Here is a 55,706-nt window from a genome sequence, read left to right as displayed (position 1 = left end):
AACACCACTTTGGCCGAACTCGGTTCTCCTTGCCCGGTTGCCTGAGCCGTCTGGTGCATCGTCTTCATCTCATTCCCCTGTGCGGGAGGCGAATCGGAACCCGACCGGGCCGGCGGCAGGGCGCGCCGCCGCCGGCCCGACGCGAATCAGCGGCCGTTGAGTTCGCTGTACTCCGGCGCTCCCTCGCCCTCGACCAAGGGGAAGTGATAGGCGGAGATCTTCGCGGATCGGACGTCGGTCAGGTCGGCTTCCAGGTCGGAAGCGGTGGGCAGCACGAGACCATTCATCTGCGTGTTCCTTTCTTTCGCACCTTCTCGGGGATTTCCCGGTGACCCAGGGAAACTCGGCGGAGGCTGATCCGGACTTCCAGATTTCAGCGTCGCCAGGGGAAGGTCAATGCGTTTGCCCGAACAAAGATCTTCTGTTGTCCGAACGCACATCGGTACCGATCCGCTCCGGACAGTCACCGCGTGCACGAAGCCGTGCCGGATCAGCCGCGCCAGTGCGCCTCCGGCACCGCGGGGACCCGGTGACCTCGGTGGCCGGTCATCTCCTTGTTCGCGAACAGCGCGTTGAGCACCGCCTCTTCGGTCGCCTGGACCACGGCCTCGAAGAACGGGTCGAGCCTGCCCCACGGGACGAACCGGAGGTTCTCGTACTCGGCCTCTTCCGTCCGCGGGAACCGGCTGGTGAGCGAGCCCGGGTTCGCCGTGCTGAACGCGAGGAAGAGGTCGCCGGAAAAGTGCGAGCCCGTGGTGCCGGTGCGGGCGAGGCCGAGCGGGACCCGGCGCGCGAGCGACGTGCACTGGCCGGGCAGCAGGGGAGCGTCGGTGCCCACGATCACGATCACCGACCCCGCGCCCGACGGCGCCGACCATTCCTCCTCCATCGGGTTGTCGGCGCGGAGTTCCAGCCCCACGGGCTCACCCGCCACGGTGAGCTCGCGGCGCGAGCCGAAGTTGGCCTGTACCAGGACACCCACGGTGTACTCGTCGTCCCCATAGGACACCACGCGGGAGGCCGTGCCGGTGCCGCCCTTATAGCCGTAGCAGATCATCCCGGTTCCGCCGCCGACGGAGCCTTCGTCGACGGGCCCGGTCCGCGCGGCGTCGATCGCGGCGATGGCGTGTCCACTGTGGATGGTCGGCGCGGTGCTGTCGTTCAGGTAGCCGTCCCAGGTCTCCGCGACCACCGGCAACAGCCATTCGGCCGCGACGTCGGGCCGTTCGCGCACCACCCAGTCGATCACGCCGCGATGGCACGCGCCGACGGCGTGCGTGGAGGTGATCAGCACCGGCAAGGTCAGCGACCCGGTCTCCGCCAGCCAAGCGGTGCCGGTCATCTCGCCGTTGCCGTTGAGGGCGTACGTCCCGGCCGCGCAGGGCACGGCGAAATCCTCGTGCCCGCGCGGCAGCACGGCGGTGACGCCGGTGCGCACCGATTCGCCTTCGACGAGCGTCGTGAAACCGATCTCGACGCCGGGGACGTCGGTGAGCGCGTTGTGCTCGCCGGTCCGGCCCGGCAGCGGGATACCCAGGTCACGGGCGCGGGTCATGAACGGTCCTCCAAGGGGTTCGAGGTGGCTGTGCGGGCGTAGGAGAGCAGCATCGCTTCGGCTGTCGCGGTTTCCAGCGTCGGCACGGCCTGGGTGAGGTGCAGGCCGTAGCCGTCTTCGAGCGCGACGAGGTTCCGCGCGATCGACACCGCGTCCGCGGTCAAGGTGAACTCGCCGGTGGCCGCGCCCGCTTCGAGGATGCCGGTGTAGATCCGGACCTGCTGCTCGTAGAGCGTGATGTGCCGGGCGGCGTACACGGGATCGCGGCGGGCGATCGTGCCGAGTTCGTAGAGCAGTACGCAGAGTTCGTCCGTAGGGCCGGTGGGCAGGCCACTGCGGATCATCGCCAGCAGCCGTCCGGCCGGGCTCGGCTTCGCGCCGGCGGCCAGTTCCCTCGCCGAACAGAACCGCGCCACCGCCTCACGCTGCACCTCCTGGAGCAGGTCGGTGAGGGTGGGGAAGTAGTACAGGACCGAACCCGACGACAGGCCCGCCCCCTCGGCGATGTCCCGCAGCCGCAGGTTCAGCACGCCGCGGTCGAGGACGGCCTGTCTGGCCACCTCGATCAGTTCGGCCCGTCGTTCCGGTGCCTTGCTCGGTCTCGCCATGGTCTCATTCTTCGAATCTCGTTCGAAAAACGCAAGTGCTGAGCGCGATCAGGTCTTGACGTCACAGGGTGAAGGGCCTTTGATGCGTGCTCAACAGTTCTTCGAAGGAGACTCAAAGAACCACCTTCCAGGAGGTCGGCCGTGTCCACTCCCGCCCTACGCCGCGGTCTGCGCACCCTCGGCACGCTGCTCATCACGCTCTCCGCGATCAGCCCAGCCTCGTCGGTCTTCATCATCGCGCCGGGGGTGATCTCCGGCGCCGGTACGGGCGCCTTCTACAGCTTCTTGGCCGCCGCGGTCGTCGGCGTGTTCATGGCCTTCGTCTACGCCGAGCTCGCGTCGGCGTTCCCGCTGGCGGGCGGCGAGTACGCGATCGTCACCCGCACGCTCGGCCGCTTGCCCGGATTCGCCGTACTCGGCCTGATGATCATCACGCAGGTGCTCATCGTCGCGGTGATCGCGCTCGGTGTCGGCACCTATCTCGGCGTGCTCCTCCCCGGGGTGCCCGGTTCGGTGATCGCCGCCATGACCTGCGTGGTCGCGGCCGGGGTCGGGGTGTTCGACATCAAGCTCAACGCCTGGGTCACCGGGATCTTCCTGGCGATCGAGATCCTCGCGCTGATCGTGGTCAGCGCGCTCGGACTGCTGAACCCGGCGCGTTCGTTCACCGAGCTGCTCGCGCATCCGGTCGCCTCGGACGGCGGCCCGGCCACCGTCGGCGCCATCGCGATCGCCACGTCGGTCGCGATCTTCGCCTACAACGGCTACGGATCGGCGGTGTACTTCGGCGAGGAGACACAGGACGCCTCCCGCGGGATCGCCCGCGCGATCCTGATGGCGCTCGGCATCACGGTGCTGGCCGAACTGATCCCGGTGACCGCGGTCCTGCTCGGCGCGCCGGATCTGAACGCGCTGTTCGCCTCGGAGAACATGCTGTCCTACTTCATCGGCTCGGTCGGCGGCGGAACCCTCGACACCGTGCTCGGCCTGGCCGTCGCGCTCGCGATCATCAACGCGGTGCTGGCGATCGTGCTGATCAGCTCGCGGATGCTGTTCAGCAGCGGCCGCGACCGCGCGTGGCCGTCGCCGGTCAACCGGGCACTGGCCGCGGTGCACCCGAAGTTCGGGACGCCGTGGGTGGCCACCGTCGGTACCGGCCTGGTGGCCGCGCTGCTCTGTTTCGTCGATCCGAAACTGCTGCTGGTGGTGACGAGCACGTCGATCGTGGCGGTCTACGCGGCGCTCTGTCTCGGCGCGATCGTCGGCCGCCGCACCGGCGCGACCGCGCACGCCGCGTACCGGATGCCGTGGTTCCCTGTCGCGCCCGTGCTGGCGCTGGCCGTGCTGGTGTTCGTGGTCTACCAGAACGTGCTCGACCCGGCGGTCGGACGGCCGAGCCTGATCGTCACGGCCTGCGTCGCCCTGCTGTCGATCGGGTACTACCTCCTGGTGCTGCGGCGGAAGGGCGGCTGGAAGCTCGCTGATGTCACCGAAGAGAAGGCCGACGAGCCGGCCGCCTGATCAGGTGTACTCCGCGATCTCGACGCCGTACGTGCCCGGTTCGAGCGCCTCGAAGATGTGCGGCACGTCGCCGGGGTAACAGATGTAGTCGCCGGGCAGCAGTTCGACCGGGTCGTCCTGCGGGCCGACCCTGGCCCGCCCGGCGCTGAGGACCATGTGCTCGACGATGCCGCTCATATGCGGATCCGAAAGCCGGGGCCTCCCGGGCTCGCCGCGAATCAGGTAGACGTCGCGCCGGGCACCGGGTGGGCAGGAACTGAGCAGCGTGCACGCGTAGTCGGCGTGTTCGGCGAACACCGTCGGCCCACTGCCCGAGCGGATGACCTGCACGCGAGGACGTTCGGGCTCGACCACTCGCGAGAACGGGACGTCGAGCGCGACGCACAGCGCCCAGATCGTCTCGACGCTCGGGTTCCCGGTCCCGGACTCCAGCTGGGAGAGCGTGGACTTCGCGATGCCCGCGCGTTTGGCGAGCTCGGTGAGGGACAGCCCGGCGCGGGCGCGTTCCCGGCGCAGGGACGTGGCGATGACGTCCAGTGGTGCGCCGTCGGACGCGGTCGGGGACATGCGTTCGCTCCATCGGTCGTTGCGTTCGCCTTGACGAACACGGCTGCGTTCGTTCATTGTATGATGCTATGCGTTCGATATGGCGAACAACCACTCGTGTCCTGGGGCGCGATCTTCTCCGTGACATCGGGCTGGTCTGCCTCGCCGACACCATTGTCGGCATCTCCTACGGCGCGATCGCGGTCGGCTCCGGCTTCCCGATCTGGGCGCCGATGCTCCTGTCGGTGCTGGTCTTCGCCGGCGCCTCGCAGTTCATGTTCGTCGGCATCATCGCCGCGGGCGGGAGCCCGGTCGCGGCCGTCGCGGCGGGCCTGCTGGCCAACGCGCGCCATCTGCCGTTCGGCTTCGCGATCGGCGACGTCCTGGGGAAGCGGTGGTCGTCGAGGATCGTCGGCAGTCATCTGATGATCGACGAATCGGTCGCGTTCGCGCTGGCCCAGCGCGATGAAGAGCGCCGCCGCGCGGCGTACTGGGTGTGCGGGATCGGGCTGTTCGTGTGCTGGAACGTCGGCGTCCTCGCCGGGGCGTACGCCGGGACAGCGATCAGCGACACCGGCGCCTTCGGCCTCGACGCGGCCTTCCCGGCGGTCCTGCTCGCGCTGGTCCTGCCGTCGCTGCGCGACCGCGCCACCCGGCTGCCGGTGCTTCTCGGGGTGGCCGTCGCGCTGGCCACGACGCCGTTCCTGCCGGCCGGGCTGCCGGTGCTGCTCGCGCTGGTCGGCGTGCTCGCCGGAGTGGCCGCGAAGGAACCCGCCGAACGTGAACCCGAGGGAGTGCGCTGATGGACCCGATGGACCTGATCATCGCCGGCGGCGTGCTCGCCGTCGGGACCTTCGCCTTCCGGTTCGCCGGACCGGTGCTGAAGGCGCGATTCACCGTGTCGCCCAAGGCCGAAAAGCTGATGGCGCGTTCGGCGGTCGTCCTGCTCGCCGCGCTGGTCGCGGTCGCCGCGCTCACCGAGGGACACGAGTTCGCCGGATACGCCCGGCCCGCCGGAGTCCTGGTCGGGGGCGTGCTCGCCTGGCGCAAAGTGCCGTTCGCGCTGGTCGTCGTGGCGGCCGCCGCGACCGCCGCCCTGCTGCGGCTGGCCGGGGTCCCCTGACCTGGCCGTTCCCCGGGGCGCCTAAGCTGAGCGGAAGGTCTTTCGGGAGGTCGGGTGGCGATCGCGACGGGGGCACGGCCGGTGGTCGGCGTGCTCGCACTGCAGGGCGACGTGCGGGAGCACGCCGCGATGGTGGAGCGCGCCGGTGCCCGTGCGCTGCCGGTCCGCCGCGCGAGCGAACTGTCCGAAGTGGACGGTCTGGTGCTGCCGGGCGGCGAGTCGACCACCATGTCGAGGCTGCTTGAGACCTTCGAGCTACTGGAGCCCTTGCGGGAGCGCATCGCGGACGGACTGCCCGCGTTCGGCTCGTGCGCCGGGATGATCCTGCTCGCCCGCCAAGCCCTCGACGGACGTCCTGACCAGCGGCAACTCGGCGGACTCGACGTCGTCGTCCGGCGCAACGCCTTCGGGCGGCAGGTCGACTCGTTCGAAGCCGACCTCGACTTCACCGGCATCGAAGGCGGCCCGGTGCACGCTGTGTTCATCCGCGCCCCGTGGGTCGAAAAGGCGGGCGACGGGGTGGAGGTACTCGCCAGTGTCCCCGAAATGCCGGGCTCGGACGACGCGGCCGCTAGGATCGTCGCGGTCCGGCAGGGGGCGGTACTCGCCACGTCGTTCCACCCCGAACTCACCGGGGACGAGCGCGTGCACAGGCTGTTCGTCGACCTCGTGCGGCAGGCTTAAGCAAAACTGACACTGTGCCCAGCGGCGGGCACAGCAGTAGATGGAGGAGAGATGAGCGGCCACTCCAAGTGGGCCACCACGAAGCACAAGAAGGCCAACCTGGACGCGAAGCGCGGCAAGCTCTTCGCCCGGTTGATCAAGAACATCGAGGTGGCGGGACGCACCGGCGGTGGCGACCCGGACGGCAACCCGACGCTCTACGACGCCATCCAGAAGGCCAAGAAGAACTCGGTCCCGCAGGACAACATCGAGCGTGCCCGCAAACGCGGCGCCGGTGAAGAAGCGGGCGGCGCCGACTGGCAGACCATCACCTACGAAGGCTACGGCCCGAACGGTGTGGCCGTGCTGATCGAATGCCTCACCGACAACAAGAACCGTGCCGCCATGGAGGTCCGGACCGCGCTCACCCGGAACAACGGCTCGCTCGCCGACCCGGGTTCGGTCGCCTACATGTTCAACCGCAAGGGCGTCGTGATCATGCCCAAGGGCGAGGCGGCCGAGGACGACGTCCTCATGGCCGTCCTCGACGCGGGTGCCGAGGAGGTCAACGACCTCGACGAGAACTTCGAGATCGTCTCCGAGGCCACGGATCTCGTCCCGGTCCGGAAAGCCTTGCAGGAAGCCGGTTTCGAGTACGAGTCCGCGGATCTCACCTTCCTGCCGACGGTCAGCGTCCCGCTGGACGTCGACGGCGCGAAGAAGGTCTTCAAGCTCATCGACGCCCTCGAGGATTGCGACGACGTGCAGAACGTTTACGCGAACTTCGATGTGTCGGACGAGGTCATGGCCGAGGTCGGCTGACGGTTGGTCCTGACGACGTGCAGAACGTTTACGCACTGCGCCGGATTCCATGTGTCGGACGAGGTCATGGCCGAGGTCGGCTGATCGATTTTCCCGCCATGCCGTGGAAAATCGGTCCCGGGACTAGGTGCGGGCGCTCGCGTGGGGCAGAATGTCGCGCGTGACGACCTCCGAAGCCGATGCCCTCACCGCCGAAGAAACCGAACTCGTCCAGTGGATCGAGTCGCAGGCGCAGGCGAGAGGGAACGCGGTCATCGCGGTCGACGGCGACGAGAACGACGCTCCCTTCTGTTTCACCGCGTGCGCCTGGGCACTGCACAACGTGGCGGAAGCGGTCGTCATCGGACTGCCAGGGCAGATGGGGCCGGTCCTGCTCGACGCCTACGTCGACCGCGCGGCCGCCGGCGAGATCTTCGAGGTCGGCAAACGCTACGACGATTTCTTCGAGGGCGCGGCGGTGGTCTTCGAACGGGTCGCGAAGGGGCACTATCCCGAGTACTTCGGGCACGCGTTCCTGATCTACCCGGACGGGGACTTCCCGGCACTGCAGATGATCGTCGCCACGCCGGACGGCCACTTCCCGTGGCATCCGGACGCGCCGGAGGGCTTCGCGCAGTACCAGCCGGTGCTGACCGAATCCGGTGACCCGGAGAGCTGGACGCCGGGCGTCGACGGCCCCTGATCCGCTGGTCCTTGAGGCGCTGCTGAGCGAGTCGTCAGTCCGTGAAGGCCTCCTTCCCTACTTTCAGCGTAGGGAAGGAGGCCTTCACGGACTTCGGCGATCGCCACGTTCGCCTCAGGCGCACCGGCAGTCACAGCGGCCGCGCGTGAAGGCACCCCCTCGCGCGGCTCGACCTTGACGCCTCGGCTGAGTACGTGAAGGACCCTTCATTGTGCTAGACGCAGTGAAGGGGGCCATCACGTACTTGGGGAAGGGATGAAGGTCGAGTTTCCTCGGCTCAGCCGCGTGAAGGGGTCCTTCACGCGCAGCCGCTGTGACTGCTGGTGCATGCGGGGCGCATGTGGCGATCCGCGAGGTCTTCACGGACTCGCGCCCAGAATCCAGTAGGCGCCCTTGGCCCTAGCCCGAATCGCCACTCACGACCACCGCGGCACTCACTCCAGCCAGGGCGCCAGGTCCTCCGCCGCCCCTGGAAACTCCGCCACCAAAGCAGCCGCGGACCGAAACTCCACAGAGTCGTCCGTATAAGGCGGCACCACCACCGTCCCGACCAGACTCCACTCACCGGTACTCACCGACGCCTGCCAGACCCCGGCGGGCACCCCCACCTGCGGCCGCTGCCCGGCCGCGACGTCCGGTCCCAGCACCGGCCGCGAGATCCGACCGTCCGGGTGCAGCAGCAGCATCCGCACCGGCGCGCCGGCGTGGTGGGCGTAGATCTCCAGCCGGTCCAGCCGGTGCGGCGCCGAGGTTTCCGGCGGAGCGAGCAGGTAGTAGATCGCGGAGGCGGTCTCGTCGCGCCAGCTCTGCGCCCAGCGGCCGCCCTCCACGGGTAGCGGCTGGAGACCCAGATGGGCGGCGAAGTCGTCAGGGCTCGGCATGTCCTCATCTTGCCCGGAGCCTGCTCCGGGTAGCCTCAGGCTCGAACTGATGTTCGCCGGAGAAGTCGGAGCAGCGGAGGAAAGCGTGCGGGTACTCGGGGTCGACCCCGGTCTGACCAGGTGCGGGCTCGGAGTGGTCGACGGCGGCACGGGCCGCACCGTCCGCGCCGTGGCCGTCCACGTCGTGCGGACCCCGCCGGACGCTGATCTTTCCGTGCGCCTGCTGGGGATCTCCGACGCGGCCGAGCAGTGGATGGATCGCTACAAGCCCGAAGCCGTCGCCGTCGAACGGGTCTTCGCGCAGCACAACGTGCGCACCGCGATGGGCACCGCGCAGGCGGGCGGCGTCGTCGCGCTCGCCGCGGCCCGGCGCGGGCTGCCGGTCGTGTTCCACACGCCGAGCGAGGTCAAGGCCGCCGTCACGGGCTCCGGCCGCGCGGACAAGGCGCAGGTCACCGGTATGGTCATGCGGCTGCTCGGCCTCGAGGTCAAACCGCATCCGGCGGACGCCGCGGACGCGCTCGCGCTCGCCATCTGCCATCTGTGGCGCGAACCGATGCGCGTCCGGCTCGCCGAAGCCGAAGCCAGAGCGGCCGAGATCGCCAAGAACCACAAGGCCAGGCTCGCCGCCGCGGCCAAACAAGCAAAGACTCAGGGAGCGGCTCGATGATCTCCTCGGTACGCGGTGAAATCCTCGCCATCGGTCTCGACCACGTCGTGATCGAGGTCGGGGGAGTGGGCTTCGCCGTGCAGGCCACACCCGCCACTCTCGCGACGCTTCGCCGCGGCGAGGAGGCGATGCTGCACACCGCGCTCGTGGTCCGCGAGGATTCCTTGACGCTGTTCGGTTTCGCCGACGCCGACGCCCGCGAACTGTTCGGCCTGCTGCAGACGGTCTCCGGGATCGGCCCCCGCCTCGCGCTGGCGACGCTGGCCGTCCTCGATCCCGACAAGCTGCGGTCCGCGCTGGTCGAAGGCAACATCACCGTGCTCACCCAGGTGCCCGGCATCGGCCGCAAGGGTGCCGAGCGGCTCACGCTCGAACTGCGCGACAAGGTCACCGCGCTCGCGGGTCCGACCGACGGCTCCCCGGCGGTCATCGCTCCCGGCGCGCTGCGGGACGAGGTCGTCGAGGCGCTCGCGGGTCTCGGCTTCCCGGCCAAACAGGCCGAGCAGGCCGTCGACAAGGTGCTCGGCGAAGGCGACGGCCACACGACGTCCTCCGTACTGCGTGCCGCGTTGGCCACCCTCGGGCGTAAGCGGTAGCCCGCACATGGACTATGAGGCCGTGACGGAATTCGAGGCAGACGAGACGCTTTCTGCCCTGCCGCAGACCGGCGAACGTGAGGTCGAGACCACGCTGCGCCCGCGCAAGCTGGACGAGTTCGTCGGCCAGCCGCGCGTGCGTGAACAGCTCGAACTCGTGCTGGAGAGCGCGCGGCGCCGGGGGGTGCCCCCGGACCATGTCCTGTTTTCGGGCCCGCCGGGGCTGGGCAAGACGAGTATGGCGATGATCGTCGCGGCGGAACTCGACTCCGCCATCCGGATCACCTCGGGTCCGGCGCTGGAACGGGCGGGCGACCTCGCCGCGATGTTGTCCAATCTCGCGCCCGGTGACGTCCTGTTCATCGACGAGATCCACCGCATCGCCCGTCCCGCGGAGGAAATGCTGTATCTCGCGATGGAGGACTTCCGGGTGGACGTCGTCGTCGGCAAGGGCCCCGGCGCCACCAGCATCCCGCTGGAGATCGCGCCGTTCACCCTGGTCGGGGCGACCACCAGGTCCGGTTCGCTGACCGGTCCGTTGCGCGACAGGTTCGGGTTCACCGGCCAGATGGAGTTCTATTCCGACAGCGAACTCGAACTCGTCGTCCGCCGGGCGGCGACGATCCTGGACATCCCCATCGACCGCGACGGCGGCGCCGAGATCGCGCGCCGCTCGCGAGGCACGCCCCGGATCGCGAACAGGCTGCTGCGCCGAGTGCGCGACTACGCCGAGGTCCGCGCCGACGGGCACGCCACTCGCGAGGTCGTGCGCGCCGCGCTGGAGGTCTACGACGTCGACGAACTCGGCCTCGACAGACTCGACCGCGCGGTGCTGACAGCGCTGGTCCGATCCTTCGGCGGCGGCCCGGTCGGTGTGTCCACACTGGCCGTCGCGGTGGGGGAAGAACCGACTACGGTGGAAGAGGTGTGTGAGCCTTACCTGGTCCGCGCCGGTATGCTCGCCCGCACTCCTCGCGGCCGGGTCGCCACAGCGGCCGCGTGGGAACACCTCGGCCTGCCGGCTCCGGCCGGTGCCACACGTGGCGAGCAGGGTGGCCCGAACCTGTTCGACCAGGACTGACCGGACCGTTCACGAGGTCCGGGGCCTGTGGTGGCGACGGGTGGTGGTGGAGTTTCCGCTGGCACCTGGCACACTCGGGTAGAGCACACCCCGCCAAACCGGACAAAACAGCGCACCGCGCGGCGTCCGCTCGAAATGGAGAATCATGAACCAGTTATTGCTGCCGCTGCTCCTGATGGCCGTCGTGGCGATTCCTCTCGTCATGGGCACCCGTAAGCAGAAGAAGGCGGCGGCAAAGCAGCAGGAGCTGCTCTCGAGCCTTGCTCCCGGTGACCGGGTGATGACCACCTCCGGTCTCTACGCGTCTGTCGCCGACGCCTCCGCCGACACCACGATCGACCTCGAGATCGCTCCTGGTGTCGTGACCACCTGGCTGCGCCAGGCCGTCCGCGAGAAGGTCGAGCCGGTCGTCGAGACGGACGTGGACGACGCTGACGCCGTCGAAGCCGAGGCTGTCGTCGAGGCGCCGGTCGTCGAGTCGAAGGACGACGAGCGCGTCGAAGAGAAGGCGGGCGCGCAGATCGCTCCTCCGCTGGAGCACGGCAAGAAGTAGCGCTTGTAAGGCCATCCCCGACACCAGACTTTCGTAGGTGCGGGGCCAACGCCGGGCTCACGCAGCACCGAGTAGTGTCTCGGTGCTGCGTGCGTGTCCGTCGTCATAGTCGTGCCCGTTCACCGGGCATCGTCATCGAGGCAGGTTCGCGGTACCACCGGACTCCCGTCCGGTTGAGTGAACAGCCAAGTCCATTGGGGAAAACCCAGTCCGTCCGAGGAGACCGAAGCACAGTGGCCGCACCGGCCGGGCATCTCCGCCCGGGACGCTATCTCGCCTTCTTCGCCCTGATCGTGGTGGCGCTGTACGCCCTGGTGTTCTTCACCGGTGGCGGTAAGCCGACGCCGAAACTCGGCATCGATCTGCAAGGCGGCACGAGGGTCACCCTGTCCGCCCGTAATCCCGACGGCGGCGACCCTCCGCGAGAGTCCCTCGAACAGGCCCGCTCGATCATCGAGCGCCGGGTCAACGGTATCGGCGTCGGTGGCACCGAAGTCGTGCTCGACGGCAGCAACGTCGTCATCACCGTCCCCGGCGAGCAGGGCGACCAGGCCAAGACCCTGGGCAAGACCGCGAAGCTGGGCTTCCGGAAGGTCGTGACGTCGCAGCCGTCGACTCCGGTCCCGCAGCCGTCGACCCCGCCGGCTTCAGGTGCGCCCTCGCCCTCGGGTGCCCCGGGCGCGAGCGCTCCGCCGAGCAGCCCGGTCAACGGTGGTGGTGGCGCCGTCGGTGCGCCGCAGCAGCAGGGCGACTCCGACGAGCAGACCAAGAAGGAGATCGAGGAAGCCCGGAGCCTCCGGCAGAACCCCGATCTGCTTTCGACGGACCAGGCGAAGCAGGCCGCGGCCGCCGAGAAGGCCTTCGCGGCCCTCAACTGCGACCCCAAGGTGACGGACCCGCTGGTCGGCAACGACCTCACCGACAAGCCGCTGGTCGCCTGTGGTGACAAGAACACCATGAAGTACCTGCTGGAGCCGGAGTTCCTCCCCGGAACGGAGATCGCCGACGCTTCCTCGGGCTACGACACCCAGAACTCCCAGTGGGTCGTCAACCTGAACTTCAAGGGCGACGGTTCGCGCATCTGGGGCGACTTCACCTCGAAGAACGTCCAGAAGCAGGCCGCGTTCGTCCTCGACACGCAGGTCGTCTCCGCGCCGACCATCCAGTCCGCGATCCTGGGCGGTCAGACCCAGATCACCGGCCGGTTCAGCCAGGCCGAGGCGAAGGACCTGGCGGACGTTCTGAAGTACGGCTCGCTGCCGCTGTCGTTCGAGTCCTCGGACGCGACGACGGTGTCCGCGACGCTGGGTCTCGCCTCACTGCAGGCGGGCCTGATCGCGGGCGGTATCGGCCTGCTGATCGTCTTCATCTACTGCTTGTTCTATTACCGGCTTCTCGGCGTGCTGACGATCCTGTCGCTCGCCTTGTCGTTCTCGCTCGTCTACGCGGTGTTGGTGTTGCTGGGGCGGTGGATCGGGTACACCCTCGACCTCGCCGGCGTGGCGGGTTTGATCATCGCGATCGGTATCACCGCAGACTCGTTCGTCATCTATTTCGAACGATTGAAGGACGAGATCCGGGAAGGCAGGTCGTTCCGGTCCGCGGTGCCACGCGGCTGGTCCCGTGCCCAGCGCACGATCCTCGCCTCGGACGCGGTCAGCTTCCTCGCCGCGGCCATCCTGTACTGGCTGGCCGTCGGTGAGGTCAAGGGCTTCGCGTTCACCCTCGGCATGTCGACCGTTCTCGACCTCGTCGTGGTCTACCTCGTGACCCACCCGCTGGTCGCGTTGATCTCCAGGTCGAAGTCGAAGATCCTGTCCAACCCCAAGAACCTCGGCCTCGGTGCCGTGCAGCAGCTGGGCTCGGAGCGCAAGGCGGCCCGTCCCGCCACCGGTCGCCCGAACGTCAAGGAGGCATGAGGCGTGGTCGACGACAACACCACCACCGCGGGTAAGCGCGAGAGCGTCTTCCGCCGCCTCTACGTGGGCACAGGCGCGTTCGACGTGGTCGGCAAGCGCAAGCGCTGGTACCTCTTCTTCGGCGCGCTGGTCCTGGTCTGCATCGCGTCGATGGGGATCAAGGGGTTCAACTTCGGGATCGACTTCGAAGGTGGCACCCAGGTCCAGATGCCCGCCAACGGCAAGAGCGGGCAGATCACCGAGCAGCAGGCGAAGGACGTCTTCGCCGAAGCCCTCGGCAGGCCCGCCGACGAGGCGCAGAAGGTCGGAACGGGCGGGTCCTCGACCATCCAGCTCCGTTCGGAAACGCTGGAGACGGCCGAGGTCAACAAGCTCAAAGAAGCGCTGTTCGAGAAGCTGGGCCCGATCGGGTCCAACGGGCAGCCGAGTGTCCAGGCGATCAGTGACAGCGCGGTGAGCGCGTCCTGGGGCGGGGAGATCTCGCGGCAGGCGTTGATCGCACTCGGGGTGTTCCTGCTGGCGGTCACGCTGTTCCTGGCGTTGTACTTCGACACCAGGATGGCCGCCGCGGCACTGATCTCACTGCTGCACGACATCGTGGTGACGGCGGGTGTGTATTCGCTGATCGGCTTCGAGGTCACGCCGGCGACGGTCGTCGGTCTGCTGACGATCCTCGGGTTCTCGCTGTACGACACGGTGGTGGTGTTCGACAAGGTCCGCGAGAACACGACCGGCCTGCTCGGGCTCACCCGCCGGACCTTCGGCGAGGCGGCCAACCTGGCGCTGAACCAGACGCTGATGCGGTCGTTCAACACCGCGCTGATCGCGATGCTGCCGATTCTCGGTCTGCTCGTCGTCGGGTACATCCTGCTCGGCTCCGGCACGCTGCAGGACCTCGCGCTGGTGCAGCTCACCGGCACCGTGGTCGGCGTGCTGTCCTCGGTCGCGCTGGCCACCCCGCTGCTGGTGGACTTCAAGATGCGTGATCCGAAGTACCGTCAGCAGGCCGAGCGGGTCGCCTCGCGGCGCGCGAGCCAGGCCCGCAAGGCCGCCGAGCGCGACGACGAGGACTTCGACCCGACCGACGAGGACTCCCTCGCCGCCGAACTCCGCAAGGAGAAGGCGTACGCCGCCGCGGCGAGCGTCCCGGTCCGGAACCAGAAGGCCCACAAGGGCCGTCCGTCGGGCAAGCGCAAGCGGTAACCCCGGTTTCGAGCGCTATGAAGGGGCCTTTCATTGCAAAATTTGCAATGAAAGGCCCCTTCATAGCGACCGGTCACGAACACCACGCAAGCTGAGAGCAAGGAAGTCATGGAGCTCGACAAGGCACTCGACCTGATCGCCGACGTACCGGACTTCCCGGAACCCGGCGTGTTGTTCCGGGACCTGAGTCCGCTGTTCGCCGACGCGGCGGGATTCAAGGCCGTCACCGACGCGCTGGCCGCCACCGTCGATCCCGGGGCCGAACTGCTGGCGGGGGTGGAAGCGCGCGGGTTCCTGCTGGCGGCCGCCGTCGGCTACTCCCTCGGCCTCGGCGTCGCGCTGATCCGCAAGCCCGGCAAGCTGCCCCGCGTCGCGGGCCGGGTCGGATACACGCTGGAATACGGCACTGCGACCGTCGAACTCCCCGAAGGAGTCGTCGAGCCGGGCCAGCGTGTCGCGGTCCTCGATGACGTGCTCGCCACCGGCGGCACGGTCGCGGCCACCTGCAAGCTGCTGGAAGACGTGAAGGTGCAGGTCACCGGGGTTTCGGTGGTCATGGAACTCGAAGCGCTCGATGGTCGTTCCGTGCTTGAAGGGCGTCGTGTGGAGGCCCTCCGGGTGTGTTGAACGGGCGTACCAAGTGAGCCGCGAGGGGGAGCGGTTACCCTTGATGTCCGAAGGCCGCACGAAGCGCAGGAGGTGCGGGTGAGCCAAGAGCTCGATGCCGCGGTGTCCTCGAAGGACGGCACCGAGCAGAACGGTGCAGCGCGACAGGGGGCCGCGCCGACGCCGTCCGCGACGCGCCGTGTTCGCGCCCGTCTCGCCCGCCGGATCACCGCGCAGCGCGCCGCGCCGGTCAAGCAGGTCCTCGAACCGCTCGCCGTCATCCACCGCGAGCTGCATCCGAACGCGGACCTCGCGCAGCTTCAGCGCGCCTACGACGTCGCCGAAGAGCTTCACCGCGAGCAGCGGCGCAAGTCCGGCGACCCGTACATCACGCATCCGCTCGCCGTCGCGACCATCCTCGCCGAGCTCGGCATGGACACCACGACGCTGGTCGCGGCGCTGCTGCACGACACCGTCGAGGACACCGGCTATTCGCTGGAGAGCCTGAAGGCCGACTTCGGCGAGAAGGTCGGCGAGCTCGTCGACGGTGTCACCAAACTGGACAAGGTCAAGCTCGGTACGGCCGCCGAGGCCGAGACCATCCGCAAGATGGTCATCGCGATGGCCCGCGACCCGCGGGTGCTGGTCATCAAGCTGTCCGACCGGCTGCACAACATGCGCACGATGCGCTTCCTGCCGCCGGAGAAGCAGGCCCGCAAGGCCCGCGAGACCCTGGAAGTCCTCGCCCCGCTGGCACACCGGCTCGGCATGGCGACGGTCAAATGGGAGCTGGAGGACCTGGCCTTCGCCATCCTGCAGCCGAAGAAGTACGACGAGATCGTCCGGCTGGTCGCCGATCGCGCGCCCTCACGGGACACCTACCTGCGGTCCGTGATCACCGAGCTGACCAGCAACCTGGAAGGCTCGCGGATCACCGCCAAGGTCGAAGGCAGGCCGAAGCACTACTACTCGATCCACCAGAAGATGATCGTCCGCGGGCGCGACCTCGACGACATCCACGACCTGGTGGGCGTGCGGATCCTGGTCGAGGACGTCCGCGACTGCTACGCCGCGATGGGTGTCGTCCACGCGCTGTGGCAGCCGGTCCCCGGCCGGTTCAAGGACTACATCGCGCAGCCTCGTTTCGGCGTCTACCAGTCGTTGCACACCACGGTGATCGGCCCGGACGGCAAGCCACTGGAAGTCCAGATCCGGACCTACGAGATGCACCGCACCGCCGAGTACGGCATCGCGGCGCACTGGCGGTACAAGGAGACCCGCGGCACCCACAGCGGCAACGGGGCCAACTCGGTGGACGTCGACGAGATGGCGTGGATGCGCCAGCTCCTCGACTGGCAGCGTGAAGCCGCGGACCCGGGTGACTTCCTCGAGTCGCTGCGCTACGAGCTCGCTTCGCGCGAGATCTTCGTGTTCACGCCCAAGGGCGACGTGATCACGCTGCCGGTCGAGTCGACCCCGGTCGACTTCGCCTACGCCGTGCACACCGAGGTCGGGCACCGCTGCATCGGCGCCCGCGTCAACGGCAGGCTCGTCGCGCTCGAGCGCAAGCTGGAGAACGGCGAGGTCATCGAGATCTTCACCTCGAAGGCCGAGACGGCGGGGCCGAGCCGCGACTGGCTGCAGTTCGCCGGTTCGCCCAAGGCCCGCGCGAAGATCCGGCAGTGGTTCGCCAAGGAGCGCCGCGACGAGGCGATCGAAGGCGGCAAGGAGGCCATCACCAAGGAGGTCCGCAAGGTCGGCCTCCCGATCCAGCGGCTGGTCTCCGCCGAGTCGATGGGCGCCGTCGCCACCGAACTCCGGCACCCCGACATCAGTTCGCTGTACGCGGCCGTCGGCGAGGGCCACACCAGCGCGAAGCACGTCGTGCAGCGGCTGGTCGCGCTCATCGGCGGGGTCGACGAGGCGGAAGAGGAGCTCGCCGAGCGCGCGACACCGTCCACGGTCACCCGCCGCCGTGGCTCGAACGACGTCGGTGTCGTGGTGAAGGGCGCCAGCGATGTCTGGGCCAAGCTCGCCCGCTGCTGCACGCCGGTGCCGGGCGACGAGATCCTCGGTTTCGTCACCCGTGGCGGCGGTGTCAGCGTGCACCGGACCGACTGCACCAACGCCGACGACCTGACAGCCCAGCCGGAGCGGCTGGTCGAGGTCGAGTGGGCGCCGTCGGCGTCGTCGGTCTTCCTCGTCGCGATCCAGGTCGAGGCGCTGGATCGGCACCGCCTGCTCTCGGACGTCACCAAGGTGCTCGCGGACGAGAAGGTCAACATCCTGTCCGCGTCGGTCACGACGTCGCGGGACAGGGTCGCGGTCAGCCGGTTCTCGTTCGAGATGGGCGACCCGAAGCACCTCGGCCACGTGCTGAAGGTGGTCCGAGGTGTCGAAGGCGTCTACGACGTCTACCGGGTCACGTCGGCGTCCTAGGGCAGATCGACGTCCCGAGTGTCACGCTGGGGACGTCGACCGTCCCGGGCGTGGCGCTCGGGATCGTCCGGCCCGTCCGTCGTGAGCCGCTGCTGGACCTCGCGGTGACGGAACTGGGCTGCGGTACCTGCCAGGCGGACCAGGCCCGCACGGTAAGCCCAGTCGAGGAAGGTCTCGGGCCGCGGTGGGAGAAGGCGCCGACGGGCGTAGGAGCGGATGGCGAGCTCGTGACGGAGCCGGGGTGTCGGGCCGCCGCCGAGAAAGAGCGCGAGGCCGGCGGCCAGTCCGAACACGGCGCCGTCGACGATTCCGCCGGGGAAGCTGCCCAGCGCGAGGAAAAGTAGCGCGGTGAGGGCGCTCTGGATCGCGACCGTCGTGCGGACCTGGTGCTGTGGTTCGCTCGGCCGGGTCGCGGTTTTGAGCCGGGTCGTCGAGTCACCCGCTCCGCCGATGAGTCCCATGGCGAAACCGATCGCTCCCAGTGTCAATGAGCCACCGAGTGCCACGCTGTGCAGGTCACCGGCGCCGGAGAGCAGGCCTGCGGCGATTCCCGCCGGGATACCGGCCAAACCACCCAACAGCATCCAGGTGACGGCGGTCCGGCGAACCTTGCGGAATCCAGCGCGGGTCGTGAGCAGCCGGGGTTCCATGCGTTCCATGGTTCGCGTCGAGGTCGTGGCCGCGAATCGGAAGATGAACACGCCGATGCCGAGCAGCGCGGGGGCGACGATGAACCAGCGTCCTGGATGGGAGCGGAAATCGTCGCTTCCGCCGGCGAACCACGCACGGATGAACAGCAGCAGCAGAAGCAGGATGGTGAGTCCTGAAATGACCGCGGCCGCCAGCAGCCGGACGCGTCGGCCCCGAAGAGCCGGGTCGCCGGTCGTCCGCCACAACTCGTGCAGATGGATGTCCGTACCCGAGAAACCGTGGACGCTCATCCACGCGAGATGGTTCGCGAGCGTGCTCAGCCAGGCGCGGACGTCTTCGGCCCGGTATCGCGTGCCGTCCGGGCTTGGATAGTGCTCGACCACGGCGGGGAGGAGTCGGTCGTGGAGGAAGTCGTCGAGTTCGGCCTCGGTGAGCTTGCGGAGTTCGCGAGGATCCGGGCCGGTGACCTGATCCCGGTAGACGTTCACCGCGAGGTAGAGGTTCAGCGGTGAGGAGAGGAACCTGGCGAGTCTGCCCGCCGGATGCGTTCGGACGAGGTTCAGCACCGGCCGCCAGCGGGCCTGTGTTCTGTCCGGCTGCTTCGGATCGGGGAAGCGGTGCGAGAGCCAGTCGACGATCTGCCCGACTTCGAGCGCTTCCACGGTCACCGCTGTGGCGTCCTGCAACGGCGTTTCGTGGGCGATGCGCCGGTAGTTCTCCATCCGGCAGGCCACGACCACCGGCCATCGCTGCGACCCGCCGGCGGTGTTCAGCGCGGTGATGACCTCGACAGCCCGGCGCGGGTCGGCCGCGGCGTCCATCTCGTCCAAACCGTCGAGGATCGGCAGGATCCAGCCGCCGGCGACCAGCGCCTTGGCCGCGGATCCCGGCACGCCGTAGACGGCCGTGAGCTGCTCGCTGGTCCAGACGTCGAGACGTTCGCGAATCTCGGACGACCCCGTGTCGAGCTTCGAGAACGCGGGAAGGCTGAGCCGGACGGGGACCCGGATCCGTTCGCCGGTCGTCGCGCGAGCCTTCTCCGCCAGGTTCAGCAGCAGCCGGACCGTGAGGACGGTCTTGCCCGAGCCGGGTTCACCGAGTACGAGCAATCTGCCGAACTGCAGGCTCTCGTAGAACTCGGTGACCGTGCTGAGGGATCCCGTTTCGGGACCGCCGTCGTCCCGCCAACGCACCTTCACGTCGTCAGGGTGGGTGCGGGCGAAACCGATGTCGGCGGGTTCGGGGTGCCCGGTGTCCCCGAGCAGTTGCTGCAACGCCCTGGCCTCGGCCGTGACGACTTGGTCGAGCAACGTCGAAGCCTTGGCCTTCAGCTTGGCGTCGTCGGCTTCAGTACGCGGCCGAAGGGCGACGAAGGCGGCCACACTGCCGAGGACCGCGACGGGCAGGGCGAGCACGTTGGCGATACCCGCGCCGTCGTTGCCCTTGCCGAGTAACCACGAGGTGAGCCAGAACAGCCCTGCCGTCCCGGCGACGAGGACGACGGCCGGCCAGAGCCGTCGGTCGAGTCGCGAACGCATCAGGCCATCTTGCCCACATCCGGCTGGTTCCGGTGGAGGCGCGCACTTAGGGTGCGGAACATGACTGACGGGTTCGAATTCACTCGCGACGGCGAGGTCGCGCGGCTGACGTTCACCAGACCGGAGAAGATGAACGCGATCACCTACGGGATGTGGTCGGCGATCCCGGACGTGGTGGCGCGGGTGGAGGCGGACCCGGCGATCAAAGTCCTCGTGCTGACCGGCGCGGGCGCGCATTTCTCGGCGGGCGCGGACATCAGCGAGTTCCAGGACCTGCGGTCCACCGCCGACGCGGCCGAGACCTACGACAAGGCCGTCGACGAGGCCGTCGCGGCGCTGACGGCGTCGCGGAAGCCGACGGTGGCGATGATCCAGGGGAACTGCATCGGCGGCGGCTGCCAGATCTCGGTCGCGTGCGACTTCCGTTTCGCCGCGGAGGGCTCACGCTTCGGCATCACGCCGGCGAAGCTCGGCATCGTCTACCACTTCGATTCGACCCGGCAGCTGGTCTCACTGGTCGGCCCGGCGCACGCGAAGTACTTCCTGCTCTCGGGTGAACTCGTCGACGCGCGGCGGGCGCGGGAGATCGGGCTGCTCAACGACGTCTTCCCCGCCGACGAACTGGAGGCCTCGACGGCGAAGTTCGTCCAGACGCTGGCTTCGCGTTCGCAGGCGTCGGTGCGCGGGATGAACCGGATCATCGAGAAGATCGTGGCGGGACAAGAGGAGTCCGACGCCGAAGTGGACGAGATCCGGCTCGGTGCCCTGCACGGCGAGGACTACGCCGAGGGGGTGGCCGCGTTCCTCGCGCGGCGGCCGCCGAAGTTCACCTACCGCTGAGGACACGCCGTTCAGTCTTCTGAATGCGAGGCTGACCGCTCACTGGGGCCCTCGGTCCTCCGGCATGTCGATGACCAGCGGTTTCGGCAGGGGCGCGGTCATCACGGTGACGGTGACGCGCGCGTCCGCCGGGACGGCCGCGATCACCTGGGTGTCGGCCGCGCTCAGGAAGAAGTACGCATGCCCGCCGGGTTGCCAGGGCAGGTCGAGCGTTCCGGTACTGGGCGGGAAGTCGAGCGGATCCGGCTCCGGAGACGCCGGGGTGCGCCGGACCCACGCCCGCCGCAGCCTGAGCCCGCCGAGCAGGCCCAGCAGCGCGCCGCCGATCCCGGTCGCCAGAGACGCCACGAGGCTCCCCGACGTCGCGGACGCGGCCGGGGTGGCGGTCTGGGCGGGCAGGGGCGGGGGAGCGGCCGGAACGGCGGGCAGCGGGCCGTCGATCGCGCCTCTCGCGTCGGACGGGAGTTGCAGGACCTGCCCCGGCTGGATCGAGGCCGGATCGGTGAACGCGGTGCCGTCCGGCCGGATCCTGCCTTCGTTGAGCCGGAAGATCTCCGGGTAGCGCGCCCCCGCGCCGAGGGTCTGCTCCGCGATCCGGAAGAGCGTGTTCTCGTCGGGGATGGCCGAGAACGGGACCACGAAGTATTTGACGACCGCGCCGGACGGCCGTTCCTGTGCCTGGGCGAGGCCGCCCAGGGAGCCGGCGAACAGTACGGCGAGAGCGAAACTGGTGAGAACCCGGTGAGCGGCCAAGGGTCCTTCCTTTCCGGACGGCTACTCACCACACGTGCCGTCACGAAGGAAGGTTCGAGCTAGATTTCGTCCCAGGGGTTGCTCTCGTACGCCTCGGTCAGGATCCGGCCGGTCTCCGGCGCGAACGGCAGCACGACGTCGTCGACCGACGCCACCGGCCAGCCCACCGACTCCGAATTGGCCAGGAACATGGCGTCGAACCCCGGCAGTTCCGCCGGGCGGACTTCGCGGGTCTCCTGCGGGATCCCGTGGCGCGTCAAGCCACGCCGGATCAGTTGCTGGGTGATCCCGTCGAGTACGGGAGCCTGCGGCCAGACGACCGTGCGGCCGTCGAGGAACCCGACGTTCCAGATCGACGCCTCGCTGACCCTGCCCTGGTAGTCGACGAACAGCGCGTCGTCGTAGCCCGCCATCATCGCCTCACGCGAGTGATGGACCAGACCGAACGTGCCGACGTGCTTGACCTCCGGCAGCACCCGTTCATAACGCACGGAGCGCAGGCGCAACGGCGTCAGCTCGTGTTCTTTCGGCGGCCCTGTCCGGACGAGGACGTCGGGGGCGGCCGGCGCGCCGGGATCGGACCAGTCCAGCGCGCGGGAGAAGATCAGCACCCGCACGGACAGCGCGTCCTCGCCCTGGACGGCCTGCCTCACGTACCCGCGCACGGCCTCGGTGTCGAGTTCACTGGCGAACATCCGCCGGGTGCTCGTCACGAGCCGGTGCAGGTGGACGTCGAGGCCGCGGACCTTGCCGTCGCGGACCTGCATCGCGGTGAAGTGGCCATAGCCGAACGCGCCCGCCAGGTCTTCCGACCGGGCGGGCGCGCCGTTGATCTCCAGCTTCACGTCAGGCGTTGACCGTGACGCCGGTGAACTTGACCTCGGTGTTCGGCGGGCCGGTCCCGTCGCCGTTGCCCGCTTGGGCGTTGGCGCCGGCCTTGGCGACCTTGTCGAGCACCTTCAGGCCCTCGTCGGAGATGCTGCCGAAGACCGAGTACTCCGCGGGGAGTTCGGCCTCGCCGTACACCATGAAGAACTGGCTTCCGCCGGAGTTCGGCTGCTGCGTCTTCGCCATCGCGAGGATGCCGCGGCCGTACTTGATCTCCTTGAACGCCTCGTCCGGCATCGTGTAGCCCGGACCGCCCATGCCGCTGGCCTCGGGGTCACCGCACTGCAGCATCTGCAGGCCGGTGGTGCCGAGCCGGTGGCACTTGGTGTCGTTGAAGTAGCCCTGCTGGGAGAGGCTGATGAAGCTCTGGACGGCGCACGGGGCGAGTGCCCTGTCCAGCGTCAGCGGGATGTCGCCCGCGGTGCTCTTCAGCACGAGGTTCACCGTGCCGTTCGAAGAGACGTCCTTGCCCTCCGGCTTGTTCACCTTCTTCGCCGCCGCCTTGCTGGCGTCGTCCTTGTAGTCGCAAGCCACCGGGTTCGCCAGCGGCGTCGGCCGCTTCGGCATCGGAGTGCGCTCCGAGGGGATCGTGACCTCGGGGGTCGGAGGAGCCGAGCTCGGGGAAGCGTCGGAGGCGGCATCGTCACCACTGCCGCTACTGCTGACGATCCACCACACCGCGCCTGCCACGATCGCGACGACGCCGACGACCGCCACCGAGCCGACGATCTTGCGGCGTTTGGCCTTCTCGGTCCGTCGCACGATCTGTCGCTCGAGCTTGCGCTTCGCGGCTTCGCGGCGCTGCTGGTTGGTCGGCACCCGCCCTCCCCGTTTCCACTCGATGTCACACGTCTGAGGTAGCGGAAGTCTATGGGCACAGCCTGTGAGGCCCCCGTACAGGGGCCGCTAGGCTTACTTGATCGTGATCAGGGCCATCCTGTCACCTGTTCGGCGGAAGAACTGAGGAGGCGTTTCGTGCTGGTTGTCGGTTTTCCGGCAGGCCCCCTCGAAGCCAACTGCTATCTGCTCGCCCCGGAGGGCGGCAGGGAGTGCGTGATCGTCGATCCGGGCGAGGACGTCGCCGAACCGCTCGAGGCCGCCCTTTCCGGACACGGGCTGACTCCGGTCGCGATGCTCGCCACCCACGGCCATCCCGACCACGTCGCCTCGGCGGACGAGGTCGGCGCGCGCCACGGGATACCTCTCTACCTGCACGAGGCGGACCGGCCACTCCTCGGCCCGGACGCCGGGGAACGGAAGGACGGGATCGTGTCACTCGTCGATGGCCCGCTGAGGCTGGCCGGGCTGGAGATCACGGTGTCCCGCACACCGGGGCACACCGCCGGTTCGGTGGTCTTCGGGCTTACCTCCGCCGAGGGCGGCCGGGTCGTGCTCACCGGGGACAGCCTGTTCGCCGGCTCGATCGGCCGGTCCTCCGGCGACGGCGACGAGCTCATGCGATCCCTGGGCACCAAGGTGATGACGCTGCCCGACGACACCGTCGTCCTGCCGGGCCACGGACCGGCCACCACGATCGGGCAGGAGCGGGCGGGCAACCCGTTCCTCGCCGGGACGGGCGTGTGATGACCGAGCCGACAGGGACGCCCGAGACCCCGGAGCGTCTCCCGCTGTTCCACGACGACGCCAAGCTCCGCCGCAGGCGCGGCTGCTCCAGCATCGCCGGGGTGGTGATCTTCGCGGCCGCGTTCGGCGGGATCGCCGGGTTGATCGGCGGTGAGATCGTCGGCCTCGTCGTCGCCGGGGTGATCGCGCTGCCGCTGGTCTACATCATGTTGTACAACCTGCGCCGCCGTGTCTGGCTCGAAGGCGAGACGCTCATCGTGCGGACCTGGGGCGTGCGGCGGATCGATCTGACCGCGGCCGAGCGCATCGACCTGGTGATCAGCGACGTGCGTGGCACCCGGACGGTCAGCCTGCTGGTCAACGCGGGCAAACGCCGCAAGGTGGCGAAGGTCGACCTGGCCGTGTACTCCGGCGCGGGCGGGCGGGAACTCGGCATCCTGCAACTGCGCAAGCTGGCGAACGCGCTGCTGAACAACACCGACGCGAACGGCCTGGTGTTCTCGGAACTGCTGGTGGCGCAGCTGAAGTCGGAGGCGCGCGGGGACGCGGCGGCGGAGCGGCCGCTCTACCGGCTGGCCTCGGCGGCGCCCTCCGGGAAGTACATCCAGCGGTTCACGATGGAGGCCGTCAGCCGGTTCGTGGCGACGCTGGACTAGCCTCTAGCTTCTCCAGCCGGGTCTTGATCTCCTCCAGCTGGTAGACGATCTCCGGCAGCTCGCCCGCGGCGAAGGTCGCCAGCCGCTCTGAGTGCTTGAGCGTCGCCCGAACGTCGTCGAGCGCGGCGGCGATCCCGGGGACCGCCTCGACGGCTTCGAGCGTCGAGACGAGCAGGCGCCGTGCGACGGCGGTCAGCTGCCTCGGGACGGCGAAAACGGCGTCGAACATGGCCCCTCCGATCACGCGGCGAACCTCGGGTGCGGCCTCTTCGTACCCGACTCCGGCCCGTGATCGCGCGGTGGGCTCGCGCTTTGGGGTGCCTGTGACTACAGGGACTCTTGAGGCTCCCGCGAGGCGATCAGGGCGGCCAGCACGGTGGTGACCGGGACCGCCGCGACGATGCCGACGCTTCCGGCCAAGGTCCGCACGATCTCCTGCGCGATGTCCTCCGCGCCGAGGATCGAGCCGAGTCCGACCCCCGAAAGCGACGTGTACAGCAGCACCGGCAACGCCGCCCCCGCGTACGCCATCACGAGCGTGTTGACCGCCGAGCCGACGTGGTCCCGCCCGATCCGCAGACCCGCGCCGTAGAGCTCGCGCCAGCCGAGGGACGGGTTCGCCCGCCGCAGTTCCCACACCGCGCTCGTCTGCGTCACCGTGACGTCATCCAGTACGCCGAGCGCGCCGATCACGACGCCCGCCAGCAGCAGCCCCCGCGCGTCGATCCCGTGCCCGAGCGAGCCGATCAGCTGTGAGGTGCTGTCGTCCAGCCCGGTCAGCGACGCCGCGGCCGAGAAGATCGCCGACAGGACACCGATCAGGATCAGGCTCACCAGGGTGCCCAGCACTGCCACCGAGGTTCTCGCGGACAGCCCGTGGGTCAGGTACAGCGCGACGAACATGATCGCGCCCGCGCCCGCGATCGACACCAGCAGCGGACTTTCCCCGGCGAGGATCGACGGCAGCACGAACAGCGCCAGTACCAGGAAACTCAGCCCGAGCGCGAGCAGCGCGGCGAGCCCCTGCCACCGGCCCAGCACGATCACCGCGAGCGCGAACAACCCGGCGAGCAGCAGCAACGGTGTGCCGCGCTGGAAGTCGACGATCTGGAACGACGCGGGGTCCGCGACGTCGCCGCCGTTGTAGGACAGCACGACCTTGTCGCCCGCGGCGAACCGCGGCGTGCTCGGCTCGATCGGGAGCGTCAGCTTCAGCGGCTTCCCGGTCCCGGGACCGTCGGTCATCGTCACTTCGCTGGTGAGACACGGTTTCGCGTCCGGCGGCGGCTCGCCGACCTGGACCTGGCCTTCGGCGAGGCACGGTCCGGTGATCGTCGCGGTGACCGTGGCGCTCACCGGGGTCCCCTGGGGGAAGACGCTTTTCGCCGGATCCTTGCCCCACGGGTAGAGCAGGATCATGCCGGCGACGGTCGCGACGGCGAGCGGTACCAGGAGCCACATCAGCAGCTGCCGGACCCGGCGTGACGCGGGCGCGGCCGGGCCGTGCCCGTGCGAGTGCCCGTGACCGACCGGTTCGATCGCGGGTTCGGGCTTGGGTTCCGGCTTCGGTTCGGCGGCACGGCGCCTGCCCGGCTCGGCCTGTCGCGGCCGCTGGGCCGGGGGCCGGGGACGTCGCGCACCTTCCGGCGGCGGGGTCCGGCGCGGCGAACGGGACGTTCCGGGCGAACGATCGGACGGCGTGTCCGTTACCCGGCGAATCGGGCCGGTGTCGTCGTCGGAGATGTCGCGGCGGTTCACCCGCACATCCTCCACAGTCCGTGACGGGCGCCGCACACGGCCTAGCCGAATGCCTGCCTCAGGTGGACCCGGCGGTAGGCCGATGGCGGGGTGTCGAAGTGGTCGAGGAACGCTTGGCGAAGGGTCTCGGTCGACCCGAAACCACATCGCCGCGCGATCGATGTCAGCGGAAGTTCGGTGCCGCACAACAGTTTCGCCGCGTTCTCGGTCCTCGCCGCCCGCACGTACCTGCTGGGCGTGGTGCTCAGGTGCGCGTCGAACAACCTGGTCAGCTGCCGGGTGCTGATGCCCGCCCGCTCGGCGAGGACGGTGGTGCCGAGATCACCCGCCAGGTGTTCGCCGACGTACGCGGTGATGTCACGGACCAGCCGGTTCTCCGGCGGCGGACCGGACAGGAACATGCTCACCTGCGCCTGGTTGCCCGGCCGCTGCAGGTAGGTCACCAGCATGCGGGCGACCTCCCTGGCGAGGCTCGGACCGTGGTCCTCCTCGACGAACGCGAGGGTGAGGTCGATCCCGCTGGTGACACCCGCCGCCGTGTAGACGTTGCCGTCGCGCACGTACAGCGGCACCGGGTCCACGTTCACCTGCGGATAATTCGTCGCGAGCCGATTGGCGAACCGCCAGTGGGTGGTGGCGCGGCGCCCGTTGAGCAGCCCGCACGCGGCGAGCACGGTGGCGCCGGTGCACACCGAGGCGACGCGACGGCTCTGCTGGGCGAGCCTGCGGACGTGGATGACGACCCGGGGATCGGCGGCGGCGGCCTCGTGCCCGGTGCCGCCCGCGACGATCAGCGTGTCCAGCTCGCCGGTCACCTGGTCGAGCCGGTGCTGCGCCTGGAGGACCAGCCCGGATTCGCAGCGGATGCCGCGGCCGTCGACGCTGGCGAGCATGATCTCGTAACCCGGCTTGCCGCCGAGTTTGGTCGCGGCGTCCAAGACGTCCCCCGGACCGGCGATGTCGAGCATTTCGGCATTGCTGTAGCCGACGATCAACACTCGTCTGGGTGAACCCGGCATGATCGAACGCTAGCAGTAGCGACCGGCCGTCGGACGTAGTTCGCAGGAATCCGGACATCCGGCCCGCCGAGGTCTCGCCACTGCGACACCGTTGTCGCATGACAGACGACAAGAAGATCATCGCGTTCGTGGTCTACCCGGGGATGACCCCGCTCGACATGGTCGGACCGCTGACCGTGCTGGACGGCATGGCGAGCACGGCGCAGGAGTACCGGACCGTCGTGGTCGGCGAGACGAAGGACCCGGTCGTCACCGACAACCCGCTGAAGCTCGTGGCGACCCACACCTATGACGAGGTCCCGTCGCCGTACGCCCTGCTCGTGCCCGGCGGCGCCGCGCCGACGCTGAAGGCGCTCGCCGACGAGAAGCTGATCGGCTACCTGCGGAAGGCGGGGGAGAGCGCGGAACTCGTGACCTCGGTGTGCACGGGATCGCTGCTGCTGGGGCAGGCCGGTCTGCTGGAGGGCCGCCGGGCCGCGACGCACTGGATGTTCCGGGAGTTCCTGCGCGCTTTCGGCGCGGAACCGGTCGCCGAACGCTGGGTCGAGGACGGGAACGTGATCACCGCCGCCGGGGTGTCGGCGGGGATCGACCTGGCGCTGCATCTGGTCGAACGGCTCGTCGGCGCCGAGATCGCGCGAACGATCCAGTTCGTCATCGAGTACGACCCGGAGCCGCCGCTCGGCCCGCTCGACTGGTCGAAGCGGCCGTACGGGGACCTCAAGCCGTTGCTGGAGCACACCCTGAACGAGGCGCTCGCGGACGAACCCGCCCTGAGGGACCGGCTGCTCGCGCACACCGGGAAATGAGAGGGACGGCCATCCGGGTGAGAAACCGCCGAAACGGGGACTGCGCCGGGTTACATTCTGGTCATCCGTCCAGGTGATAGGTGGCCCGTGGAGTTCAAGGTGCTCGGCCCGCTCGGGGCCTCGGTCCCGCTCCCGTCGGCGGCGCAGCCCCGCCGGGTGCTCGCGGTGCTCCTCGCCAGGCCGAACGAGTTCGTCCACCGGGACACCCTCGTGGACGAACTCTGGCCGCAGGACCCGCCGTCGAGTGCCGCCGCGGTCGTGCAGATGGCCGTTTCCAAGCTGCGCAAGGCGTTGTCGCCCGGGCTGCCGGTGGACGACGTCCGGCAGCGGCTGCGGTCCGGCGGCGGCGGGTACCGGCTGACGGTGTCGGAAGGGGAACTGGACGCCACCGGTTTCTCCGGACTGACCGCCGCGGCCGCGACGGCGACCAGCGTCGAGCGCAGGGCGTTGCTCGAACGGGCGCTCGGGTTGTGGCGCGGCAAGGCGTTCGCCGATGTCCCGGCCGGTCCGCTGGTGGAGGCGCACCGGCTGTGGCTCGAAGAACAGCGGTGTTCGGTACTGGGCAGGCTGGTGGAACTCGAACTGGCGGCCGGTGATCACAAGGCCGTCGCCGATCGGCTGGCACCTGAGCTCGTCACCCGGCCGGGTGACGAGCGCTTCGCCGGGTGGTACGCCGAGGCGTTGCACGGGCTGGGGCGGCGGGACGCCGCGCTGGCCGTCCTCGGCAGATGCCGCCAAGCGCTGTGGGAGCACGCCGGTGTCTCGCCGGGCGAAGACCTGCTCGCGGTCCACCGCCGGATCGCCGGCACCGGCTGGTCGGTGGGTGGCCCGCCGTGCGGTCTTCCCCCGGCGACGCCGGATTTCGCCGGCCGGGCCGGGGAACTCGCGGAAGTCGGCCGCGCGCTGCGAACTCCGGCGCCGGTCGTGCTGCACGGCGCGGCGGGCGCGGGGAAGAGCGCGCTGGCCGTCCAGGCCGCTTGGCGGATGCGCAAGCGGTTCCCGGACGGTCAGCTCGTCGCCGACCTGCGGGAGAGCGGTGACGTGCTCGCCGGGTTCCTCCGCACACTCGGCCTCGCGGAAGCGGAACTCCCCGCCGACCGCGCCGGGCTGATCTCGTTGTGGCAGAGCCACACCGCGGACCGGCGGCTCCTGGTGATCCTCGAGAACGCCCGATCCGAGGCCGAGGTGCGGCCGTTGCTGCCGAGCGGCCCCGGCTGCGGGACGATCGTCACGACGCGGCGACGGCTGGCCGGACTCGTCGGGGCCAGGCCGGTCGAGGTCGGCGCGCTGTCCTCCGGGGAATCGCGGGTCCTGCTCGGTGCGATCGCGGGGGAGCACCGGCTGTCCGCCGAACCCGACGCCGTCCGCCGGGTGCTGGCCTGCTGCGACGGGCTCGCGCTGGCGGTGCGGGTGGCGGGGATGAAGCTGCTGCAGCGGCCGAGACTGAGTGTCGCCGAGTTCGCGGCGCGCCTGGAGAACGAGCGCCTGCGCCTAGACGAACTCGCCGCCGGTGACCTGGCCGTCCGCCCCGTGCTCGCCGAAGTCGTCACAGCGCTTTCGCTGCGGCAGCGGAACTCCTTGCGGTTGCTCACCTTCCCCGGCTCGACCGAGATCGCCGACTGGTTCGCGACGGCCTTGCTGGGCTGTTCGTCCCGCGAGGCGGCCGAGCTGCTCGACGAACTCGTGGACGATCACCTGCTCCACACCGAGCCGGATCAGGCCGGTTTCCTGCGGTACCGGCTGCCCGGCCTGGTCCGGCTCGCGCTCCGGGAACCGCCGGACCCCGGCGCTCTCAGGCGCGCGCTGACGGTCATGGCGGGGTTGGCCGAGCACGCCGTCGCCGCGCTCGGCGCCGAGTACCCGCCAACTCGCCGTTCGGACGTCCCCGCGGCGGCCTCGGACCGCGTCGCGGCCGATCCGAGTGGCTGGCGTGCCGCCGAGACCGCGAACCTCGCGCTCGCCGTCCGGACCGCGAAGAGCTACGGCTGGACTCAGCTGACCGCGCGACTGGCCGACGCCTACAGCGACCTCGTCGGCCCCCGGAACGGCGGCTCGCCTGCCTGGCTCGGGTTCGGCATCGTGCGCGATCGCCTCGACCTCCCCGCGGAGGGGGAGAAGCTGCTGAAGCTCGGCGATTCGCACGCTGACGCGGGGGATCTGGCGCGGGCGAGGACGTGTTTCTCGCTCGCCGAGGCCCGATTCCGCACCTCGGGCGACCAGCGGGGCACCGGGTCCGCGCTCGTCGCACTCGCCGACGTCGACGCGGACTCCGGCAGGACCCACTCGGCGGTCGACGCGCTGAGGGAGGCGCTGGACCTGTTGCGGGACAGCGGTGACCTCACCGGGCAGGCGATGGCGTCGGCCCAGTTCGGCTCGCTCTGGGACGATCTCGGCGACTTCCGGCGGGCGAAGGAATGCTTCGACGCAAGTCTCCTGCTCTCGCTCCACTGCGAGGACGGGCAGCAGCACGACAGGTCCGCCAAGCGGTACGCCGATGTCCTGCGGCGGCACGGCCGCCTGGACGAGGCCGGTGAGCTGCTGACGAGCGCGTTGACCGGCACCCGGACCTCGCGTGAACGCCACTGGGAGGCGCACGTCCTCCGCAGTCTCGGCGACCTCCACGCGAAAACCGGCGACTCGGGGGAGAGCGAACGCTGTCTTTCGCGCTCGCTGGAACTGTTCGAACACGTCGGACACCGGCACGCCGTCGCGTACACGCATCGGAGCTTCGGTGAATCCCTGCGCCTCGCGGGCGAGCACGTCCGGGCCGGGGAACACCTGACGCTCGCGATGAGCACGTTCCGCGAGCTCGGCGACCGCCGGGGCGGCGGATATGCCCTGCTCAGCTTCGGGCGTCTACGGGCGGCCGAAGGCATCGCGACCGAAGCCGCCGAAGGTCTCCGCACCGCTGCGGGACTGTTCCGGGAACTGGGATTCCCGATGTGGGAACTGCGCGCCCTCCAGGACCTCTCCGCCGTCGACAGTGGCGGACGCCAGCGCGACCGGGCTCGTGAAGCCTTGACGAAGATCCGCTTCGGAGTGACTCCGGCATAGCCCGGCGAGGCGCCACCGGCCGGTGCGTTTGGCGAAGTTATGGCGACGGCGTGTTGAGTCGCTCAAGTGAGCGGACTTCGCGCCGCCCCGAAATCGCGGAACTGGGGGTGGCGGCGCGTACTCGTGGCCGGGTGACGCCTTCCGAGGGCAGGAGGCGTCACCCGGTTCGACGTTAGCCGCGGACGTGCAGAAGCGCGTCCGCCTCGCCGAGGATCCCTTGGCCGAGCGGGAAGTAGCCCTGTCGCGGAACGGGGTCGGTCCGGACGCGGGCGGGCGGGACGTCCGAAGCGGGGAGCAGGCCCCAGTCCGTGGTGACGTGCTTCTGCAGGAACCCCTCGTAGGTGTCGGGCTCGGGCTCTTCGAGCGCTATGGCCTCGCTTCGGCCGAGGCTGGTCGCGACGAAGGTGTAGCGATCACCGAGCAGCGGAGCCACCAGCGCGCCGGCCGGGAACCAGGTGGTCTCCGTCCCGGCCACGTGCATCGTGCTCGCCTGGCGGCGCAGATGGAGATTGTGGGCGAAGACCAGCGTCCTGCCCCGATCGGCTTCGGCGGCGCGGATGTCCAGCAGATTCCGCGCCATGATCGCGTCCCTGATCGCGACAAGCGGTAGATACCGCTCGCTCGGCTCGAGCGGTTCGGCGCATTGCCGGTGGTAGCGCAGCAGATCGATCCCCGCCATCAGGTGGATCTCCGCGCGCGACCAGGCATCCGTGCCCGGTTCCGGCTTCCTTGAGCGGAGCGCGGCGAGCAGGTCTGCCGCGATCGCGCGCAGCCGGTAGGCCTCGGCCGTGGCACCGATCGACGAAGCCGCGTCCATGACGGCTTCGGTGCGGCTCCAGCGCTCGTCGTCACCGGCCGTGCTCGCGATGTCCACGTCGAGCCCCAGGAATTCGCGGGCGTACTCGAGATAGCGCCGAGGGCTGGGCGCGGAGGTGTTTTCGGTCTGGGTGTCGAAGCCGTGGAACGAAAGCCGTTCCGCGGGAGGGCGATCGTCGTTGAACTCGCGCAGCCACGCGATCAGCTGCCGGTTGGCGTCCACGGTGCCGAAGACGTGCGTGAAGCCTTCGCTCATCGCGAGGTCGAGGCTCCCGGTCCCGTCCTGGACGTAGTCGTTCGCGACGAGCGCGGCCACGCGATCGGTTTCGAGGGCGATCGAGCGGAAGCCGCGGTCGACCAGCTGGGCGAACAATGTGTTGCGGACCTCCGCGAAGACCGGGGTCGCGTGCGTCGGCTCGCCCAGGGCGAGCAGGTCGCAGGAGGGGGTGACGAAGTCTCGGATGTCTTGACTCATGAGGTTCAAGCATATCGTTGATGTCTCGATTGAGACTTTCGTTCCGGTTGTGCAGGTGGGGTGCGGTGGAGTTTAAAACTGGTGGTGAGGTGTGGGTCGGGGTGGTCGTGAGTGGCAAGTGTCGTTCTAACGCGACTTACCACTCACGACCACCCCGACCCACCACGGTGCGGCACCCTGGTCCTCCACGCGCGGCGCTGTGACAGCTGGGGCGTCTAGGGCGGTCCTGACGGTAGTGAAGGCCTCCTTCCCTACCGTCAGGGTAGGCAAGGAGGCCTTCACGGACCGGACTCACGACCGCTGCGCTACCGTCGCTCGTCATGGCGTCCAGTCGAGCGCCATCGACGCTCCGGCGGAACGTCACTTGTCTGCCTGAGAGCCTCGCGAAGCTCGCGGCCCCGCAACAAATCCACTTTCGAATAACTCGACCCCATTCCATTCTTCCGCTATAAAGCTTAAAGAACCTTTCGCGCGCGAAGGTGCTTCGCTCGCGAAGCAGGCCTTCGCGGAAATGCGGGACCGCAAGTTATCAGCAGTTGAGGTGAATTACCGCGTGGCAATCACCGCGCGGCCGGAGTTCCGCTCTACTTTGTCCCGCATGGTTGAGAAGGATTCGACGGCGCGGACCCGGGAACTGGGCCACCGCATGAAGGCGTTCCGGCAGCGCAGGCACTTCAGCGGAGCCGACGTCAGCCGCCGTAACGGCTGGTTGCAGAGCAAGGTCACGAGGTGGGAGCAAGGGCTGCGCGAGCTGTCCGTGGTGGACGCGGCGCTGTACCTCGCGACCTGCGGCGAAGTGGAGCCCGAGCGTGACCTGCTGCTGGAACTGACGCAGGCGGGCAGCGACCTGTACTGGGTGCGGCCGTACTTCGACGAACTCGTCGATCCGATGAAATCCCTGTCCATCCAAGAGGATCTCGCGCACACCGTGGTGCGCTACGAGTCGTTGACGCTCCCCGGGCTGCTGCAGACCGAACCGTACGCACGCACCGCCTACGAACTGATCGGCAACCGGGATCAGGCTCAGCTGGACCAGGTCGTGAACGCCCGGATGGACAGGCAGCAGCTGCTGCGACGGGACCGCCCGCCGCAGTGCCGGTTCTACGTCCACGAGCGCGCGCTCCGCTCGGTCGTCGGCGGTCCCCGGATCATGCACGAACAACTGCTCCACCTCGTCCTGTCCGCGAACCTGCCCTATTGCTCGATCCGTATCGTCCCCGAAAGCAACGAAGTGAGCAGGACAATCGAAAATTCGTTCACCATCATGGAATTCGTGGAACATCCGGCGGTGGTGTACACGGATTCCTATGCGGCCGGGGTGTTCATCGACGATCGGGTGGCGGTCGAGGCGTATTACTCGCTTGTCTCACGACTGGAAAGCGATATCCTGACCGAGGAGAGATCGCGCCAAATGCTCGCCGAGTGGGCGGACCGGTACGACCGGATGGACGAGTGATCCGATCGGGGTTTCCCGCGGCCTCTTCCTGGGGTAACCGTTCCGGGTAGCCGAGGAGAAGGAGAACGTGGTGACGAAGACGCAAGGCGGGGCCCCGGTCGTCGAGGCGGAGATCGAGCGGAAGTACGACCTGGCGGCGGACAAGCCCATCCCGCCGCTGGTCCCGGCCGGTCCCGTGACGAACCAGGCCGAACCGAGGGTCGACGTCCTCGACGCCACGTACTTCGACACCGCCGACTTCCGGCTCGCGCAGGCGGGTATCACGCTGCGGCGGAGGCTCGGCGGAAGCGACGAGGGCTGGCATCTCAAACTCCCGGTCAGCGCGGACAAACGCGAGGAACTCCGGCTCCCGCTGTCGGGCAAGCCGGACAAGGTGCCCGGGGTGCTGGCGAAGCTGGTCCGAGCGCACACCCTCGGCGCCAAACTCGTCCAGGCCGCGCACCTGCGCACCGAGCGCACGTCGTATGCCCTGCTCGACGCGAAGGGTCGCGAGGTCGCGACCCTGACCGACGACGTCGTCACCGGCGAGGCGGGCGGGGAGAAGGCGCACCTCGACCGCTGGCGGGAGATCGAGATCGAACTCTCGCCCGGCACCGATCCCGAGGTGCTCGACAGTCTGGACCAGGCTGTCGTGAAGGCGGGCGCGGAGCGGTCGAGGTGGCCATCGAAGCTCCGGCGGCTGACCGACGAGCTCGTCCCGTCGGCAGGGGGAGCGTCCGGCTCGGTACTGGCGGACTACTTCGCCGCGCAGCTGGACGTGCTGCGCCGCAACGACATCGGGGTCCGCCGGGACGCCGAAGACGCGGTGCACCAGATGCGGGTCGCGAGCAGGCGCCTGCGGAGCGGCTTGAAAACCTTCCGTCGCTCCCTTGACGCCGACGTCGCGAACGGGCTCGCCGCCGAACTCCGCTGGCTCGGTGGTGAACTCGGGCCGGCGAGGGACAACGAGGTGATGGCCGCGCGGCTGCACGCCGAGGTCAAGGCGCTTCCGGCCGAATTGGTGCTGGGCAACGTCGAGCAGCTGATGACGAGGCACTTCGCGCGCGAGGGCGAAGAGTCCAAGGCGCGGGCCCTCCGGGCACTCGACAGCAAGCGGTACACGGACCTGTTGCGAGCACTGGAAAAGATCGTCCGCAGGCCGCGGAAGATCAAGGACGGCAAGGAGGAACTGCGCAAGGCGGTCGCGCGTTCGGATCGGAAGCTGCGTGCTGCCGTCGCCGCGGCGAGCGGGCTGAAGCCCGGTGCCGAGCGGGACGCCGCGTTGCACGAGGTGCGCAAGAAGGCCAAGCGTGCCCGGTACGCCGCGGACACGGTCCGGCCGGTGACGGGCAAGAAGCTTCGAAAATGGCGAAAGAATGTCAAGGCGGTGCAAACCACGCTCGGCACGCACCACGACGTCGTGGTCACCCGGGAGGTCTTGCGGCTTCTCGGTCTCCGCGCCTACGCCGAGACCGAAAACGCTTTCACCTACGGCCTTCTGCACGGTCGATCCGTCGCCGCGGCCGAGGCCGCGCACCGGCGCTTCGCCGGAGAATGGCAAGAGCTGAGTAAAGGTTCTCGACCGAAATGGCTCAAATGAGGTAGCCCGGGTTGACCTCCCGCCCGTCGTGAGTACCGTCGTGGGGACTTGGTGGTCTGGAGAGAGGCGCCCCCAATGTTGCCTGGCCAGCGCGTACCCGGCGAATCGCCGCCCCTGGCCGTGACCACCAGCCGCCGTGATGACGGCGTCCTCATCCTCACTGCTGTGGGGGAGATCGACGCGGCCACGATCGGACGGTTCCGCACCGAGCTCACCGGTGCGTGTGGCACGGGAAATCGGGTGATCCTGGACCTTTCCGGCGTTGGTTTCCTCAGTTGCGCCGGATTGCACGCCCTCGAGGAGGCCAACGCCGCGACGCCCCGGTTCTCGGTGATCGTGAAAACCGCGCTGGTGTCACGGATTCTGGACATCAGCGGGGTCGGCGCCGTCCTCGACGTCCGGCGGGACGTAGAGGACGTGCGACTCTAGGAGGCTAACCGTCGAGTTCGACCTCGTCCGCGGCGACGTCCGGCAGCAAACCACGCCAGCGCGGATTGCGCAGGCAGCCCGCGTCGGTCCAGCCGCCGAAGACGACCTCGCCGACGATGGTCGGCCGTGACCAGTGCGCGTCCCGTGCCTGTTTGTCCGGGACGGAGCTGAACGGGGATGTCTTGCGCTCCAAGCGGAACAACCGCTGGGACAGCTCCTCGAGCTCGTCGGCGGCGAAACCGACGCCGACGTTTCCGATGTACCGCAAGCCGTCTTCGTGCGGGACACCGAGCAGCAGCGAACTGAACGTGCCCGCCCGGCTGCCCCCGCCCGGCCGCCAGCCGCCCAGTACGACTTGCTGGACCCTGGTTCCGGTGATCGAAAGCCATTCCCCGGTACGTTTTCCCGGGTGGTAAGCGGAGTTCGCCCGTTTGGCGACGATACCGGCGAGCCCGTGTTCGCGCGCCGCCCTGGCGACCGCGCCGCCGTCGCCGAGGTAGAACCGGGGGACCTGCCAATGCGGTCCGGCGAGGCCGAGCCCGTCGAGGAGTTCCCGACGTTCGACGTAAGGCGACTCTGCGCAAGAACGGCCGTCCAGGTGCAGGAGGTCGTTCACCAGGTAGAACGCCGGATAGCGCGCGGTGAGCCGTTTCGCGGAGTTCTTCGTCGCCCGTGCGCGGTGCCCGAGCCCTTCCGGACTCGGCTTCCCGCCGTCGAAGACGACGATTTCCCCGTCGAGAAAGGCTTCGGCGGCACCGAGCTGCTCGCCCAGCCCGCGGAATTCGGGGTACAGCCCGGTGACGTCGTCGCCCGAATCGTCGTAGGCGGTGATCCTGCCCCCGGAGACACGGATCAAGGTGCGGCGCCCTGACCAGTCGAATTCGTAGGCCCACTCCGCGTCTTCGCCGGTCGAGGGGAGACGCCCCGGTTTGGTCAGCATCGGGGCGAGGAACGGGGGGAGTTCCGCGCGGCCCGGTTCCGCCGGGTCGAGCCGTTTGAGCAGCCAGCCTCGATCGTTCCCGTCCTTCTTCACATTGAGGAACAGGTATTTCCCGCGTGCTCGTTTCCCGTGGAAGACGACTTCGACCTTGTGGTTGTTGAAATGCAGCGTTTCGTACCGGCCGGCGTCCCAGATCGTCATGGTGCCGCCGCCGTATTCGCCGGCCGGTATTTCGCCTTCGAAGGTGAGGTATTCCATCGGGTGGTCTTCGGTGTGCACGGCGAGGCGTTCGAGGTCCGGCGACATCGGCAGGCCCTTCGGCACCGCCCAGGAGACCAGCACGCCGTCCCGTTCGAGTCGGACGTCCCAGTGCAGGCTGCTCGCATGGTGTTCCTGGATGACGAAGAGGTCGTCGGCCCCGGTCTCCCCATCGCGATCCGGAAGGGGTTCGGGAGTCCGCCCCGGTCTGCGCTTACGGCGATATTCGCCGAGTCTCTCCGCCATGGTCGGCCAGCGCACCCCTCTCCGGATCCGGTCACGCAAGCCTAGCGCCGTTCACGGTCCGTACGGGTGATTGAAAGCCCCTTTTCCCACGGTAAGGCGGGAAAAGGGGCTTTCGGTCCGACATGGCTCAGTCGGTTTCGGCCAGTGCCTCCGCGAACTGCGCGGCGTAGAGCCGCGAGTACGCCCCTCCGGTGAGCAGCAGCGTTTCGTGATCGCCCTGCTCGACGATCGAGCCGTCCTCCATCACGAGGATGACGTCCGCGTCCCGGATGGTGGAGAGCCGGTGCGCGATGACGAAACTCGTCCTCCCTTCGCGCAGCGAATTCATCGCCCGCTGGATCAGCACCTCGGTCCGGGTGTCGACCGAACTGGTCGCCTCGTCGAGGATGAGGATCGCGGGCTTCGCCAGGAACGCCCTCGCGACGGTGATCAGCTGTTTCTCGCCTGCGCTGACCGTGCCGCCCTCGTCGTCGATCACCGTGTCGTAGCCGTCGGGCAGGGTGCGGACGAACCGGTCGACGTGGGTCGCCTTGGCCGCCGCGAGGACCTCCTCGTGCGTGGCGCCCTCGGAACCGTAGGCGATGTTCTCCGCGATCGTGCCGCCGAACAGCCACGCGTCCTGCAGCACCATTCCGGTCTTGGCCCGCAGGTCCTCGCGGTCCATCTCGGCGATGTCGACGCCGTCGAGGGTGATCCGGCCACCGTCGAGTTCGTAGAACCGCATGAGCAGGTTGACCAGCGTGGTCTTCCCCGCGCCGGTCGGACCGACGATGGCCACGGTGTGCCCCGGTTCGACGGTGAGCGACAGGTCTTCGATGAGCGGTGTGTCCGCGGCGTACCGGAAGGACACGTGCTCGAACTCGACCTGGCCGCGCACCTTCTCCACCCGCGCGGGTTCGGCGGGCTCGGGCTCCTGCTCGTCCGCGTCGAGCAGCGCGAAGACCCGCTCCGCGGACGCGATCCCGGACTGCAGCAGGTTCGCCATGCTGGCGATCTGCGTGACCGGCTGGCTGAACTGCCGCGAGTACTGGATGAACGCCTGGACGTCGCCGAGCGACAGCGTCCCGGACGCCACCCGCAGCGCGCCGATCACGGCCACCAGCACGTAGCTCAGGTTGCCGATGAACATCATCGCGGGCTGGATGGTGCCCGAGATGAACTGCGCCTTGAAGCTCGCGCCGTAGAGCGTGTCGTTGTGCTCGCGGAAGACCTCTTCGGCCTCCTCCCGGCGGCCGAACACCTTGACCAGCGAGTGCCCGGTGTACATCTCCTCGATATGCGCGTTGAGCCGCCCGGTGGTGGACCACTGCTTGATGAACTGCGGCTGCGCCTTCTTGCCGATCTTGGCCGCGACGAACACCGAAGCCGGCACCGAAAGCAGCGCGACCAGCGCGAGTACCGGCGAGATGACGAACATCATCACGAGCACACCGATGACCATCAGCAGCGAGGACACGATCTGCGCGAGGGTCTGCTGCAGGGACAGCGCGAGGTTGTCGATGTCGTTGGTCGCCCGGCTCAGCACCTCGCCGCGCGGCTGGCGGTCGAAGTAGCTCAGCGGGAGCTTGGCGAACTTCGCCTCGATCTGTTCCCGCAGTTCGAACACCGCCCGCTGGACCAGGTTCGTGGTCAGCCGCGACTGCAGGAGCGCGAAGAACGACGCCACGATGTAGAGCAGCAGCACCCACATCAGGACCTGGCCGACGGCGTCGATGTCGATCCGCTGGCCCGGTACGAAGTCGATCCCCGAGTACAGGTCGGCGAGCGTGGTGTTGCCTTCCGCCCGCAGCCCGGCGATGACCGCTTCCTTGCTCACCCCCGGGGGCATGTCCTTCGCGACGACACCCGCGAAGATGAGGTCCGTCGCCATGCCGAGGATCTTCGGGCCGACGACGCTCAGCGTGACGCTGGCGACGCCGAAGAGCAGGATGCCGTACAGCAGGGCGCGCTGCGGTTTCAGCAGGCCCAGCAACCGTTTGAACGACCCTTTGAAGTCGAGCGCTTTTTCGGCGGGCTGTCCGCCTGCGAAGGCGCCGGGGCCGCGGCCGAAACCGCCTCCGCCGGGACCAGGCCCGCGTGCCGCGCTCGCGCGCTCACCCATCGGTTTGGCCGGGGCGGTCGAAGTGTCCGCCGTGGATTCGGGCGCGCTCATCAGGCGGCCTCCTGCTCGGTCAGCTGGGACAGCACGATTTCCCGGTAGGTTTCGTTGCCGTTCATGAGTTCGGTGTGCGTTCCGTTGCCGACGACGCGGCCTTCGTCGAGCACGATGATGCGGTCGGCGTGGCGGATCGTGCTGACCCGCTGCGCGACGATGACCACGGTCGCCTCGGCGGTCTCGGCCACCAGCGCCCGCCGCAGCGCGGCGTCGGTCGCGTAGTCGAGCGCGGAGAAGGAGTCGTCGAAGAGGTAGATCTCGGGGCGCCGCACCAGCATCCGCGCGATCGCGAGCCGCTGCCGCTGCCCGCCCGAGACGTTGGTCCCGCCCTGGGAGATGGGGGAGTCCAGCCCGTCGGGCATCCGCTCGACGAAGTCCTTGCCCTGTGCCACCTCCAGCGCGTGCCACAGTTCCTCGTCGGTGGCGTCTGCCTTGCCGTAGCGAAGGTTGCTCGCCACCGTCCCGGCGAACAGGTACGGCTTCTGCGGCACCAGCCCGACGGCGTCGGACAGCACTGTCGGATGCAGTTCCCGGACGTCGACGTCGTCGACGCGCACCGAGCCGTCGGTGGCGTCCATCAACCGGGGGATCAGGTTCAGCAGCGTGGTCTTCCCGCTGCCCGTACTGCCGATGACGGCGGTCGTCTCACCGGGCATGGCCAGCAGTGAGATCTCCTGTAGCACCGGCTTTTCCGCACCGGGATAGCGGAATTCCACATCGGACAGTTCGAGCCGTCCGTGCACTTCACCGGGACTGACGGGGTTCGAGGGGAGGACGACGCTGGTGTGCGTGTCGAGCACCTCGGTGATGCGCTCGGCGCTGACCTCGGCGCGCGGCACCATCATGAACATGAAGGTGGCCATCATGACCGCCATCAGGATCTGCATCAGATAGGACAGGAAGGCGGTGAGCGCGCCGATCTGCATGCTGCCGTCGTCGATGCGCAGCCCGCCGAACCACAGCACGGCCACGCTGGAGGCGTTCATCACGAGCATGACGATGGGGAACATCAGCGCCATGAGCCTGCCGACGATCAGCGAGACGTCCAGCAGTTCGGTGTTGGCCTTGGTGAACCGCCGCCGCTCGTGGGTGTCCTTGACGAACGCCCGGATCACGCGGATGCCCATGATCTGCTCGCGCAGGATCTGGTTGATCTTGTCGATCCGCTCCTGCATCAGCCGGAACGCCGGCCGCATCTTCGCGATGATGATCCCGACCGAGACGCCGAGGATCGGCACCACGACCACGAGCAGCCACGAGAGCGTGACGTCCTGGTTCAGGGCCATGATGATGCCGCCGAAACACATGATCGGCGCGGACACCATCAGGGTGAACGCCATCAACGTCAGCATCTGCACCTGCTGGACGTCGTTGGTGGTGCGGGTGATCAGCGACGGCGTGCCGAACTGGCCGACTTCGCGGGCCGAGAAGTCCTGCACCCGGTGGAAGATCGCGCCGCGGACGTCGCGGCCGACCGCCATCGCGGTGCGGGCGCCGAAGTAGACGGCGCCGATCGAGCAGGCGATCTGCACCAGCGAAACCAGCAGCATGACGCCGCCGACACCGAGGATGTAGTCCATGTCGCCCTTGACCACGCCGTGATCGATGATGTCGGCGTTCAGCGTGGGCAGGTAGAGCCCGGCGAGGGTCTGGACGAACTGCAGCAGGACGATCAGCCACAGGTCTCGCCGGTAGGGGCGCAGGTGAATGCGCAACAGCTTCGTCAGCACAACGGTTTCTCCCCCAGTGGTGGGTAGGGTGTTACTGCTTCTTCGGTTTTCTCACCTGTTCGGGTCCGGACCCGGTGAGCGAGGGGATGCCCGCGGAGGCTTCGTGCAGGAGCACCGCGAGTGTCTCCAGAAAGGGCCCGGCGCCCTCGTGGATCAGCCAGCTGAAGAACGCGGTCTTCACCGCGGACTCCACGATCGCCGCCATCAGCCGCGCGTTCAACGCGTTTTCCACGCCCGCGCCCGCACGTTCCAGAATCGCGTCGGCCAGCACCTGCTCGACCTTGGCGTGCGCCTTGAGGAACTCGCCCTGCATCGACGGGTGCAGGAGCAGTGACCGTGCCAGCGTCACGGAGTCGCGATTCGGTTCCCCCAAGCTGCTGTAGGCCTCCAGCGTCGCGGCGCTGACCGCCTTCCACAGCTTCTCTTCGGCGGGCCGTTCACGGAGCGCCTCCCGCAGGAGTTCCTGCCGTTCGACGATGAACGAGCAGATCGCCTCCTCCTTGCTGGAGAAGTAGTTGTTGAACGTGCGCGGGGAGACTCCGACGGCGTTGGAGATGTCTTCGACGCGGACCTGTTCGACGCCCTTCTCGACGGCGAGTCTGAGCGCTGCCTCGCTCATGGCGCGACGGGCCGCGCGTTTCTTGCGTTCGCGCAGTCCGAGAGGTGCGGTCGGGTCGAGGGTCACCCCGACAGAGTAAGCAAAAGTTGCGGGGCGCGCAAATTTCTGCGCAGTCCGCACTTTTCGGACATCCCCCGTGTCGCAGGACACTCAAGATGAGCCGAATGGCCTAGTGGGCACCGCTCACCAGCCGTAACGCTTTCGAGACCGCGTCACTGCCAGCGGTTGGCCGGAAACCGACTGTGGACACGGATAGTGACTTCTGCTTGCATGACCGTCGTTGTGCTGGGGAGTGCGACATCGGTCCGGGTACGCGAAAGAGAAAGAAGTGGAAGCACATGGTGACGCGGGCTCGAGGCTTGCTTGACCGCTCACGGGTTCTTCTGGACCGTTCCAGGGTCGCCGCGGCGCAGTTCCTCGCCGCACCGCCCCGGCACGCTCCGTCGGCTCCGCCCGCCGAACTGCCGGTGGTGGAACAGCGGCCCGCCGTGGAGGCGCCGGACGCCGGCGCGCTCGCCGGCGTCTGTTCCAATGTCGCGCTGCGCGACCTCAACCTCCTCGACCAGTTGCTCGCGCAACTGGAGACGATGGAGGCGGGGGAGGACAACTCCGACCGCCTCGCCGAGCTCTACCGGCTCGACCACCTGGCGACCCGCCTGCGGCGCAATGCCGAGAACCTGCGCGTGCTCGCCGGCCGCGACGCCGACGACACGGCCGCCGGTATTTCGTCCGTGCTCGACGTGATGCGGGCCGCGATGTCGTCGATCGACCACTACTCGCGAATCACGATCGGCCGCGTCGTTTCGCTCGGTGTCGTCGGCTTCGCCGCCGAGGACGTCAGCCGGATCCTCGCGGAACTGTTCGACAACGCGGCGAACCAGTCTTCGCCGAGTTCGCCGGTCAGCGTCAGCGCGCACCTCACCGAACAGGGGAGTGTGCTGATCCGCATCGAGGACGAGGGCATCGGCATGCCGCCCGATCGCCTCGCGGCGCTGAACGAGCGCCTGGCGGCCGGTCCGGTACTCGACGACGATTCGGTGCGGCACATGGGACTCGCCGTCGTCGGCAGGCTCGCCGACCGGCACGAGATCATCGTCAAACTCGACCGCCGTACCCCGCACGGCACGGTCGCCACCGTGCTGCTGCCGGTCCCGGTGGTCTCGGAACTGGCCGAGAAGCAGTGGTCCGGCTCGCAGACCGTGGTGCTGCCGCAGGCCAGGATCACCAACGGAGCCCCCGTGGGAAACCCCGTCGCGACGCCGTCCGGGCTGCCGAGGCGCCGCCCGGCCACCTCGGTGGAACCGGAACCGGAACGCAAGCCCAGCCCGCGTCCGCGCACGGCCTTCCAGCCGCCCGCCGCCGACGGCGGCACCACGGCGAGCGGTCTTCCGCGCCGGGTTTCCCGCAGTATCAGGACTTTGCCCGACGAACCGGCCCCGCCGACCACCCCGCCCGCGGACGCGGCGGACGGGCACGAGGCGCTGCTGGCAGACCTCGATGCCTTCAGCGACGGCGAGCGCGCCGCTCTCGATGACCGGCACGAGCGTGAGACCGGAGGAAACACCCAGTGACCGCCCAGGACGCGACCACGGATTTCACGTGGCTGCTCGACGACTTCGTGCGCAAGGTGCACGGCGCCAGTCACGCGCTGATCATGTCCGTCGACGGTTTCCCTTTGACCGCTTCGGAATCGGTGTCCAGTGACGACGCCGAGCAGCTCGCCGCCATCGCGAGCGGCCTGCTCAGCCTCGCGGGCAACAGCGCCGCGCTGTTCGGCAAGGGCAACTGCGAGCAGATCATCATCCGGCTCACCCGCGGGTACTTCCTGTTCATGGGGATCGGCGCGGAGGCCGGACTCGCGGTGCTCACCGAGCCGGACTGCGACATGAAGGTCGTCGCCTACGAGATGACCCAGTTCATCACCAACGCCGGTCACGCCCTCACCCCCGAGGTGAGGGCGGGACTCCGGCAGGTCCTGACCGCCCGACGGCCGCAGGCCTGAGAATCCGGAGAAGGAAGGGATGACCGTGTCCAGCGATCAAGCTCCGGACCGGCCGGTCAAGATGCGCAGCCGCAGAATCCGGCCGTACGCGCTGACCGGCGGCCGCACCAAGAGCAGCCAGCTGCTGCTGGTGGAGACCCTGATCTCGGTTCCGCGCTATGACCCTTCGCTGGCCGAGGCGCTGATGCCCGAATCGCGTTCGCTGTACGAGCGCGCCCGCGAACGCTCGTCGATCGCCGAGCTCTCGGTGGGACTGGATCTGCCTTTGGGCGTGGTCCGCGTGCTCATCGGGGACCTCGCCACCCAGGGCGCCGTCTTCGTGCACCCGACGGCCCACGCTTACAACCACGATACGAACGTGCTCGAGAGGATCCTCGATGGACTCAAGCGCCTCCCGGTCTGACGCCGATTTGTTGGCGATCTCCGCCAAGATCGTGGTCGCCGGTGGATTCGGCGTTGGCAAGACGACGTTCGTCGGCTCCGTCTCCGAGGTCCCGCCCCTGAGCAACGAAGCATGGATGACCGAGGCAGGTGCCGGGGTCGACGAGCTGGTGCCGCCCGGGACCAAATCCACGACCACGGTCGCGATGGACTTCGGCCGGATCACCCTGCGTGAAGACCTGCTCCTGTACCTGTTCGGCACCCCCGGCCAGGCTCGCTTCTGGTTCCTCTGGGACGACCTCTCGCGCGGCGCGCTCGGCGCCGTCGTGCTGGTCGACACCAGCCGGATCGACCAGTCGTTCGCCGCGATCAACTACTTCGAGAACGACTCCGAGCTGCCGTTCATCGTCGCGGTCAACCAGTTCGAGGGGACGGCGGTGCACGACCTCGACGAGGTCCGCGACGCGCTGGCGCTGTCCCCGGACATCCCGCTGGTCACCTGCGACGCCCGCGACCCGAAGTCGGCGGTCGCGACGCTGCGGGAACTGGTGTCCCACACGCTGTCCCTCGCGGTGGTCTCCGGACCGGGTCGGGAATTTGCTTCACTCAGCTGAACAGTTCTGGGAGGAACGTCGAGGATGCGCAAGGTTCTGATCGTCGGTGCCGGGCAGTCGGGGCTGCAGCTGGCCTTGAGCCTGCTGAACCACGACTACGACGTCACGGTGATGTCGGCGCGGACACCGGACGAGATCCGGTCCGGCAAGGTGATGTCGACCCAGTGCATGTTCCACTCCGCCTTGCAGCACGAGCGGGACCACAAGCTGAACCTGTGGGAGGCCGAGACCGTCCGAGTAGAGGGACTCGGCGTGTCCATCGCCGGACCGGACTCCAGCCGCGTGCTGGACTGGTTCGCGCCGCTGGAGCACTACGCGCAGTCGGTGGACCAGCGGGTGAAGATGGCGGCCTGGCTGGAGCTGGTGGAGGATCGCGGCGGCAAGGTCGTCATCCACGGCGTCACCACCTCGGATCTCGCGCCGCTGGCGAAGCTGTATGACCTGGTCGTCATCGCGGCGGGCAAGGGTGAGCTGGTCCAGCTGTTCGACCGGATGCCGGAGCGTTCGCCGTACACCGAACCGCAGCGCGCGCTTTCGCTCGCCTACGTGCACGGCCTCGAGCCCCGGCCCGAGCACCCGGACAAGGCGGCGGTGCGCTTCAACATCATCCCCGGTGTGGGCGAGCTGTTCATGATCCCCGCGTACACGCTGAGCGGGAATTGCGACATCCTGTTCTTCGAGGGCGTCCCCGGCGGGCCGCTCGACTGCTGGGGCGACCGGCCTACCCCGCAGCAGCATCTCGACAGGATCCTGTCGCTGATGAAGCAGTTCCTCCCGTGGGAGTACGAGCGCTCGCGCAACGCCGTGCTGACCGACGAGAAGGCGACGCTGGCCGGCGGGTACACGCCGGTCGTGCGGAGCGCGGTCGGCAAGCTGCCGTCGGGGACCGCCGTACTCGGCATGGCCGACGTCGTGGTGGCCAACGACCCGATCACCGGCCAGGGTTCGAACAACGCGAGCCACTGCGCGGCGTCCTATCTGGACTCCATCCTCGAACGCGGCGACAAGCCGTTCGACGAGGAATGGATGACGGCGTCGTTCGAGAAGTACTGGGAGTACGCCCAGCACGTCACGACGTGGACCAACGCGATGCTGCAGCCGCCGCCCCCGCACGTGCTCCAGATCATCGGCGCGGCGGGGGAGAAGCCCGCCGTGGCGCAACGGTTCGCGAACGGGTTCTCCGATCCGACCGACTTCCAGCACTGGTTCTTCGATCCCGCGAAGGCGGAGAAGTACCTGGCCGAAGCCTGATTCGAAGACCGCGGCAGTCCTGCGACCGGGTTCGCGGGACTGTCGCGGTGAGCCGTTTCGGGTTAACGTTGTCACCGTGCGTGAGTACGGCAGGTGACGGCGGCGGAGGTGCGGCGCGATGCGTTCGATGTGGAAGGGCTCCGTGTCCTTCGGGCTGGTGAGCATCCCGATCCAGCTCTACGCGGCCACCGAGAACAAGAACGTCTCGCTGCGCCAGGTGCACGAAGCCGACGGCGGCCGAATCCAGTACAAGCGGTTCTGCACGATCGACGGCGAGGAAGTGCCCTACGCCGAGATCGCCAAGGGCTACGAGCTGCCCGACGGCGAGATGGTCGTGCTCACCGACGAGGACATGTCCGAGCTGCCACTGGCGTCTTCGCGGGCGATCGACGTGCTCGAGTTCGTGCCGCTGGAGTCGATCGACCCGATCCACTTCGACAAGACCTATTACCTGGAACCGCAGAAGAACGCCGTCAAGCCGTACGTGGTTCTGCGTGACGCGCTGGAGAAGGCGAGCCATGTCGCGATCGCGAAGGTGGCCATCCGGCAGCGGGAGACGCTCGCGATCCTGCGGGTGCACAGCGACGTCCTGATGATGACGACGATGCTGTGGCCCGACGAGGTCCGTGTCCCGGACTTCGGCTTCCTGCACGAGGATCCGCCGCAGGTGCGGCCGCAGGAACTGACGATGGCGGGTTCGCTGATCGACTCGCTGTCGGAGCCGGTGTTCGAGCACGAGAAGTACACCGACTCCTACCGTGAGGCGCTGGAGGCCATGATCGAGGCCAAGGCCGCGGGGAACGAGACGGCGAAACCGAAGGCCGTCGGCGCGAAGGCCGACGTCGTCGACCTCATGGAGGCCTTGCAAGCCAGCGTGAGCGAGGCGAAGAAGAGCCGGAAACCGTCGACGGCCAAGAAGGCCACCGCCGCCAAGAAACCCGCTTCCGGCAAGCGGACCCCCAAGAGCGCCTGACTCTCCTTTGTGGACAGTTGTGCCCGGCATCACCCGGCCGGGTCCCGCGACACGCCGCCTCTATGCCAGGATCTGTCGTCCCTCGGTGGTAGTAAGGCAATCGAGGAGAACTTTTCCGGAGCGATCTTCGACCTGATCGCGGGAGGCGGCATGAGCATGGAGTGCGCGTTCTGCACTGGCGGACTCGACCACTGCCACGGAACCCTGGTGGTCCACCTCGACGGTGGATTCGCCGAATGCAGCGAAGACGGCTGCGTCGACCTCGACTTCGCCCGGCACACGCTGACGATCGACTGCTTCGACGTCGACGGCGGCTGCTCGTGCGCGGAGGTGTCGGCTCAGCTGCTGTTACGAGCTTCTTGACCGGCGGTCAATACACCAGTCCCGCCCGATTCGGGTGATCAGGACCGATTGCCACTCGAAGGTGTATGCATTCGTGTACATAGTGGCCGGACATGTGTTAACTATGACGGGGTCCTCCGGCTCTCCCTCCCCCTCGGAGCCGGGGGACCCCTTCATGTCACGGTGCTTCCTTCGCGGTGTCGTGGATCGAAGGGCCTTCAGAGGTGCGGATCGCGTCCCAAACCCCGTCTCCGTCCGCGTAGTCACTCGCGGGAAGTGCTCCCAGCGGACCTAGGACGTCGTCGCCCGCTCCGGCCGCCGCGGCGGCCCGCAGGAGTTCGTCGCGTCCGCACGGGTAGCTCGCCTCCGCCAAGTACGGGCGAGGATCCGTTCCGGCCATCGGTTCTCCCTCCTTCTTCTCGTCCAGGCCGGATACCCGGTGGGCGGACGACGAAAACAGACCGGGCATCCGACGTGGGGGAACGTCGGATGCCCGGTCCGTTTCAGCGCTGGTACCGGTCTCGGGTAAATGCTCAGTACCAGTGGGCGCGACCGCCGATGGCCTTCCCGGTGTTCCCGAGAACGGCCAAGATGATGCCGATGACCGCGAGCGCGATCCCGATCGAGTACAGAACAGGGATGCTGGCGATGACACCGATGACAATCAGGATGACGCCGAGAATGATCACGGGGGCACCTTCTCCTTCGTAGTCGTCCGGCCTCATGCTGCCGGGGTGTGGCTACTCAAGGGATTCCCGCTTCATTCGGTGAGAAACAGGTCCATCCGGCCGAAATTTTCACGCATTCGGCCTAGTGACTCCTGGGTGATGTGGGGTTCTGGCTGCGGTTGATCGCAGGCCGGGTCCGTGAAGGGCCCCTTGCCTACGCTGAAGGTAGGGAGGGAGGCCTTCGCTACGTTCGTGATCGCCACGCTCGCCCCAGACGCACCAGCAGTCACGGCGGATGCGCGTGAAGGCCCCCTTCCCTCGGCTCAGCCGAGGAAACTCGACCTTCACGTCCTGCAGGCGACCAGGGTGCCGAGCCGTGGAAGGGCGCGTATCTCGTGAGTGGCGATTCGGGTTGGCGCGGGCCGGTATTCGCCTACCTGCCGCTGACCTGCGCGACGGTGGCGATCCCGGCGGATGCCAGGTCGACGGTGAAGGATTTGGGACCTTGAACGTCCCAAATCCTTCACCGTCGCGAGGTCACCCCGTCCCGAACCTTGATCAACGGAAGATCGGGACGTTGAGTGTCCCGATTCCTCCATCGTCGCGAGGATGTACCGGCCGACGGGCGGGTAAGCAACTACGGGTCCACCAGAACCCGAATCGCCACTCACGAGGCGGCAAGACCTCAGTACCGGTAGTGGTCCAGCTTGTACGGGCCTTCGACGTCCACGCCGATGTACTCGGCCTGGCGCTTGGTCAGCGTCGTCAGCCGGACGCCCAGCGCGTCGAGGTGCAGGCGCGCCACCTTCTCGTCGAGGTGCTTCGGCAACACGTGGACGTCGGTGGCGTACTCGCCCTGCTTCGTGAACAGCTCGATCTGCGCGATCGTCTGGTTGGTGAAGGAGTTCGACATCACGAAGCTCGGGTGGCCGGTCGCGTTCCCGAGGTTCATCAGCCTGCCCTCGGACAGCACGATGATCGAGTGAGCTTCGCGGTCGGCCGTCGCGGGGAAGACCCACTCGTGCACCTGCGGCTTGATCTCGATCTTCTGGATGCCCGGGATCTTCGCGAGGCCGGCCATGTCGATCTCGTTGTCGAAGTGCCCGACGTTCGCGACGATCGCGTTGTGCTTCATCTTGGCCATTTGGTCGGCCATGATGATGTCGAAGTTGCCGGTGGTGGTGATGAAGATGTCGCCGCGCTCGACGACGTCGTCGAGTTCCACGACGTCGAGGCCCTCCATCGCCGCCTGCAGCGCGCAGATCGGGTCGATCTCGGTGACGACCACACGGGCGCCCTGGCCCCGCAGCGATTCCACCGCGCCCTTGCCGACGTCGCCGTAGCCGCAGATGACCGCGACCTTGCCCGCGATCATCACGTCGGTGCCGCGGTTGAGTCCGTCGATGAGCGAGTGACGGATGCCGTACTTGTTGTCGAACTTCGACTTCGTCACCGAGTCGTTCACGTTCATCGCCGGGAAGAGCAGTTCGCCTTCCTTGGCGAGCTTGTAGAGCCGCTTGACGCCGTTGGTGGTCTCCTCGGTGACCCCGCGGACCTCCTTGGCGATGCGGGTGAACCGGCCGGTCTCCTTGGTCAGGCTCTGGCGCAGGGTCTCCAGCACGAGGCCGTACTCCTCGCCGTCCTCCTCGGTCGCCTGCGGCACGGCGCCGGCGGCCTCGAACTCGACGCCCTTGTGGATCAGCAGGGTCGCGTCGCCGCCGTCGTCGAGGACCATGTTCGGGACGAGGCCGTCACCGAAGTCGAAGAGCTGGTCGGTGCACCACCAGTACTCGGCGAGCGTCTCGCCCTTCCAGGCGAACACGGCCGAGCCCGAGGGCTTCTCGACGGTGCCGTCCGGGCCGACGACGACGGCCGCGGCCGCCTCGTCCTGCGTGGAGAAGATGTTGCACGACACCCAGCGCACCTCGGCGCCCAATGCGACGAGCGTCTCGATCAGCACGGCGGTCTGGACGGTCATGTGCAGCGAACCCGCGACCCGCGCGCCCTTCAGCGGCTGCGAGTCGGCGTATTCGCGGCGTAGCGCCATCAAGCCGGGCATCTCGACCTCGGCGAGGCGCAGCTGCTTGCGACCGGCCTCGGCGAGGGAGAGGTCGGCGACGGCGAATTCGATCCCGTTGACCTTGGACAGGGTGGGGCTCACTGGTTCTCCATTCATCAGGGAAGGCAAGGCGGAGCGGTCCTTCTCGCCGGTGGCGGGAAGAACGGTGTCAGTGCGGGGGTTCAGCGCACGGCCTCGACGACGACGGCCGGAAAAGGGTTCTGACGCAAGAAAGGCACCTCCGCGGTGGGAGGCGCCCTTACGTCTGTCGCAGCGGGCCGAGCGTGGCGGAAGAATTCCGTCGCAGCGCCTCTCGGCCCGGAACCAGGATGGCAAAGCGCCGCGAGCGCTGTCAAGGCGACGTGGGCCGCGCCGCCGCCGAGAGGAATTCGGCCCGGACACCCAGCAGGCGGACCGGTCTGGCGAGATCGAACAGGTCGAGGACGGCCAGCGCCGCCTTCTCGATCTCGGCCGGGTCCGCGGTCGGTGCGGACAGGGTCACGCTGTGCGTATGGGTCAGGAACGGCGCGAACCGCACCTTGACCGCGACCCGCGCGGCGGGCCTGCCTTCCTCGGCGACGTCCTGTGAGACCCGTTTCGCCAGCGCGACGACCTCGGTGGCCATGGCCCCGGGATCGGTCAGGTTCTGCTGGAAGGTCGTCTCGCGGCTGCGGGACCGTGCCACGTAAGGCGTCGCGGTGACCTCGGTGTCGCCGATCCCGCCGGCGAGGATCCGGTACCACGGGCCGAGCTTCGGGCCGAACCGGGCGGCGAGGTCCGCCGGGTCGGCGCCCGCCAGCTCCAGCACGGTGCGATAGCCGGCCTCGGCGAGCTTCTTCGTGGTCTTGGCGCCGATGCCCCACAGTGCGTCCGACGGCTTCTCGGCCATGACGTCCCACCAGTTCTCCTGGACGAGACGGAAGATCCCGGCCGGTTTGGCGAAACCGGTGGCGAGCTTGGCGCGCAGCTTGTTGTCCCCGACACCGACCGAACAGGACAGCCCGGTCTCCTTGGCCACCGCCAGCCTGATGTCGGCGGCTAGTGCTTCGGGGTCGTCGGTGGTGACGCCGAGGAAGGCTTCGTCCCAGCCGAGCACCTCGACCACCACCGGGAACTCCCGCAGCGTCGCCATCACCCGATCGGAGACTTCTTGGTACGCGGGCGCGTCCGTGGCCAAGAAGATCGCGTCGGGACAGCGTTTCGCGGCGGTTCGCAACGGCATCCCGGACCGGATGCCGAACTCCCTCGCCTCGTACGACGCCGTCGCCACCACGGCCCGTTCGGCCGGATCGCCCGTGCCGCCGACGATCACGGGTCTGCCGCGCAGCTCAGGCCGCCGGGCGATCTCGACCGCCGCGATGAACTGGTCGAGGTCGACGTGAAGTACCCACTCCCGGTCGGCCATGCCGGGAGTTTAGGACCGTCCGGCGATCTCGTCGCGCATCCGCTGCTCGTTCTCCTGCAGCTCCGGCGTGAAGTTCTCACCGAAGTCCTCGGCTTCCAGGATCTTGCGGACCTCGAGCACGGTGTCACCGGTCGGGGGAGTGGGGCAGCGCTTCGCCCACTCGATCGCTTCGGCGCGTGACGGGACATCGACGATCCAGAAGCCGCCGACGAGTTCCTTGGCCTCGGTGAACGGGCCGTCGGTGACCGTGGACCCGGCGGCGGTGAGCGTGACCCGCGCGCCTTTCGAGCTCTCCTGCAGGCCTTCGCCGCCCACCAGCACTCCGGCGTCGAGCATGTCCTGGTTGAACTTCGCCATGGCGGTCAAGGCTTCCATCGGCGGCATCTTCCCGGCTTCGGAATCCTCGTCCGCCTTGATGATGATCATGAACCGCATGCGTCTTCCTCCCAGTGAACCGGACGTATCGCCCGGACTCTACCGGCGGGCGGGAAGACGATCAGTCGCGCCCGAACCGGGACAGGTGCACGATCACCGCCGTGGTCACGGTGATCATCCCGGTCAGCAAGAGAGCGGGACTGTTCAGCACCATGCCCAGCAGCATCAGCAAGCCCGCGGTGATGTCGAGACTCAGGACGACCGCCAGCCGGACCAGGGGAGGCCGCGCGGGCTTTCCGGAGCGGAGCCGGGCGGCCAGCGTCGGCTCGGTGAGCTCGAACCAGCGCTCGATCTTCTCCAGCTCTTGCCGATCGTGATGGCTCAGCATCGGTTTCTCCTTCGGCGCGCCCCGCCCGTCGACATCCACGGAATACCCAGGCGCAAGGCGAGGTAAGCATCGAATTTCGCGAAATTTCGTATAACGGCCTATACGTCTCGGCGAACGGAACACCCCTCATAGGCTGAATGGTTGCGCCATTGGTGGTTTCGGCACGCGGAAAGATCGTCAAGAAGTGGCGTGATCGGTAGTTTCTGCGCTTGTGGCCACGGCGGCCGCAAGCTGCTCCATCCGGGAGGACGCGCGCGATGACCATACCCACCGAACCGATCGGCAGCATTCCCCGTCCGGCCTATCTCATCGAAGCGCTCGGTGAGCATTCGGCCGGACGGCTCGACGCCGACGGGCTCGGCGAGTTGCGGGAAAAGGCCCTCGTCGACACCATCAAACGCTTGGAGGAGACCGGTTCGCCGGTCATCACCGATGGCGAACAGGGCAAGCCGAGCTTCGCCACCTACCCGTTGGCGGGTCTCGCGTCGCTGGCGCCGGACGGCGTCGTCATCCCCTTCGCCGACGGGCACACCCGGCAGCTTCCGAGGCTCACCGCCGGGCCTTTCCGCTATCAGACCTATGCCGACGCCTATCTGCGCGAGGCCAAGAAGCACGCGACCAAACCGGTGAAGCAGGCGGTGATCGCGGCTTCGGCGATCGGGCTCGTCTATCCCGGTGAAGAATTGGCCGGATATGACAAAGAACAGTTCATCGCCGACCTGGTGAATGAAGCCGAGGCCGATATCCGCCGCAGTCTCGACGCGGGGGCGGACAGTGTTCAGATCGACTTCACCGAGGGCAGGTTGTCCCTGAAGCTCGACCCGTCCGGGGGATTGCTGCAGTCCTTTGTGGACCTGAACAACGCCGTGCTCGACCGGTTCTCCGAGGAGGAACGGAAGAAGATCGGCGTGCACACCTGCCCGGGTGGGGACCAGGACTCGGTGCACAGCCTCGACGTCGACTACGCCGGGCTTCTGCCGACGTTGTTCCAGCTGAAGGTGGGCAACGTCTACGTCCAGCTGGCCAGCGAGGCGGATCCCGATCGGGCGCTGCGGGTGATCGCCGAGCACTCCCGTCCGGAGCAGCGGATCTTCGTCGGCGTGACCGATCCGATCGACCCGCGCGTCGAAACCCCCGAAGAGGTCCGGGACCGGGTTCTCCGGGCGGCGCGGTTCATCCCGCCGGACAGGCTGGGCACCTGCGACGACTGCGGGTTCTCGCCGTTCGCCGACGACACCTCGACGTCGCGGGAGACCGCGTTCGCCAAGATCGCCGCCCGTGTCGAAGGCACGCGCCTCGCCGTCGAATCCCTCTGACGCCGTGTGACGGGCACCTTCGTTCAGTTCTGGACCGCGACGCGGATCCCGAGCCCGACCAGGAAGGTGCCCATCACCGCGTCCATCGCGCGACGCACCCGGCCGGAGCCGAAGAACCGCCGCAGTGAACCGACCAGCGTCGCCAGGGTGAAGGTCCACACCACGGCCACCGTCGTGGCCAGCACAGCCAGCTGCAGGGTCTGCCCGGTCGAGGCCGAATGCGGAAGGAACTGCGGGATCAGCGCGAGAAAGAAGACCGCGACCTTCGGGTTGAGCAGATTGGTGAGCAGGCCCTGGCGGAACGTTTCCCTGGGCGCGAGGACGGGCGCCACCTTGTCCTTGAGGTCGCTGTAGTCGCCGCGGCGCACCGCCAGCCACGCCTTGACGCCGAGGAAGACCAGATACGCGGCGCCGATCAGCTTGACCACGGTGAAGGCGATCGCGGATACGGTGAGGACCGCCGCGACGCCGAGCGCGATCGCGACCACCCAGACGAAGACGCCGAGCGCGATGCCGAGTCCGGCGGCGATCCCGGCCTTGCGCCCGCCGAGGATCGCGCTGCGGGTCACCACCAGGAAATCCGGGCCCGGTGCCATCGCGCCGAGCAGGCAGATCAAGACGAACGAAAGTGCGGTGGCCCCGGAGATCATTCCCCGATCCTATCCGGCTGTTCGACGTCCCTGGCCATGACAGCGCCCGGAAGATCGACGCCGTCGGGCGTCGTCACCGTCACCCGTTCGACTTCGGTGAAGCCGAACGACAGGTACAGCGGGACACCGGGCATGGTCGCGGTCAGCGTCAGCGAGGTGAACCCCTCGGCTTTCGCCGCGAGACGGCACGACTCGAGGATCGCGCGCCCCAGCCCGCGCCGGGTCCAGTCACCGCGGACGAACATGGCGCGCACTCGTGCCGGTTCGATGGCCGGGTCGAGCGGGCGTTCGTCGTCGGCCGCGTCGCCCGCGCCGGCGTGCGTCTTGTTGCGCCTGCTCCAGCCTCCGCAGGCGACGATCTCGCCGTCCGCCTCGTGCACGAAGTAGGTGCCGTCCTCGATCAACCGCAGGTCGATGGCCGCGATGTGCTCCGCCGCGCTCGCGGTCTGCGTCTCGTCGTAGAAGCGGGGGAACAACTCCAGCACCGAGGCCCGCATCAGCGCCGCGATGGCCGGCGCGTCGGCGAGGGTGGCCGTCCGCTGTGGCGGCGTGTACGTCGTCATGCTGCGGAAGATAGCCAACGGCGACGGCCGCGCCTATCGGATAATCGCGGGGTGATCACCGATGACGGCTGTGAGCTGTGGACTTCGGCGACCGGCCGGGGCGAACCGATCCTGTGCTGCCACGGCGGCCCGGGCCTGTGGGACATGTTCGGCACCCTCGATCCAGGCCCGGGGTTCCGGCTGATCCGGTGGGACCAGCGCGGTGCCGGCCGCTCGGAGGCGCGCGGCCCGTACACGCTGGAGCGGATGGTGGCCGACGTCGACGCCGTCCGTGAGTGGCACGGACTCGACCGCGTCCCGGTGCTCGGGCATTCGTGGGGCGCTCATCTCGGTCTCCTCTATGCCCTCGCGCATCCGGAGCGGGTGAGCGCGCTCGTCTACGTGTCGGGGGTCGGCCTCGGTCACGACTGGCATCCGGAGTTCGAGCGGAACTTCGAGCGGGCGCTGGGGGAGCGGTATTCGCGGTGGGCCGAGCTTCGCGAGAAGGATCGCGACGAGGCCGAAGAACGTGAACTCGCTGTGCTGCAGTGGACGGCCGATTTCGTGGCGGAGGGCGCACGTCATGCCGAGGCGATGGCGACGCCCTGGTTCCCGATCAACTACGAGGCGAATGCCGCGCTGAGCGAGGAAATGCGGACGGTGTCGGAATCCGCGCTCGTCTCGGCTTGCCGGTCGCTGCCGGTGCCGACGCTGATCGTGGACGGGATGGCGGACAACCGGCCCCGATGGGCCGTCGACTCGCTGGAACGGGCATTGCCCTCGGTGACCCGGGTGCGGCTGCCCGGTGTCGGCCACGTGCCGTGGCTGGAGGCGCCGGACGAGTTCCGCGCCGCGGTGGTCGCTTTCCTGGATGGTCGCCCGGGGGTGTCATGAAAGGGGCTTTCAGGACGAAAAATGATGCTGTTGGTTTTCTCTGGTCAGGCGGCTGGGGTGAGGGAGAGGTGGCGGACTGGGCTGGTTCGTGTGGTGGCGCGTAGGGTTCCGATGAGCCAGGCGCC

Annotated in this window: 57 protein-coding genes (1 of these 57 running past the window's edge); 31 read left to right on the top strand and 26 right to left on the bottom strand. The window is 68.5% G+C overall.

What is annotated here, in order from left to right:
* From ACFOSH_RS14200 to ACFOSH_RS14185, 4 genes are all read right to left on the bottom strand, one after another.
* Positions 1-68, bottom strand: the start of a protein-coding gene (locus ACFOSH_RS14200; protein ID WP_378239312.1) for a YcaO-like family protein. The gene continues 1,123 nt to the left of window position 1, outside the view; only the first 68 of its 1,191 coding nucleotides appear in the window; it begins with the start codon at positions 66-68; its stop codon lies beyond the left edge, outside the window.
* Positions 69-146: 78 nt separating this feature from the next.
* Positions 147-287: a hypothetical protein gene (locus ACFOSH_RS14195; RefSeq protein ID WP_378239311.1), complete on the bottom strand. Its 141-nt coding sequence runs from the start codon at positions 285-287 to the stop codon at positions 147-149.
* A 203-nt stretch (positions 288-490) separates the two neighbouring features.
* Positions 491-1,555 carry a DmpA family aminopeptidase gene (locus ACFOSH_RS14190; protein WP_378239310.1) on the bottom strand — a complete coding sequence of 355 codons (1,065 nt, stop codon included), beginning with the start codon at positions 1,553-1,555 and terminating at the stop codon, positions 491-493.
* Complete coding sequence (locus ACFOSH_RS14185; protein ID WP_378239309.1) at positions 1,552-2,163, bottom strand: TetR/AcrR family transcriptional regulator; 612 nt, start codon at positions 2,161-2,163, stop codon at positions 1,552-1,554. Before ACFOSH_RS14185 ends, ACFOSH_RS14190 begins: the two co-directional genes overlap by 4 nt.
* 141 nt (positions 2,164-2,304) lie before the next feature.
* Here ACFOSH_RS14185 and ACFOSH_RS14180 point away from each other — a divergent pair, with 141 nt between their 5' ends.
* Positions 2,305-3,684: an APC family permease gene (locus ACFOSH_RS14180; protein ID WP_378239308.1), complete on the top strand. Its 1,380-nt coding sequence runs from the start codon at positions 2,305-2,307 to the stop codon at positions 3,682-3,684.
* Here ACFOSH_RS14180 and ACFOSH_RS14175 read toward each other — a convergent pair whose 3' ends face one another.
* A complete protein-coding gene (locus tag ACFOSH_RS14175; RefSeq protein WP_378239307.1) occupies positions 3,685-4,251 on the bottom strand; it encodes a helix-turn-helix domain-containing protein in 567 nt (188 codons plus the stop codon). It lies immediately after the preceding gene.
* Between the two features lie 68 nt (positions 4,252-4,319).
* Between ACFOSH_RS14175 and ACFOSH_RS14170 the strand changes: the two genes are divergently transcribed.
* From ACFOSH_RS14170 to ACFOSH_RS14150, 5 genes are all read left to right on the top strand, one after another.
* Positions 4,320-5,033: an AzlC family ABC transporter permease gene (locus tag ACFOSH_RS14170; RefSeq protein WP_378239306.1), complete on the top strand. Its 714-nt coding sequence runs from the start codon at positions 4,320-4,322 to the stop codon at positions 5,031-5,033.
* Complete coding sequence (locus ACFOSH_RS14165) at positions 5,033-5,353, top strand: AzlD domain-containing protein (protein ID WP_378239305.1); 321 nt, start codon at positions 5,033-5,035, stop codon at positions 5,351-5,353. Before ACFOSH_RS14170 ends, ACFOSH_RS14165 begins: the two co-directional genes overlap by 1 nt.
* Before the next feature lie 54 nt (positions 5,354-5,407).
* A complete protein-coding gene (pdxT, locus tag ACFOSH_RS14160) occupies positions 5,408-6,037 on the top strand; it encodes a pyridoxal 5'-phosphate synthase glutaminase subunit PdxT (protein ID WP_378239304.1) in 630 nt (209 codons plus the stop codon).
* A 51-nt stretch (positions 6,038-6,088) separates the two neighbouring features.
* Positions 6,089-6,838: a YebC/PmpR family DNA-binding transcriptional regulator gene (locus ACFOSH_RS14155; protein ID WP_020635997.1), complete on the top strand. Its 750-nt coding sequence runs from the start codon at positions 6,089-6,091 to the stop codon at positions 6,836-6,838.
* 151 nt (positions 6,839-6,989) lie between these two features.
* Positions 6,990-7,520, top strand: coding sequence for a DUF4262 domain-containing protein (locus tag ACFOSH_RS14150; protein ID WP_378239303.1), 531 nt, complete (start codon positions 6,990-6,992; stop codon positions 7,518-7,520).
* A 434-nt stretch (positions 7,521-7,954) separates the two neighbouring features.
* On the opposite strand, the gene ACFOSH_RS14145 is transcribed toward ACFOSH_RS14150, so the two are convergent.
* The gene (locus ACFOSH_RS14145) at positions 7,955-8,401 is read right to left on the bottom strand and encodes a cupin domain-containing protein (protein WP_378239302.1); all 447 of its coding nucleotides are present in this window, start codon (positions 8,399-8,401) and stop codon (positions 7,955-7,957) included.
* An 85-nt stretch (positions 8,402-8,486) separates the two neighbouring features.
* Between ACFOSH_RS14145 and ruvC the strand changes: the two genes are divergently transcribed.
* From ruvC to ACFOSH_RS14105, 8 genes are all read left to right on the top strand, one after another.
* Complete coding sequence (gene ruvC / locus ACFOSH_RS14140; protein ID WP_378239343.1) at positions 8,487-9,071, top strand: crossover junction endodeoxyribonuclease RuvC; 585 nt, start codon at positions 8,487-8,489, stop codon at positions 9,069-9,071.
* Positions 9,068-9,667 (top strand): Holliday junction branch migration protein RuvA, encoded by a 600-nt coding sequence (ruvA, locus tag ACFOSH_RS14135; RefSeq protein WP_378239301.1) that lies wholly within the window; start codon positions 9,068-9,070, stop codon positions 9,665-9,667. Before ruvC ends, ruvA begins: the two co-directional genes overlap by 4 nt.
* Before the next feature lie 7 nt (positions 9,668-9,674).
* Positions 9,675-10,748: a Holliday junction branch migration DNA helicase RuvB gene (ruvB, locus tag ACFOSH_RS14130; RefSeq protein ID WP_378239300.1), complete on the top strand. Its 1,074-nt coding sequence runs from the start codon at positions 9,675-9,677 to the stop codon at positions 10,746-10,748.
* Positions 10,749-10,893: 145 nt separating this feature from the next.
* A complete protein-coding gene (gene yajC / locus ACFOSH_RS14125) occupies positions 10,894-11,301 on the top strand; it encodes a preprotein translocase subunit YajC (RefSeq protein ID WP_378239299.1) in 408 nt (135 codons plus the stop codon).
* A 233-nt stretch (positions 11,302-11,534) separates the two neighbouring features.
* A complete protein-coding gene (gene secD / locus ACFOSH_RS14120; protein WP_378239298.1) occupies positions 11,535-13,220 on the top strand; it encodes a protein translocase subunit SecD in 1,686 nt (561 codons plus the stop codon).
* Positions 13,221-13,223: 3 nt separating this feature from the next.
* Positions 13,224-14,423, top strand: a complete 1,200-nt coding sequence (secF, locus tag ACFOSH_RS14115; RefSeq protein ID WP_378239297.1) for a protein translocase subunit SecF — start codon at positions 13,224-13,226, stop codon at positions 14,421-14,423.
* 108 nt (positions 14,424-14,531) lie between these two features.
* On the top strand, positions 14,532-15,050 hold the full coding sequence (locus tag ACFOSH_RS14110; protein ID WP_378239295.1) for an adenine phosphoribosyltransferase: 519 nt from the start codon (positions 14,532-14,534) through the stop codon (positions 15,048-15,050).
* Positions 15,051-15,128: 78 nt separating this feature from the next.
* Positions 15,129-17,468: a RelA/SpoT family protein gene (locus ACFOSH_RS14105; protein WP_378239294.1), complete on the top strand. Its 2,340-nt coding sequence runs from the start codon at positions 15,129-15,131 to the stop codon at positions 17,466-17,468.
* On the opposite strand, the gene ACFOSH_RS14100 is transcribed toward ACFOSH_RS14105, so the two are convergent.
* Complete coding sequence (locus ACFOSH_RS14100; protein ID WP_378239293.1) at positions 17,465-19,657, bottom strand: NACHT domain-containing protein; 2,193 nt, start codon at positions 19,655-19,657, stop codon at positions 17,465-17,467. The two genes, ACFOSH_RS14105 and ACFOSH_RS14100, sit on opposite strands and share 4 nt — an antisense overlap.
* Before the next feature lie 60 nt (positions 19,658-19,717).
* On the opposite strand from ACFOSH_RS14100, the gene ACFOSH_RS14095 reads away from it, so the two are divergent.
* Positions 19,718-20,497, top strand: a complete 780-nt coding sequence (locus ACFOSH_RS14095; protein WP_378239292.1) for an enoyl-CoA hydratase/isomerase family protein — start codon at positions 19,718-19,720, stop codon at positions 20,495-20,497.
* A 39-nt stretch (positions 20,498-20,536) separates the two neighbouring features.
* On the opposite strand, the gene ACFOSH_RS14090 is transcribed toward ACFOSH_RS14095, so the two are convergent.
* From ACFOSH_RS14090 to ACFOSH_RS14080, 3 genes are read right to left on the bottom strand one after another with little or no spacing between them, the layout of a single operon-like run.
* Positions 20,537-21,250, bottom strand: a complete 714-nt coding sequence (locus tag ACFOSH_RS14090) for a LysM peptidoglycan-binding domain-containing protein (protein WP_378239291.1) — start codon at positions 21,248-21,250, stop codon at positions 20,537-20,539.
* Between the two features lie 59 nt (positions 21,251-21,309).
* Positions 21,310-22,095: an aminotransferase class IV family protein gene (locus ACFOSH_RS14085; RefSeq protein ID WP_378239290.1), complete on the bottom strand. Its 786-nt coding sequence runs from the start codon at positions 22,093-22,095 to the stop codon at positions 21,310-21,312.
* 1 nt (position 22,096) lies between these two features.
* Positions 22,097-22,957: a peptidylprolyl isomerase gene (locus tag ACFOSH_RS14080; protein ID WP_378239289.1), complete on the bottom strand. Its 861-nt coding sequence runs from the start codon at positions 22,955-22,957 to the stop codon at positions 22,097-22,099.
* Positions 22,958-23,113: 156 nt separating this feature from the next.
* Between ACFOSH_RS14080 and ACFOSH_RS14075 the strand changes: the two genes are divergently transcribed.
* On the top strand, positions 23,114-23,722 hold the full coding sequence (locus ACFOSH_RS14075; RefSeq protein WP_378239288.1) for an MBL fold metallo-hydrolase: 609 nt from the start codon (positions 23,114-23,116) through the stop codon (positions 23,720-23,722).
* Positions 23,722-24,378, top strand: coding sequence for a hypothetical protein (locus ACFOSH_RS14070; protein WP_378239287.1), 657 nt, complete (start codon positions 23,722-23,724; stop codon positions 24,376-24,378). The genes ACFOSH_RS14075 and ACFOSH_RS14070 overlap by 1 nt, the downstream gene beginning before the upstream one ends.
* On the opposite strand, the gene ACFOSH_RS14065 is transcribed toward ACFOSH_RS14070, so the two are convergent.
* The 3 genes from ACFOSH_RS14065 to ACFOSH_RS14055 form a co-directional block, all read right to left on the bottom strand.
* Positions 24,350-24,622: a hypothetical protein gene (locus tag ACFOSH_RS14065; protein ID WP_378239286.1), complete on the bottom strand. Its 273-nt coding sequence runs from the start codon at positions 24,620-24,622 to the stop codon at positions 24,350-24,352. The two genes, ACFOSH_RS14070 and ACFOSH_RS14065, sit on opposite strands and share 29 nt — an antisense overlap.
* 83 nt (positions 24,623-24,705) lie before the next feature.
* A complete protein-coding gene (locus ACFOSH_RS14060) occupies positions 24,706-26,136 on the bottom strand; it encodes a YibE/F family protein (protein ID WP_378239285.1) in 1,431 nt (476 codons plus the stop codon).
* A gap of 41 nt (positions 26,137-26,177) precedes the next feature.
* On the bottom strand, positions 26,178-27,155 hold the full coding sequence (locus tag ACFOSH_RS14055; RefSeq protein WP_378239284.1) for a GlxA family transcriptional regulator: 978 nt from the start codon (positions 27,153-27,155) through the stop codon (positions 26,178-26,180).
* A gap of 98 nt (positions 27,156-27,253) precedes the next feature.
* Here ACFOSH_RS14055 and ACFOSH_RS14050 point away from each other — a divergent pair, with 98 nt between their 5' ends.
* Positions 27,254-27,964 carry a DJ-1/PfpI family protein gene (locus tag ACFOSH_RS14050; RefSeq protein WP_378239283.1) on the top strand — a complete coding sequence of 237 codons (711 nt, stop codon included), beginning with the start codon at positions 27,254-27,256 and terminating at the stop codon, positions 27,962-27,964.
* 87 nt (positions 27,965-28,051) lie between these two features.
* Positions 28,052-31,018 carry an AfsR/SARP family transcriptional regulator gene (locus tag ACFOSH_RS14045; protein WP_378239282.1) on the top strand — a complete coding sequence of 989 codons (2,967 nt, stop codon included), beginning with the start codon at positions 28,052-28,054 and terminating at the stop codon, positions 31,016-31,018.
* Positions 31,019-31,190: 172 nt separating this feature from the next.
* On the opposite strand, the gene ACFOSH_RS14040 is transcribed toward ACFOSH_RS14045, so the two are convergent.
* A complete protein-coding gene (locus tag ACFOSH_RS14040) occupies positions 31,191-32,309 on the bottom strand; it encodes an erythromycin esterase family protein (protein ID WP_378239281.1) in 1,119 nt (372 codons plus the stop codon).
* 598 nt (positions 32,310-32,907) lie between these two features.
* Between ACFOSH_RS14040 and ACFOSH_RS14035 the strand changes: the two genes are divergently transcribed.
* The 3 genes from ACFOSH_RS14035 (at position 32,908) to ACFOSH_RS14025 (ending at position 35,773) form a co-directional block, all read left to right on the top strand.
* On the top strand, positions 32,908-33,765 hold the full coding sequence (locus ACFOSH_RS14035) for a helix-turn-helix domain-containing protein (protein WP_378239280.1): 858 nt from the start codon (positions 32,908-32,910) through the stop codon (positions 33,763-33,765).
* A 70-nt stretch (positions 33,766-33,835) separates the two neighbouring features.
* Positions 33,836-35,344, top strand: coding sequence for a CYTH and CHAD domain-containing protein (locus tag ACFOSH_RS14030; protein WP_449224182.1), 1,509 nt, complete (start codon positions 33,836-33,838; stop codon positions 35,342-35,344).
* A gap of 75 nt (positions 35,345-35,419) precedes the next feature.
* Complete coding sequence (locus ACFOSH_RS14025; protein ID WP_378239278.1) at positions 35,420-35,773, top strand: STAS domain-containing protein; 354 nt, start codon at positions 35,420-35,422, stop codon at positions 35,771-35,773.
* Between the two features lie 4 nt (positions 35,774-35,777).
* Here ACFOSH_RS14025 and ACFOSH_RS14020 read toward each other — a convergent pair whose 3' ends face one another.
* The 4 genes from ACFOSH_RS14020 to ACFOSH_RS14005 all read right to left on the bottom strand — a co-directional run bounded on the left by ACFOSH_RS14020 (position 35,778) and on the right by ACFOSH_RS14005 (position 41,787).
* On the bottom strand, positions 35,778-37,217 hold the full coding sequence (locus ACFOSH_RS14020; RefSeq protein WP_378239277.1) for a DNA polymerase ligase N-terminal domain-containing protein: 1,440 nt from the start codon (positions 37,215-37,217) through the stop codon (positions 35,778-35,780).
* A gap of 127 nt (positions 37,218-37,344) precedes the next feature.
* Positions 37,345-39,369, bottom strand: a complete 2,025-nt coding sequence (locus tag ACFOSH_RS14015) for an ABC transporter ATP-binding protein (RefSeq protein WP_378239276.1) — start codon at positions 39,367-39,369, stop codon at positions 37,345-37,347.
* Positions 39,369-41,102, bottom strand: coding sequence for an ABC transporter ATP-binding protein (locus ACFOSH_RS14010; protein WP_378239275.1), 1,734 nt, complete (start codon positions 41,100-41,102; stop codon positions 39,369-39,371). The genes ACFOSH_RS14015 and ACFOSH_RS14010 overlap by 1 nt, the downstream gene beginning before the upstream one ends.
* Positions 41,103-41,133: 31 nt before the next feature.
* Entirely contained in the window at positions 41,134-41,787 is a 654-nt protein-coding gene (locus ACFOSH_RS14005) for a TetR/AcrR family transcriptional regulator (RefSeq protein WP_378239274.1), read from the bottom strand.
* 272 nt (positions 41,788-42,059) lie between these two features.
* On the opposite strand from ACFOSH_RS14005, the gene ACFOSH_RS14000 reads away from it, so the two are divergent.
* From ACFOSH_RS14000 to ACFOSH_RS13970, 7 genes are all read left to right on the top strand, one after another.
* Positions 42,060-43,292: a sensor histidine kinase gene (locus ACFOSH_RS14000; RefSeq protein ID WP_378239273.1), complete on the top strand. Its 1,233-nt coding sequence runs from the start codon at positions 42,060-42,062 to the stop codon at positions 43,290-43,292.
* On the top strand, positions 43,289-43,723 hold the full coding sequence (locus ACFOSH_RS13995; protein ID WP_005159022.1) for a roadblock/LC7 domain-containing protein: 435 nt from the start codon (positions 43,289-43,291) through the stop codon (positions 43,721-43,723). Before ACFOSH_RS14000 ends, ACFOSH_RS13995 begins: the two co-directional genes overlap by 4 nt.
* Positions 43,724-43,742: 19 nt before the next feature.
* The gene (locus ACFOSH_RS13990) at positions 43,743-44,126 is read left to right on the top strand and encodes a DUF742 domain-containing protein (RefSeq protein ID WP_039918479.1); all 384 of its coding nucleotides are present in this window, start codon (positions 43,743-43,745) and stop codon (positions 44,124-44,126) included.
* Positions 44,101-44,718: a GTP-binding protein gene (locus ACFOSH_RS13985; protein ID WP_378239272.1), complete on the top strand. Its 618-nt coding sequence runs from the start codon at positions 44,101-44,103 to the stop codon at positions 44,716-44,718. The genes ACFOSH_RS13990 and ACFOSH_RS13985 overlap by 26 nt, the downstream gene beginning before the upstream one ends.
* A gap of 24 nt (positions 44,719-44,742) precedes the next feature.
* Entirely contained in the window at positions 44,743-45,969 is a 1,227-nt protein-coding gene (locus ACFOSH_RS13980; protein WP_378239271.1) for a styrene monooxygenase/indole monooxygenase family protein, read from the top strand.
* A 118-nt stretch (positions 45,970-46,087) separates the two neighbouring features.
* A complete protein-coding gene (gene ku / locus ACFOSH_RS13975; RefSeq protein WP_378239270.1) occupies positions 46,088-46,942 on the top strand; it encodes a non-homologous end joining protein Ku in 855 nt (284 codons plus the stop codon).
* A 150-nt stretch (positions 46,943-47,092) separates the two neighbouring features.
* A complete protein-coding gene (locus ACFOSH_RS13970) occupies positions 47,093-47,305 on the top strand; it encodes a hypothetical protein (RefSeq protein ID WP_378239269.1) in 213 nt (70 codons plus the stop codon).
* Between the two features lie 157 nt (positions 47,306-47,462).
* Here ACFOSH_RS13970 and ACFOSH_RS13965 read toward each other — a convergent pair whose 3' ends face one another.
* The 6 genes from ACFOSH_RS13965 to ACFOSH_RS13940 all read right to left on the bottom strand — a co-directional run bounded on the left by ACFOSH_RS13965 (position 47,463) and on the right by ACFOSH_RS13940 (position 52,179).
* Complete coding sequence (locus tag ACFOSH_RS13965) at positions 47,463-47,684, bottom strand: DUF2795 domain-containing protein (RefSeq protein WP_378239268.1); 222 nt, start codon at positions 47,682-47,684, stop codon at positions 47,463-47,465.
* Between the two features lie 133 nt (positions 47,685-47,817).
* Positions 47,818-47,973 (bottom strand): DUF6131 family protein, encoded by a 156-nt coding sequence (locus tag ACFOSH_RS13960; RefSeq protein ID WP_005159014.1) that lies wholly within the window; start codon positions 47,971-47,973, stop codon positions 47,818-47,820.
* Between the two features lie 664 nt (positions 47,974-48,637).
* On the bottom strand, positions 48,638-50,113 hold the full coding sequence (gene ahcY, locus ACFOSH_RS13955) for an adenosylhomocysteinase (protein ID WP_378239267.1): 1,476 nt from the start codon (positions 50,111-50,113) through the stop codon (positions 48,638-48,640).
* Positions 50,114-50,363: 250 nt separating this feature from the next.
* Positions 50,364-51,416 (bottom strand): DNA polymerase IV, encoded by a 1,053-nt coding sequence (locus ACFOSH_RS13950; RefSeq protein WP_378239266.1) that lies wholly within the window; start codon positions 51,414-51,416, stop codon positions 50,364-50,366.
* 9 nt (positions 51,417-51,425) lie between these two features.
* Complete coding sequence (locus ACFOSH_RS13945) at positions 51,426-51,851, bottom strand: YciI family protein (protein ID WP_378239265.1); 426 nt, start codon at positions 51,849-51,851, stop codon at positions 51,426-51,428.
* A gap of 61 nt (positions 51,852-51,912) precedes the next feature.
* Entirely contained in the window at positions 51,913-52,179 is a 267-nt protein-coding gene (locus ACFOSH_RS13940; protein WP_378239264.1) for a DUF3040 domain-containing protein, read from the bottom strand.
* Between the two features lie 257 nt (positions 52,180-52,436).
* Between ACFOSH_RS13940 and ACFOSH_RS13935 the strand changes: the two genes are divergently transcribed.
* The gene (locus ACFOSH_RS13935; RefSeq protein WP_378239263.1) at positions 52,437-53,495 is read left to right on the top strand and encodes a cobalamin-independent methionine synthase II family protein; all 1,059 of its coding nucleotides are present in this window, start codon (positions 52,437-52,439) and stop codon (positions 53,493-53,495) included.
* A gap of 23 nt (positions 53,496-53,518) precedes the next feature.
* Here the strand turns inward: ACFOSH_RS13935 and ACFOSH_RS13930 are convergent, their stop codons facing one another.
* The gene (locus tag ACFOSH_RS13930) at positions 53,519-54,145 is read right to left on the bottom strand and encodes a LysE family translocator (protein ID WP_378239262.1); all 627 of its coding nucleotides are present in this window, start codon (positions 54,143-54,145) and stop codon (positions 53,519-53,521) included.
* Positions 54,142-54,708 (bottom strand): GNAT family N-acetyltransferase, encoded by a 567-nt coding sequence (locus ACFOSH_RS13925; protein WP_378239261.1) that lies wholly within the window; start codon positions 54,706-54,708, stop codon positions 54,142-54,144. The genes ACFOSH_RS13930 and ACFOSH_RS13925 overlap by 4 nt, the downstream gene beginning before the upstream one ends.
* Before the next feature lie 51 nt (positions 54,709-54,759).
* Between ACFOSH_RS13925 and ACFOSH_RS13920 the strand changes: the two genes are divergently transcribed.
* A complete protein-coding gene (locus ACFOSH_RS13920; RefSeq protein ID WP_378239260.1) occupies positions 54,760-55,581 on the top strand; it encodes an alpha/beta fold hydrolase in 822 nt (273 codons plus the stop codon).
* Positions 55,582-55,706 lie beyond the last annotated feature (125 nt).

This window comes from Amycolatopsis speibonae (assembly GCF_042647925.1).
Taxonomy (GTDB): domain Bacteria; phylum Actinomycetota; class Actinomycetes; order Mycobacteriales; family Pseudonocardiaceae; genus Amycolatopsis; species Amycolatopsis speibonae.
This window is presented reverse-complemented; position numbering and strand designations above follow the sequence as displayed.

Excerpts from the sequence above, each read along its gene's own strand:
- ACFOSH_RS13950 (WP_378239266.1), bottom strand. The coding sequence starts at position 51,416 with ATGGCCGACCGGGAGTGGGTACTTCACGTCGACCTCGACCAGTTCATC.
- ruvA (WP_378239301.1), top strand. The coding sequence starts at position 9,068 with ATGATCTCCTCGGTACGCGGTGAAATCCTCGCCATCGGTCTCGACCAC.
- ACFOSH_RS14025 (WP_378239278.1), top strand. The coding sequence starts at position 35,420 with ATGTTGCCTGGCCAGCGCGTACCCGGCGAATCGCCGCCCCTGGCCGTG.
- ACFOSH_RS14170 (WP_378239306.1), top strand. The coding sequence starts at position 4,320 with ATGCGTTCGATATGGCGAACAACCACTCGTGTCCTGGGGCGCGATCTT.
- ACFOSH_RS14020 (WP_378239277.1), bottom strand. The coding sequence starts at position 37,217 with ATGGCGGAGAGACTCGGCGAATATCGCCGTAAGCGCAGACCGGGGCGG.
- ACFOSH_RS13970 (WP_378239269.1), top strand. The coding sequence starts at position 47,093 with ATGAGCATGGAGTGCGCGTTCTGCACTGGCGGACTCGACCACTGCCAC.
- ACFOSH_RS14100 (WP_378239293.1), bottom strand. The coding sequence starts at position 19,657 with ATGCGTTCGCGACTCGACCGACGGCTCTGGCCGGCCGTCGTCCTCGTC.
- ACFOSH_RS13990 (WP_039918479.1), top strand. The coding sequence starts at position 43,743 with ATGACCGTGTCCAGCGATCAAGCTCCGGACCGGCCGGTCAAGATGCGC.
- ACFOSH_RS13925 (WP_378239261.1), bottom strand. The coding sequence starts at position 54,708 with ATGACGACGTACACGCCGCCACAGCGGACGGCCACCCTCGCCGACGCG.
- ACFOSH_RS14095 (WP_378239292.1), top strand. The coding sequence starts at position 19,718 with ATGACTGACGGGTTCGAATTCACTCGCGACGGCGAGGTCGCGCGGCTG.
- ACFOSH_RS14110 (WP_378239295.1), top strand. The coding sequence starts at position 14,532 with ATGGAGCTCGACAAGGCACTCGACCTGATCGCCGACGTACCGGACTTC.
- ACFOSH_RS13940 (WP_378239264.1), bottom strand. The coding sequence starts at position 52,179 with ATGCTGAGCCATCACGATCGGCAAGAGCTGGAGAAGATCGAGCGCTGG.
- ACFOSH_RS14040 (WP_378239281.1), bottom strand. The coding sequence starts at position 32,309 with ATGAGTCAAGACATCCGAGACTTCGTCACCCCCTCCTGCGACCTGCTC.
- ACFOSH_RS13945 (WP_378239265.1), bottom strand. The coding sequence starts at position 51,851 with ATGCGGTTCATGATCATCATCAAGGCGGACGAGGATTCCGAAGCCGGG.
- ACFOSH_RS14165 (WP_378239305.1), top strand. The coding sequence starts at position 5,033 with ATGGACCCGATGGACCTGATCATCGCCGGCGGCGTGCTCGCCGTCGGG.
- ACFOSH_RS14185 (WP_378239309.1), bottom strand. The coding sequence starts at position 2,163 with ATGGCGAGACCGAGCAAGGCACCGGAACGACGGGCCGAACTGATCGAG.
- ACFOSH_RS14175 (WP_378239307.1), bottom strand. The coding sequence starts at position 4,251 with ATGTCCCCGACCGCGTCCGACGGCGCACCACTGGACGTCATCGCCACG.
- ACFOSH_RS13980 (WP_378239271.1), top strand. The coding sequence starts at position 44,743 with ATGCGCAAGGTTCTGATCGTCGGTGCCGGGCAGTCGGGGCTGCAGCTG.
- ACFOSH_RS14055 (WP_378239284.1), bottom strand. The coding sequence starts at position 27,155 with ATGCCGGGTTCACCCAGACGAGTGTTGATCGTCGGCTACAGCAATGCC.
- ACFOSH_RS13985 (WP_378239272.1), top strand. The coding sequence starts at position 44,101 with ATGGACTCAAGCGCCTCCCGGTCTGACGCCGATTTGTTGGCGATCTCC.
- ku (WP_378239270.1), top strand. The coding sequence starts at position 46,088 with ATGCGTTCGATGTGGAAGGGCTCCGTGTCCTTCGGGCTGGTGAGCATC.
- ACFOSH_RS14015 (WP_378239276.1), bottom strand. The coding sequence starts at position 39,369 with ATGAGCGCGCCCGAATCCACGGCGGACACTTCGACCGCCCCGGCCAAA.
- yajC (WP_378239299.1), top strand. The coding sequence starts at position 10,894 with ATGAACCAGTTATTGCTGCCGCTGCTCCTGATGGCCGTCGTGGCGATT.
- ACFOSH_RS13935 (WP_378239263.1), top strand. The coding sequence starts at position 52,437 with ATGACCATACCCACCGAACCGATCGGCAGCATTCCCCGTCCGGCCTAT.
- ACFOSH_RS14190 (WP_378239310.1), bottom strand. The coding sequence starts at position 1,555 with ATGACCCGCGCCCGTGACCTGGGTATCCCGCTGCCGGGCCGGACCGGC.
- ACFOSH_RS13930 (WP_378239262.1), bottom strand. The coding sequence starts at position 54,145 with ATGATCTCCGGGGCCACCGCACTTTCGTTCGTCTTGATCTGCCTGCTC.
- ACFOSH_RS14070 (WP_378239287.1), top strand. The coding sequence starts at position 23,722 with ATGACCGAGCCGACAGGGACGCCCGAGACCCCGGAGCGTCTCCCGCTG.
- ACFOSH_RS14195 (WP_378239311.1), bottom strand. The coding sequence starts at position 287 with ATGAATGGTCTCGTGCTGCCCACCGCTTCCGACCTGGAAGCCGACCTG.
- ACFOSH_RS14000 (WP_378239273.1), top strand. The coding sequence starts at position 42,060 with ATGGTGACGCGGGCTCGAGGCTTGCTTGACCGCTCACGGGTTCTTCTG.
- ACFOSH_RS14035 (WP_378239280.1), top strand. The coding sequence starts at position 32,908 with ATGGTTGAGAAGGATTCGACGGCGCGGACCCGGGAACTGGGCCACCGC.
- ruvB (WP_378239300.1), top strand. The coding sequence starts at position 9,675 with ATGGACTATGAGGCCGTGACGGAATTCGAGGCAGACGAGACGCTTTCT.
- ACFOSH_RS13965 (WP_378239268.1), bottom strand. The coding sequence starts at position 47,684 with ATGGCCGGAACGGATCCTCGCCCGTACTTGGCGGAGGCGAGCTACCCG.
- ACFOSH_RS14150 (WP_378239303.1), top strand. The coding sequence starts at position 6,990 with ATGTCGCGCGTGACGACCTCCGAAGCCGATGCCCTCACCGCCGAAGAA.
- ACFOSH_RS14155 (WP_020635997.1), top strand. The coding sequence starts at position 6,089 with ATGAGCGGCCACTCCAAGTGGGCCACCACGAAGCACAAGAAGGCCAAC.
- ACFOSH_RS14050 (WP_378239283.1), top strand. The coding sequence starts at position 27,254 with ATGACAGACGACAAGAAGATCATCGCGTTCGTGGTCTACCCGGGGATG.
- ACFOSH_RS14145 (WP_378239302.1), bottom strand. The coding sequence starts at position 8,401 with ATGCCGAGCCCTGACGACTTCGCCGCCCATCTGGGTCTCCAGCCGCTA.